Consider the following 56,539-nt stretch of genomic DNA (forward strand, 5'->3'; position numbering starts at 1 on the left):
GCGGCGCGGATGACTTCCTCGGTGGCGACGCTGGGGCGTCCGCCGACCCGGCCGCGCTCGCGGGCGGCGGCCAGGCCCTCGTTGGTGCCGATGACAATGAGTTCGCGGATGAACTCGGCCAGGGCGGCGAAGACGTGGAAGACGAGCCGGCCGCCGGGGGTGGTGGTGTCCAGGTTCTCGTGCAGCGAGGTGAAGCCGATGCCACGGGTGCGGAGCTCGGCAACCATGTTGATGAGGTCCTGGAGGCTGCGGCCGTAGCGGTCGAGCGAGGGGACCACGAGGGTGTCGCCGGGGTCGAGGAAGGCGTGGCACGCCTTCAGCTCGGGGCGGAGCGCGTTCTTGCCGGACTTCTTGTCCGCGAAGATCTTCCGGCATCCGGCGGCCGTGAGTGCGTCGAGCTGCCGTTCGAGCTTCTGCCCGCTGGTCGAGACCCGGGCGTATCCGATCTTGATCTCGGTGCGGACGAGCGGTTCGGCGACGAGGAGACCCGGCTCGGCCGGTTCGGGGGCGGTCATGGCTCCGGATCACGTCAGAAAACGATGGTCGCGGGTTGTTGAATGTCCTCGGTTTTTGAAGGGGTTTTTGAAGGTCGTGAGGGGTCCAGGCGGTCATGCCGGGCGATCTTCAGAAAACGAAGGTTTTTTGAAGATCGGATACCGCGAGCACCCCTCGGCAGACGGCAGCGGGACGGCCTCGCTCGGCGGCTGTCAAAACTTCTGACAGCAACACCGGTTCTCTGGGCCGTTCCTACTCGGACCCCAGCCTCTCCCGGGCGTGCCCCTGGGCGAACCGCTCCACCCCCGTCCCCGACCGGACCGGGGGCGTCACTCCAACGGCCCACCCCCGGGTGCCGCCCCCCTCCCGGCGGGATCGAATCGGAGGATCTGCTGAGTCGGCCCCGGAGGCACCATGGCATCGAAGGTGACAGCGGTGCGCGGGCCGATGGTGTGGTTCCGCGGCGACCCGTTCCTGGACGGCCGCGAGGAGGCCTTCGTCCATGCCGCCGACGGCCTGCTGATCTGCGCCGACGGGATCATCACCGCCGCCGGGGACTACACGGAGCTGCGCCACCGGCTGCCGGAGGGGGTCCGCCCGGCGCACTACCCGGACCATGTCATCACCGCCGGGTTCGTCGACACCCACACCCACTATGTGCAGACCGGCATCATCGCCGCGTTCGGCTCCCAGCTGATCGACTGGCTCAACCACTACACCTTCGTCGAGGAGCAGCGCTTCTCCGACGCCGGGTACGCGCGCCGGGTGGCCTCGGCGTACTGCGACGAACTGCTGCGCAACGGGACGACGACGGCGCTCGCGTTCTGCGCGGTCTACCCGCAGTCGGTGGACGCGCTCTTCGAGGAGACGTCCCGGCGGAACATGCGGATCGCGGCGGGCAAGGTGCTGATGGACCGCAACGCTCCCGACGGTCTTCTGGACACCGCCGAGTCGGGCTACCGGGACTCGAAGACACTGCTGGAGCGGTGGCACGGCAAGGACCGGAACCTCTACGCCATCACCCCGAGGTTCGCCCCGACCAGCACCCCGGAGCAGCTGGAGGCGGCGGGCACCCTGTGGCGCGAGCACCCCGAGGCGCTGATGCACACCCATGTGTCGGAGAACACCGGGGAGATCTCCTGGGTGCGTTCGCTCTTCCCCGAACGGCGCGGCTATCTGGATGTCTACGACCACTACGGACTCCTGGGCCGCGGAGCCGTGCTGGCCCACGGGGTGCATCTGACCCGCCGGGAGCGCGACCGGTGCGCGGAGACGGGCACGGCGGTCTCGCACTGTCCGACGTCCAATCTGTTCCTGGGCAGCGGTCTGTTCCATGTCCACGACGCCAAGGACTCCCGGCACCCCATGGAGGTCGGTCTGGGCACCGACATCGGCGCGGGCACCAGCTTCTCGCTGCTCTCCACCATGAACGAGGCGTACAAGGTCGCCGAGCTGTCCAACTACCCGCTCGACTCGGTGAAGGCGTTCTATCTCGCCACCCTCGGCGGGGCGCGGGCGATGGGCATCGACGACCGGGTCGGCTCCCTCGACCCCGGGCACGAGGCCGACTTCGTCGTCCTGGACCCCCGGGCCACGCCCCTGCTCGCCCAGCGGACCTCCCGGGTGGAGGCCATCGAGGAGCTGCTCTTCGTCCTGGCCGTGATGGGCGACGACCGGGCGGTACGGGCCACCTATGTGGCCGGTGCCCTGGCCCACGACCGTGACACCCCGCCCGTCTGAGCCGACAGGAGAGACCACCATGGCGACCACCACGCCTTCCCCGGCCGGCGACGGCCGGGCGTACAAGAAGCATCCGGGTGCCCGGTGGCTGCACGGCCCGCACCGGACGATCGGCGGCGTGGAGGCCTGGATCGTCTGGGGCCTGTGCACGATCTTCGTGGTCTGGCTGTTCGCCATCCAGACCGGTTACGCGGTCGTCTCGCCCGAGATCCAGAACACGGCCTCTCTCTCGGTGGCCCAGATCGGGCTGGCCGGGTCCATCTACACCTGGGCGTTCGCGCTCTGCCAGTTCTTCTCGGGCGCCCTGCTGGACCGGTTCGGCTCGCGTCCGCTGCTGACGGTCGCCGTCGCCTTCGTCACCGCCGGGGCGTTCCTGTACGCGCAGACCACCAGCATGGCGACGCTGATCGCCGCCCAGATCGTGCTGGCGATCGGTTCCTCGTTCGGTTTCGTGGGCGCCGGGTACATCGGTGGCCAGTGGTTCCCCGCCGCCCGCTACGGTCTGATGTTCGGACTGGTCCAGTCGCTGGCGTCGCTGGGCTCCGCCTTCGGGCAGCCCGCCATCTCCTGGCAGCTCGGCCTGGTGAGCTGGCAGCAGCTGCTGAACGGTTTCGGCGCGGCGGGGGTGGTGCTGATCGTGCTGTTCGCGCTGCTGGTGCGCAATCCCTCACCGGGTCCCGAGCAGTTGGCCCGGGCGGCGGCGGCGCCGAGACCACCACTGGTCTCCAGCATCCTCAAGGATCTCGGCACCTGTTTCCGCAACCGGAACGTCGTCCTCTCGGCGGCACTGGCCGGGGTGTCCTTCGGGTCCATGCTCGCGATGGGTGTGCTGTGGGGGCCCCGGGTGATGGAGGCCCGCGGCGCCGAGAACGACCTCGCCGCCGTGCTGACCGCCGTGTCCTGGCTGGGTCTCGCGATCGGCGCGCCGCTGTTCAACCTGCTCTCCGACCACTGGAACAACCGCCGGGTGCCGGCGGTCACCGGCGTACTCCTCCAGGCGGCGGCCATCAGCCTGCTGATCTATCTGCCGACGGAGACCAACAGCGTCTCGGTCGTCACGATGTTCGCCGTCGGGCTCTTCGCCGGCGCGCACATGCTCGGCTTCACCGTCGCCGGGGAGTCCGTGCCCGGTGCGCTGGTCGGCAGCTCCGCCGCCATCGTGAACGGCGTCTGCTTCATCATCGGGGGCATCCTCCAGGCGGTGCCCGGAAAGATCCTGCCGGACGTGCCCGACCTCGGGGACTACGGCCGGGCCCTGCTGATGATGCCCGTCCTGCTCGTCCTCGGCGCCGTCGCCGGCCTGTTCATCAAGGAGACGGCGACCGCGCCCCGCGCCTGACGCGGGCGCCCGCCGGGCGCGGACCGGTGAGGCGCCGGTGGTGGGCGGTGCGGCGTGCCGCGGACCCCGGTTGAGCCGGCCCGTCTCGCGGCGGGCTCCCCGTCACCGGGCCGCCGGCCGCTGCGGCGCGGTCACCGGGGCGGGGGGTGAGCCGGGTACGCGGGCGGTGTCCCGTACCAACTGGTCGACGACGTCGTGGAGTCTGCTCCGGCGGGCGTAGACGGCCCGCTGGCGCTCGGCGCCGCCGCCGTGGGCGGAGAGCCGGTGCAGTACGGAAGTGACCTGGGGCAGGTCGCCGAAGTCCGCCAGCACCGGCCGGACGTGTTCCAGGAGCTGTTCCACCAGACGGGTGGCGGGGACGAGCCGACGGCTGAGGGGGTCGAACCCCTGGCCGGTGAGTCCGTCGCGGGCGGAGCGCCAGTACGCGGCGCGCAGCAGCGCCTCGCCCAGCGGCGGCCCCGGGTCGCCGCCGCGCACCCGGGGGAGGGCCACGACGACCAGCGCGCGCACCAGCGCGGCGAGGGTGACCACCTCATCGATGCTCGCGCTGACGTCCATCGCGCGGATCTCCAGGGTGGGCAGATGCGTGGAGGGCCGCATGGCCCAGTACAGCCGGTGCTCGCTGTCGGCGGCTCCGGTCTCGCACAGCTCGGCGGTGAGGGTGCGGTAGTGGTCGCCCGAGGTGAAGTACGGGGGTGGGCCGGAGACGGGCCAGGTGCCGGCGCTGATCGTGCGCCAGCTCGCGTATCCGCTGTCGCGTTCGCACCAGAACGGGGAGTTCGCGGCGAGCGCCACCAGGGTCGGCAGCCAGGGCCGCAGATGGTTGCCGACCAGCACGGCGTCGTCGCGCGTGGGTACGTCCACATGGATGTGGAGCGCGCAGAGCGCGTAGGTGTCGTTGAGCCCCCGGTAGGTCTCCGCCCCGCGCTGGTTGTAGGCGCCGCCGCAGAGGGGCACGGGGTCCTGCGCGCCGAGGACGGGAGTGCCGGTGGCGACGGCCCGCAGCCCCTCGGCGGCCGCCGCCGCGGCCACGGCGGCCCGCATCCGGGCGAGGTGGCGGGTGAGGGCGGGGAGGCTGGTGCAGGGCGGGGTCTTGGCCTCGATCTGGTACTCGGTCAGCTCGCCGGAGACCAGATCGCCGAGGACGGGGGCGGCCCGGCGCAGCACGCTGGTGCCGCCGGGCATCACGGCGCCGGTGTCCTGGGCGACGAGGAGGTACTCCTCCTCCACTCCCAGCGCGGGGATCTGCGCGCCTGTCGCTGTCATAAGCGTCTCGTCTCCCCGGTGCCGGGCCGGCGGCGGCGACTGCCCCGGTCCAGTGTCGGCGGCCGGGGTGGGCACCGCAACACCTGCTCCCCCATGACCGGGGCGGGGCCGGCGGGCCGGACGGGCCCGGAAGGCAGGCCCCGGGAGTTTCCTGCGGGTCGGGTCGGGCCGGGCCGGATCGGTGAGCGGGGTCCGGTGCCGTGGATCGCGAGGCGGGGGAGGGAGCCCACGCGGAGCGCCGGCGACGGACGACAGCGCGGCGAGGCGCGGTGCCAAAACACGGTGCCGGGGCGCGCGAGCCCGGCACGATCCGAAAGAGACGACCTAGGGTGGGGGCATGCCGTTCTCCCGCCCCCAGGACGCACCCTGCCCGGCCGCCGCCCCGGCTCCCGGGCCCCTCACGAGCGCCGCGCCGCGCGGCGCGCCGGGAACCCCGCGGGCTCCCCGGGAGACGCGTTCGCTGCCGGTGGTCGCCGCGGGCGCGGTGGTGATGCCGTTCGCCATCCAGGCGTACGACGAGGTCGTGGCGCAGGACACCACGTGGGGTGAGCACTCGCACCCCTTCCACGAGCTGCTCTGGAACGAGCGGGGCGCGTCCACCGCCGTGGTCGGGGCACGGGTGTGGACGATCACTCCGGCGCTCGGCCTGTGGATGCCCGCCGGCACACTGCACTCGGGGTCGGCGGTCGCCGGGACCTGGTTCCGGGCGAGCTTCTTCGGCTTCCACACCACACCGTCCATCTCCGAGACCCCGGTGGCCGTGGAGATCACCCCGCTGCTGCGGCTGCTGCTGGAACGGCTCGGCGAGGCCAGGCTCTCCCCCGCCTCGCGCTCGACCACCGAGGCGATGGTGCTCGATGTCCTCGAACCCTCGCCGCGCGAACTCCTGGTGCAGGCGCCCGCGTCGGCCCTGCTGCGCCCGATCGCCGACGCGCTCCGGGAGAACCCGGGCGATCAGCGCACCCTCGCCGACTGGGCGGCGGAGCTGTGTGTGAGCGCCCGGACGGTCAGCCGGGCGTTCAACGCGGAGACCGGCACCAGCTTCGCCCGCTGGATCGCCTCGGTCCGGGCCCAGCACGCGGTGGCCCTGCTGACCCGGGGGTGGGAGGTGGAGGCCGTGGCCGAGGAGGTGGGCTACCGCTCGGCGAGCGCGTTCGGGGCGGCCTTCCGGCGGACGACGGGGCTCACCCCGGGCACCTTCCGCGCCCCCTGATCCCGGGGCCGCCGCTCCCTGACTCCGGAGACCCGGCGGTCCGCCCGGTCTCCCGGCCCGTGTCCTGGGTCACCTTTCCCGGCCGTGTCCCGCGCTCTCGCCCGCGCCCGCACCGACGGCTGTCCCGATCGCTACATCAGATGTCCCAAAAGATCGGTTGCGACACGGATCGGCGTTCTCCTACAGTGCGAAGGCAAGCCTTACCTAAGCGCTTGCGTTCAGCGCGGTGCACACACTCCACGACGGCATCCCGGGACCCGGGCGTGCGAGGACCGGCACCTGGCATCCGGACCAGTGAGGTTGGAAATCATGCGTTCACATCGTCTGCGGCTGCTCACCTCGGCGGCCACGGCCACCGCCCTCCTCACCCTCTCCGCCTGTGGCGGCTCCTCCTCCGACGGGGGCGACGGGAAGGACGGCAAGGACGCGAAGGACGGCGGCGGCAAGAGCTCCGCCGCGTCGTCCGACGCGTTCCCGATCACGGTGAAGCACGCCCTGGGCACCTCGACCATCGAGTCGAGGCCGAAGCGCGTCGCCACGGTGAACTGGGCCAACCACGAGGTGCCGCTGGCGCTCGGGGTCGTCCCCGTCGGCATGGCCTCCGCCAACTTCGGCGACGACGACGGCGACGGGGTGCTGCCCTGGGTGGAGGAGAAGCTCAAGGAGCTGGGGGCGAAGACCCCGGTCCTCTTCGACGAGAACGACGGCATCGACTTCGAGGCCGTCGCCGACACCGACCCGGATGTCATCCTCGCCTCCTACTCCGGCCTGACCAAGCAGGACTACGAGACCCTCAGCGAGATCGCCCCCGTGGTGGCGTACCCCGACGCCCCGTGGGCGACGCCGTGGCGGGAGATCATCCGCACGAACAGCAAGGCCATCGGGCTCGCCACCGAGGGCGAGAAGATGATCAAGGATCTGGAGGGGGAGATCGGCCGCACCGTCGCCAAGTACCCCCAGATCAAGGGCAAGTCGGCGATGTTCATGACCCATGTCGACGCCGGTGATGTCAGCAAGGTCGGCTTCTACACCGCCCACGACACCCGGACCATGTTCTTCGAGGACCTCGGGATGAAGATCCCGGACAGCATCGCCAAGGCGTCCAAGGGCACGGACAAGTTCGCGCTCACCCGCAGCGCCGAGCAGGTCGACGAGTTCAACGACGTGGACATCATCACCGGCTACGGCGACGAGAAGGGCGACCTGACCAGGACGCTCCGCAAGGACCCGCTGCTGTCCAAGGTCCCCGCCGTCGACCGCGACTCCCTCTATCTGCTGCCCGGCAGCTCACCCCTGGGCACCGCGGCCAACCCGACGCCGCTGTCGATCTCCTGGGTGCTGGAGGACTACGTCGCCGCGCTCGCCAAGGCCGCGGACAAGGTCAAGTGAGAACGGTCCCCACCCGAACCGCGCCGGACGCCGCCGCACCGAGGCGGCGTCCGGCGCACGTCCGGCCGCTGTGGCTCCTCGCGGCGCTCCTCGTGCTGGCCGCGCTCATGGTGGCCTCCGTCGCCTTCGGCTCCCGGGCCATCGGCTGGACCGACGTCTGGGCCGCGCTCGGGGGCGCCGACACGACCCTGGAACAGGCGGCGGCGGGCAAACGGATTCCCCGCACCTTCCTCGCGGTGCTGATCGGCGCCGCGCTGGGCCTCGCCGGTGCCGTCATGCAGGGAGTGACCCGCAACCCGCTGGCCGACCCCGGCATCCTGGGCGTCAACATGGGCGCCTCGCTCGCCGTGGTCACGGCGGTCGCGTTCTTCGGGCTCTCCTCGCCGACCGGGTACATCTGGGTCGCGATGGCGGGCGCGGCGGTCTCGGCGCTCTTCGTGTACGGAGTGGGCTCGCTCGGCCGGGGCGGCGCCACGCCCCTGAAGCTGGCGCTCTCCGGGGCCGTGACCTCGGCCGCGTTCGCCTCGCTCGTCACCGCCGTGGTGCTGCCCCGCAACGACATCGCCGGCAGCTTCCGGCTCTGGCAGATCGGCGGCGTCGGCGGCGCCTCCTACGAGCGGATCGGTCAGGTCCTGCCCTTCCTCGCGGCGGGTCTGGTGATCTGTCTGCTCTCCGCCAAGGCCCTGAACTCGCTGGCGCTGGGGGAGGAACTGGCGGCCGGACTGGGCGAGCGGGTCGCCGTGGCCCGGGGTGTGGCGGCGCTCGGCGCCGTCGTCCTGTGCGGCGCGGCGACCGCGGTCGCCGGGCCGATCGCCTTCGTCGGACTCGTCGTCCCGCACGCCTGCCGGCTGCTCATCGGCGTGGACCACCGCTGGCTCCTCCCCTTCTCCGCGCTCCTCGGCGCGGCACTGCTCACCGCCGCCGATGTGGCCGGCCGGGTCGTGGCCCGCCCCGCGGAGATCGAGGTGGGCATCGTGACGGCGCTGATCGGCGCCCCGTTCTTCATCTGGATCGTCCGCCGGCAGAAGGTGCGTGCCCTGTGAGCGCCGTCGTTCTCCCCTCCCGCCCGCCCTCCACCGACGACGTGGCCCGCGGCCGGGTGCACCGGGCGCTGCGCCGCCGGGCGGTCTGCACGCTGCTGGCCGTGCTGGTGGTGGCCGCCTTCGCCGTGACCCTGATGGCCGGGAAGACGTACTACCCGCTGGACGAGGTGATCCGGGTGGTCCTCGGTGAGCGGGTGCCGGGGGCGTCGTTCACCGTCGGACGGCTGCGGCTGCCGCGCGCCGTGCTCGCCGTGGTGGCGGGCTTCAGCTTCGGTCTGGCCGGTGTCACCTTCCAGACCATGCTGCGCAACCCGCTCGCCAGCCCCGATGTCATCGGCATCAGCTCGGGCGCGAGCGCGGCGGCGGCCGTCGCGATCGTCACGCTCTCCCTCGGCGAGACCCAGGTGTCGGCCCTCGCGATCGCCGCCGCCCTCGCCGTCGCGCTGCTCGTCTACACCCTCGCCTTCAAGGACGGGGTGGTCGGCACCCGGCTCATCCTCATCGGCATCGGCATCGCCGCGATGCTCGACAGCGTCGTCGCCTATGTGCTGTCCCAGGCCGCCCAGTGGGATCTCCAGGAGGCGATGCGCTGGCTGACCGGCAGCCTCAACGGCGCCGGCTGGGAGCAGACCGTACCCGCCGCGGTGGCGCTGGCGGTGCTCTGCCCCGTCCTGCTGGGGCAGGCGCGGAACCTCTCCGCGATGCAGCTCGGGGACGACACGGCCGCCGCCCTCGGGGTCCGGGTCGAACGCACCCGGGTCACGGTGATCGTCGCCGCGGTGGCTCTGATCGCGTTCGCCACGGCGGCGGCCGGGCCGATCGCCTTCGTCGCCTTCCTCTCCGGGCCCATCGCGGCACGGATCACCGGGCCGGGCGGTTCGCTGCTGGTGCCCGCCGGGCTGGTCGGCGCCCTGCTGGTGCTGGTCGCCGACTTCGCGGGGCAGTTCGCCTTCGGCGCCCGCTTCCCGGTCGGCGTCGTCACCGGTGTGCTCGGCGCGCCCTACCTCATCCATCTGATCATCCGCACCAACCGGGCAGGAGGTTCCCTGTGACCACGGCACACACCCTGGCGGCCGAACAGCTCACGCTCGGCTACGGCGACCGCACCGTCGTCTCGTCCCTCGATCTCGCCGTGGAGCCGGGCCGCATCACGGCGATCGTCGGCGCGAACGCCTGCGGCAAGTCGACCCTGCTGCGCTCCATGTCCCGGCTGCTCACCCCGCGCGAGGGCCGTGTCGTGCTGGACGGCAAGGAGGTGCACCGCCTGCCCGCCAAGCAGCTCGCCCGCACCCTCGGGCTGCTGCCCCAGTCGCCCGTCGCCCCCGAGGGGATCACCGTCGCCGATCTCGTCGGCCGGGGACGCCATCCGCACCAGCGGGTGTTCTCCCGGTGGAGCGCCGAGGACGACGCGGCCGTGGCGGCGGCCCTGGAGGCCACCGACACCACCGCGCTGGCCGACCGCGCCGTGGACGAGCTGTCCGGCGGGCAGCGCCAGCGGGTGTGGATCGCGATGGCGCTCGCCCAGCGGACCGACATCCTGATGCTGGACGAGCCCACGACCTTCCTCGACGCGAGCCACCAGGTGGAGGTCCTCGATCTGCTGACGGACCTCAACCACGCGCGGGGCACCACCGTCGTCATGGTGCTGCACGACCTCAATCTGGCCGCCCGGTACGCCGACCGCGTCGTCGCCCTCGCGTCGGGCCGGCTGCACGCGGCCGGGACACCGCACGAGGTGCTGACCGAGGAGACCGTGCGCGCGGTGTTCGGCCTCAACAGCCGGATCATCGAGGACCCCGTCTCCGGCCGGCCGCTGATGCTCCCCATCGGGCGGCACGGCGTCCGGCGGGCGGAGGACGGACCGGCAGAGGACGAGCCGGTGAAAGACAGGCCGGCGGAGGACGAGCCGGTGAAGGACGGACCGACGGAAGACGAGCCGGTGAAAGACAGGCCGACGGAAGACGAGCCGGTGAAAGACAGGCCGGTGAAGGACGGACCCGCGGAGCCCGTCCCCGCGTCCCGGACCGGCTGACGCGCCGGGCCCGTCCCGCCGGGCGGGGGCGCCGGTCCCGCAGCCCGCAGCCCGGGTCCGGGTCCCGCCCGCACACCCCCGCACCCCCGCACCCCCGCACCCGACCACCGGGAGTCGCCTTGCCCCACAGGACCGCCGCCAGGGCCGCGGAGCACCCCGCTCCCCCGCCCGCCGAAACGCCCGCCGAACCGGCAGGCTGCCCCCCGCACCCGGCCACCCGGCCCGGTTTCACCGAGCTGCGCTCATCCGCGGAGCTGCGGGAGCTGCTGGGCGAGCCGCACCCGGTCGTCATCGACAAGGTGCACGCCCGGCTCACCGACCACGACCGGGCCCTGCTGGCCCGCTCCCCGTTCTGTCTGCTCTCCACAGCGGACGCGCTCGGCGCCTGCGATGTCTCCCCGCGCGGCGGGGACCCCGGCTTCATCCATGTCGTGGACGAGACCACCCTGGCGCTGCCGGAACGCCCCGGCAACCGCCGGGGGGACAGCCTCCACAACATCCTCGGCAACCCGCACGCCGGACTGCTCCACCTCGTCCCCGGCAGCGGGGACATCCTGCGGGTCAACGGCAGGGCCCGGATTCTCACCGACGCGCCTTTCTTCGACGCCATGGCGTCGAAGGGCCGCCGTCCCGCCCTCGCCGTTCTGCTGGAGATCGACGAGATCTATCTGCACTGCTCCCAGTCCCTGCTCCGCTCGGGTCTGTGGAGGACCGGGGCCCGGGAGAAGAGCGCCTGACCGCGCGCGGTCGCCGGGGACGGGAGAGATGAAACGATTCCCCGCCCTCGGCGACCGCGCGCGGCCGGATCAGACCACCGGCACCGGATCAGACCACCGGCGCCGGGAAGGTCGGGTACTCCACCCCCGAGACATGCTGGACGACCCGGATGACCTGGCAGGAGTAGCCGAACTCGTTGTCGTACCAGAGGTAGAGGATCGCGTTGTCGCCGTCGACCTTGGTGGCGCCGGCGTCGACGATCGAGGCGTGGCGCGAGCCGATGAAGTCGCTGGAGACCGCGTCGGGGGCGCTGGTGAAGTCGATCTGGCGCTTGAGCGGCGAGGTCAGCGAGACCTGGCGGAGGTGGTCGAGGACCTCGTCCCGCGTGGTCTCCCGGCCGAGCCGGAGACTGAGGATCGCGATCGAGACATCCGGCACCGGGACCCGGATCGAGCTGCCAGTGATCTTCGCGTCGAGGTCGGGCAGCGCCTTGGCGACGGCGGAGGCGGCACCCGTCTCGGTGATCACCATATTGAGCGGCGCCGACCGGCCGCGCCGGTCCGAGCTGTGGTAATTGTCCAGCAGATTCTGGTCGTTGGTGAAGGAGTGGACGGTCTCCACATGGCCGCGCAGCACACCGTACTCGTCCGCCATCGCCTTCAGCGGCGGGACGATCGCGTTGGTGGTGCAGGAGGCGCAGGAGATGATCTGCTCGTCCGGCTTGATCATGTCGTGGTTGACGCCGTGCACGACATTGGGGACATCGCCCTTGCCCGGGGCGGTCAGCACGACCTTGGCGATGCCGGGGCGCAGATGCCTGGAGAGCCCCTCGCGGTCCCGCCACTTGCCGGTGTTGTCGATGAGGATGGCGTCCTTGATGCCGTACTCCGTGTAGTCCACGGCCGTCGGGTCGTCGGAGTAGATCATCTGGATCTCGTTGCCGTTGGCGATGATCCTGCCGTTGGCCTCGTCGACGGTGATCGTGCCCTGGAACTGGCCGTGGATGGAGTCCCGGCGCAGCAGGGAGGCGCGCTTGACGAGGTCCTGCCCCGCCCCCTTGCGGACGACGATGGCCCGCAGCCGCAGGCCGTTGCCGGAGCCGGCCTTCTCGATGAGCAGACGGGCGATGAGGCGGCCGATGCGGCCGAAGCCGTAGAGGACGACATCGCGGGCCTCGCGGCGCTCGATCCTGTTGGCGCCGGTGGCGCCGGCGACGGCCTCGGCGGTGAACTCGGCCACCGAGAGGCCGCGGTCGTCGGCCTTGTAGGTCGCGGCGAGCATGCCGATGTCGATCTGGGAGGGACCGAGGTCGAGCGCGGTGAGCGCCTGCAGGAACGGCAGCGTCTCGACGACCGAGAGCTCCTCACCGGCTATCTGCCGGGCGAATCGGTGGGTTTTGAGGATGCTGACCACGGACTTGTTCACCATGGAGCGGCTGTGGATCAGGACGGTGACATCCCGCTCCCGGTGCAGCTTCCCGATGATCGGGATCATCGACTCCGCGATCTCCTCGCGGTTCTTCCAGTTGGTGAACGAGTCGTCGTTGAGAGTCACAGTCTTCTCTTTCGAGCTAGGCGGCGCTCATATGCTAACCCGGGGCCGTTTTGATCTTCCCCCACGGTCCCGGAAACCGGCGCGGGCCGGGGCCCGCGGGGCCGGGCGGGGCCCGCGGGGGCCGTACAGGGGGGTGACAGCGGCGCGGGACCGGGCCAGGATGCACGGATGATCTCCACGCCACCCGTCGCCGTCCGCCTCCCCCACTACACCGAGACCGAACTCGCCGAGATCACCGGCGGGGCCGGCGATCCCTTCGGGACCAACGGACTCGGGCTGACCTGGCGCGCCAAGGACGTCCACTTCGGCGTCCGGCAGGGCGGCCGGCTGGTGGCGCACGCCGGCTGGGCGGAGGTGACGATGCGGGTGGGTGACGCCCGCCTCCGGCTGGGCGGTCTCGGCGGGGTGATCGTGGCCCCCGCGTTCCGTGGCCGGGGGCTGGCCCGGCTGGTGGTGGCCGCCGCCGTGGAGCACACCCGCGACACCGGCGCGGATTTCGGACTGCTCTTCTGTCTGCCGGAGCGGGTCCCGGTGTACGAGCGGCTGGGGTGGCGGCTCCTGGACGACGAGGTCCGGGTGGAGCAGCCCGGCGGACCGGTCCGTATGCCGATCCCGGCGATGTGGATTCCGCCGCGCGACACGGACGCGTGGCCGCCCGGACCCGCGCGTCTGCTCACGCTCCCGGTGTGAGAACTCCCCGAGGCGCGCGGGTGCGCCGTCCGCCGCCGGGGCCCGGGACTGTGGGAGGGTGCCCCGGTACGCATCGGAGTGCGCCCCGCGAGCCGGAATACGCGGCGCCCGGCCACCGGTTGGGATCACCATGACAGACACTCATCTGGACACCCACGCACTGCTGGAGCGGAGCCGGCTCGGGGTGCTCGCCACCATCAAGTCCGACGGCCGCCCCCAGCTCTCCCCCATCATGCCCGTGTACGACCGGGCCGCCGCCGTCATCCGCGTGTCGACCACGGAGGGCACCGCGAAGATCGCCAACCTGCGCCGGGACCCGCGCGCCACCCTGGAGGTCACCAGCGAGGACGGCCGCTCCTGGGCGACCGCCGAGGGCACCGCCACCCTCGTCGGCCCGGGCACCGACCCGCACGGCCCCGAGGTCGAGGCGCTGGTGGAGTACTACCGCGCCGCCGCCGGTGAGCACCCCGACTGGGACGAGTACCGGTCGGTCATGGTCTCCGAGCGCAGGGTGCTGATGACGATGACGGTGGACAAGGTGTATGGCACCAGCATCGGTTGAGGGACCGCTGCCGGGCCCGTGACGGAGCGCTGACGGCCACACGGGCAGCGCGGGGCACACGGGCACGGAGGGTCGCGGGCGCGGGGAGCGCGGGGCGTCTCAGCCGGTGAGCGGACGGGCGGGGGTGACCTCCCGGACATGGACGACGATGTCGAACCAGTCGGCGAGCGCCCCGCCGGACATGTGGTGGGCGGCGTCCTCCCCGGGGTCGTACCAGGGGCCGACCAGCCGTGTCCTGGCGGGGGCGGCCAGCCACTCCCGTACCGGCGCGGGGGCGGGCGCGCGCAGATCCAGCAGATACGCGTCCAGCCCGGCGCCGCCCAGCACGGACTCGGCGAACTCCTCCGGCGGGTCCGGGACGGGCTGGGACGTCCGTCCGTGGTGGAACGTCAGGCCGAGGGAGACGTACTCCGGCCCCCAGAGCCGCCGCAGCCGGCCGCCCGCGTTCCGGTGGGCCGTCGGCGACGGCGCGGGGGAGACCGTGCGCGCGTCCCCGTTGGCGGTGTGCGCGAGACCACCCCAGTGGACGATCCTGTCGCCGGTGCGCTCGTGCCACCGGCGGGTGTTCTCGGCCAGGCTCCACTCGACACCGGCCGGACCGCTGTACGGAGGGCGTGCCCCGCCGCCGTCCGAGGGGACCCCCGCGAACCGGACCGGGTCGTCGGGGTTGCGCTCGTTGTGGGAGCGCATCCAGCGGACGACGGCGAGGAGTTCCCCGGTCCGCCAGAACGACCGCGCCCCCGCCAGCAGCGCGCGCGGGTCGCCCGCTCCCGTACGGATGTACGCGTCGAGGCCGACCCTCGCCGCGTCGTCCCCCTCCAGGGCGAGAGCCCGGAACCCCTCCTGCTCGACCAGCAGGCGGAGGATGCGGTGCGCGGTCGACGACAGCTCGTGGGAGTCGCGGACGGAGGCGCCGAGGGCGACGGTCCTCGCGTTTCCCACCATCGCCGCCAGCGGCTGGAGATCGGCCGCCGGAGCCCCGGGGTCCATCGTGGTGAGCGGGTGGGCATGCCGCCGAATCCACCGGGCCACCGCCTCCGTCCCGCCCGCCCCGGTATCCGCCGGGGTCTCCGTCCCGGTCTCCGCCCCGGTATCCGCCGGGGTCTCCGGCCCGGTCCTCCCTCCGGCCCCGGCCCCGCTCCCGGTCGCCGCCGTGTTCCCGGCCATGCCGAACCTCCTCGATCGTGGGGTGCGGCGCCTTGCCCCTCCGCCGCCCGCGCCCCCATCGTCGAAGCTCGATCGCGGTTGAGGTCAAGCCCGGGCCCGCACCTCCGCCGGAGCGCCGCGGTCCGGGGTGTCAGGCGCGCCGACCGCCCGGGGGGCCGCGGTTCCGCCACGATGGGCCCGTCACGAGGTGGTCGCGGCCGTACGCGTGGGAGAGGACGGGGAGAGGACGGTGACGGGTGTGGGCGGTCCAGGGGTGCTCGGACGGGCGCGGATGTGGGCGCGGGCCTCGCTGGTCTGCGTGGTGGGCGCGGTACTGGCGCTGGTGTCCGCGGTGCGCGGGGGCGGGCTGCTGATCGTGGTGGGCGGTCTCGCGGGGCTGGCCGTCGCGGGCGTCGGCGTCTGGTGGGCCCTCGCGTACCGGGGCCCGGTCCGGGCGCTCGGCGCACTCCTGGTGCTCGCGGCCCCCGTGGCCGTGATCGTGCTCTACACCGGCCACGGCCTGTGGGGTCCGGCGCTGCTGGCGATGGCCCTGTGGTGGGCGGCGCTGGGGTGCGCCCGGTCGGCGCTGCGCCGGACGCGCCCGCCGCGCGGTGTGCGCGCCGAGCGCCGGCGGCCCCCGCGCCGACCGTTCCTGATCATGAACCCGGCGTCGGGCGGCGGGAAGGTCGCCCGCTTCCATCTGGTGGAGCGGGCCGAGCGGCTGGGCGCGCGGGTGATCCTCCTGCCCTCCGGCGCCGGTGCGGATGTCACCGCGCTCGCCCGGCGGGCCGTGGCCGACGGCGCGGATCTGCTCGGTGTGGCGGGCGGCGACGGCACCCAGGCGCTGGTGGCGGCCGTCGCCGCCGAGCACGGACTGCCGTTCCTGGTGATCTCCGCGGGCACCCGCAACCACTTCGCCATGGATCTGGGCCTGGACCGCAAGGACCCCTCCCGCTGTCTGGACGCCCTCACCGACGGCGAGGAGATCCGGGTGGACCTGGGGTTCGTGGCGGACCGTCCCTTCGTCAACACCGCCTCCTTCGGGGTGTACGCGGAGATCGTCCGGAGTCCCCGGTACCGGGGCGACCAGGCGGGCACCGCCCTGGACGCCCTGCCCGATCTGTTGCTGAGGGGGCCCGCGCACCGGCTCGACGCCACCGCGGACGACACCCCGCTCCCCTCCCAGCAGGCGCTGCTGGTCAGCAACAACCCCTACGCGGACACCGATCTGTCGGCCACGGGCCGGCGGCTGCGGCTGGACCGGGGCGCGCTGGGGGTCATCGGCATCCGGGTGGACAGCGCGGCCCAGGCCGCGCGGCTCGCGGTGCTCGGCGCCCAGGCGCCCGGGCTGACCCTGCTGACGGCCCGCCGGGTGCGGGTCGGCTCCACCGCCCCCACCCTGGCCGTCGCGGTGGACGGCGAGGCCCTGACCCTGCCCGCCCCGGTGGTCTGCACGATCCGCCCGCGCGCCCTGCGGGTGCTGCTCCCCCGCCACCGGCCCGGCGCGCCGCCGAGCCGCCCGCGGCTGAACTGGCGGCAGATCGCGCTGCTCGCGCTCGGCAGGCCCGTCCCCTCGGAGTGAGATCCGGTCAGCCCACGGGCTCCGGGGCGGTGGTCCGGGCGTAGTGCTCGGCGATCTCGTCGCTGGTCGTCAGCCATACGCCGGGGTGGCGGGCGATGTGCTCCAGGGCCCGGTCCAGATATTTGTGCCGGAAGGGCTGGTTGATGACGAACGGGTGCAGAACCAGCGACATGACCCGGCCGCTGTGGGCGGAGTCGGCCCAGAGCTGCTCCAGCTGGTCCTCGACGACCCGGACGAAGTCGGGTCCGCTGAGGCTCTTGCCGACGAACAGGCTGATGTCATTGACCTCGATGGAGTACGGAACGCTCAGCATCCCCGGCACGTTCAGCCGATAGGGCTGGTCGTCGTTGGCCCAGTCGAGGACATAGCCGAGGCCCAGTTCGGCGAGGAGCGCGGGGGTGTGGAAGGTCTCGGTGAGGGCGGGCCCCAGCCAGCCCCGGGGTCTGCCGCCGGTGGCCCGCTCGATGGTGGCGACCACCTCGGTGAGGGCGGCGCGCTCCTCCTCGCGGGTCATGTCCGTCTGGAGCGTGGAGTTGTTCCTGCCGTGGGCCGCCCACACCCAGTCCCGTTCCAGTCCGGCCCGGATGATCTGGGGATAGCGTTCGGTGACATCGGAGTTGAGCATCACACTCGCCCGGATGCGGTGCCGGTCGAGGCTCTCGATCAGCCGCCAGATGCCCACCCGGGGGCCGTAGTCGCGCCAGCCGTGGTTCAGCGGGTCGGGCACCAGGTCCCTGGTGCCCGGGAAGATGCTGGTCGACGGGCGGTCGATCCGGTAGTGCTCGACATTCAGCGCCAGATAGAAGGCGACCCGGGCGCCGTTCGGCCAGTGGATCGGCCTCCGCTCGGGGATGGGGCTGTAGTCGAAGAGCTGGTTGTCCATCAGCGCTCACCTCGTTCGCCGTCGGGGGCGGCGGTCCCGCCCGGGGGCTATCCTCGAACGCTCACATCGATGTGATGGTCAAGCCACGAGGTGGAGCGGATGCGCATCGGAGAACTCTCACACCGCACGGGCGCCTCCCGGCGGCTGCTGCGCTACTACGAGGAGCAGGGGCTGATCGCCGCCGACCGCTGCGCGAACGGCTACCGCAGATACGACGAGCGGTTCGTCGACCGGGTGCTCCAGATCAGAGGGCTTCTCGACGCGGGGCTCCCGACCCGGATCATCAAGCAGATCCTGCCCTGCCTGGACCGTCCCCGGACGATCTACTTCCCGGACGCGACACCGGAGATGATCGCCGCCCTGGAGCACGAACGGGACCGGATGACCGAGCGCATCCGGTGTCTGACCCGCAACCGTGACGCGATCAGTTCCTATCTGACCGCGGTACTCGACTACGACCCCGGCGGCAGCGGCGAAACCATCCCTTCATCTGAAGGGATGGAACGCCAACAAACATAGGAACAAGGGTGGTTGAGGCCGGACGGGGTGCCTGTCCTGAGCGCGTCCCGCCCCCGGGGCAGAGCCGCTCCCGAGGCCGCGGCGCGCCCCTGGCCCACGTCGCTCGGCGTCCGGCCCCGGCCCCGGCCCCGGGCGGAACGCGTCGCGCAAGCACACCCCGGCCCGTGACCCGCTCGGTCTCGCGGGCCGCCCGGGGACGCCTTGGCCGGGATTTGTCCGTGGGCTTGCCGTGCTCTGTACGGGTGTTAACGCGCCGCCCACGAAGGTGGGGCAACCGGATTCACTCCACCCCCACCGAGCAGGAGTTCCCATGAAGCGCACCTTCCGTGCCCGCGCGGTGATCGCCACAACGGCCGCCGCGGTCGCTGTCACCACCGCCGTGGCGGTCGGCGTCGCCCAGGCCGGGGACCGGGACGGCAACGCCGGGACCAAGGCCGACAAGCGGGAGATAGCGGCGCTCTTCGGGCAGTGGAACGCGGCCCTGGGGACCGGGAACCCGCAGACGGTCGCCGACCGTTACGCCTCCGACGCGGTGCTGCTCCCCACGGTGTCCCCGGACATCCGCACCAGCCGCACGCAGATCGTCGACTACTTCGAGCACTTCCTCCAGAAGCAGCCCCGGGGCGAGAAGATCCGCTCGGTCATCCACGTCCTGGACGGCGACTCGGCGATCGACACCGGGCTGTACCGCTTCCACCTCACCGACCCCGCCACCCGGAAGGTCTCCCCCGTCGTGGCCCGCTACACGTACCAGTACGAGAAGCGCGGCGGGAAGTGGCTGATCGTCAACCACCACTCCTCGGTGCTCCCGGCCGCGGGCTGAGCCGCAGGCCGATCCGCACACAGAGTCCGCCCCCGGGCGAGTCCCGCAGGGTCACCGTCCCGCCGTCGTCCGTCACCAGCTGCCGGACGACGGCGAGGCCCAGCCCCGTCCCCGAACGGCCGGTCAGCCCCTGGCCGCGCCAGAACCGGTCGAACGCGCGGGACTGCTCGGCCGCGGACATCCCCGGCCCCTGGTCCAGGACTTCCAGCACCGTCGTCTCCGCGCCCGGCGCCGCCAGCCGCACGGTGATGGTGCCGCCGTCGGGAGAGACCTCCAGCGCGTTGGAGAGCACATTGTCCAGCACCTGGTCGAGGTTGCCGGGCCCGGCCAGCACATGCGGGCGCTCGTCGGCGCTGCCGACGAGCACGATCCGCACCCCTCGCTCGTCGGCGGCCGGACGCCAGACACTCAGCCGCTCGGCGACCAGTTCGCGCAGGGCCAGCGGCTCCGGCGCGGACACCTTCGCCTCCGCCCGGGCGAGCACCAGCAGCCCGCTGACCAGCCGGCTCATCCGGACCACCTCGGCGGTGGCCTGCTCCACGTCCTCCCGCACGAACTCGTCGTCCACACCGTCGGCGATGTTGTCCAGCGAGAGCCGCAGCGCGGTCAGCGGGGTGCGGAGCTGGTGCGAGGCGTCGGCGACGAAGATCCGCTGGGCGGCGACCAGGGTGTCGAGACGCTCGGCGCCCTGGTTGAGCGTGCGGGCCAGGGTCTGGGTCTCCCGGGGGCCGGTGATCGGTGAACGGGCGGTCAGATCACCGTCGCTGAAGCGGCTCGCCATGTCGTTGAGCTGCCGGAGCGGCTTGGTGAGCAGCCGGGCCACGATCGTGCCGAGGCCGGCGGCGACCGCCAGCACCCCCACCGCGAGAAAGGCCCGGAAGCCCCAGATCCGCCAGAGCCGGTCGGTGAGGTCCTCCGTCGCGTAACGGATGCGCACGGCGCCGACGATCCGGTCGTCGGACTGGGCGCGCGCCGGCACGGTGACCACCAGCTCCGGGCCCCAGACCAGCCGGCCTCCCCAGTCGGCCGTGGTCCCGCCCTCGCGCAGCGCCCGGGTGAACGCGGGATCGGCCGGCCGGGCGGGCATCCGCAGCGGCGGTACGGCCACGCCGTCGGCGGAGACCACCTCGACCCGGCCGGGCGTCTCGTCCGCGTACGCCTCCGCGACCCTGGCGAGCGCCTGCCGGGCGGGCGCGTCGCCGCCGCCGAGGAGCAGCGCCATGGTGGTGGCCTCGCGCCGCACCGACTCCTCGGTGTCGCCGCGCAGCTGCGCGGTGAGGGTGTAGGCGACGGGGACGGTGAAGGCGGCCAGGGCCACGCCGACCAGGAGGACGTAACTGACGATCAGCCGCCGGATCACGGCGCGCCTCCCTCGTCCGCGCCGGGAGCCGCCCGGGCAGGGCGCTCCCCGGTGGTCACTCGGTCCCCGCGCTCTCGGTGAGCACCAGCCGGAACCCGACGCCGCGCACCGTCTCGATCACCACCGCTCCGGCGAGCTTGCGGCGCAGGGCGGCCACATGCACGTCGAGGGTCTTGGTCGGGCCGAACCAGTTGGCGTCCCAGACCGCCTCCATGATCTGCTCCCGCGACATCAGGGCGCCGGGCTCCTCGGTGAGAAAGGCCAGCAGGTCGTACTCCTTCGGGGTGAGCGCGACCTCCGCCCCGTCCAGCCGGACCCGGGCGGCCTTGCGGTCCAGCAGAAGCCGGGAGCCGTACCGGTCCGGGCCGCCGGCCGCGGCACTCTGCGCGGGCTGGACCCGGCGCATCACCGCGCGAATCCGGGCGATCACCTCACGGACGCCGAAGGGCTTGGAGACATAGTCGTCCGCCCCGATCTCCAGGCCCACCACCCGGTCGGTCTCGTCGCTGCGGGCGCTGATGACGATGATCGGCACATTGCCGCGCCGGCGCAGCTCCCGGCAGACGTCGAGGCCGTCGGTGTCCGGCAGCCCCAGATCCAGCAGCACCAGGTCGTAGGGCTCGGTGACGGCCAGCGCGGCCGTCCCGGTGGAGGCCCATTCCACGGCGAAGCCGTAGCGCAGCAGCCCGCGCCGCAGCGACTCGGCGACGGGCTCGTCGTCCTCCACCAGCAGTACCCGCAATGCATGCACGGATGCACCCTAGTGTGCGGAGGCCGCACCCATGTACGACAAGCCCGTACCCCCGGGGTTCGGGGGTCAGTTCCGGCGGCCGTGCACGAACAGCTGGGGCTCGGCCGCCGCCTCCGGATGGTCCGGGGTGAAGAGGGTGCTCCGCTCCGCGAGGACCTCGAAGCCGGACGCGGCGACCAGGGCGGTGAACTCCCCGGGGCCGAAGCTGGTCAGCCGCACCGGCCGTCCCATGAACACCCCTTCGACGCCCTCCACGTCCAGCGGGACGGTCGCCGCGGCGAGCAGGCCCCCGGGGACCAGCGCCCGGCCGAGCCGCCCCAGGAGCCGGGACTGCTCGTCGCGGTCCATCTGGAGCAGCGAGAAGTAGACACAGACCGCGTCGAAACTCCCCTCTTCCAGGGGAAGTTCACGGATGTCGGCGTGGCGGAAGACGGCGGACGGCACCTGCCGGGTCGCCAGCTCCACCATCACCGGCGACACATCGACACCCAGCACCTCGTGTCCCGCGTCCGCCAGCCGCCGCGCGGTCGGCCGGCCCGTGCCGCTGCCCACGTCCAGGACCCGGCTGTGCGGTGCGAGCCGCTCCAGCAGCCACTCCAGTGAGGCGTGGTGAGCCGGGGAGTCGGCGAAGGCCTGCTCGTACGCGGCGCCCAGGGCGTCGAAGACCTCTGCGGCGGGGGGACGTCGGTCCTCGGCCATCGGCGTGCTTCCTTCCGTTGCCCTGCGAGGGTGGGCATCGTCTCATGATCCGCTCACCGGCGGCCGGGTCCCGGGGGCCCCGGGACCCGCCCGCCGGTGGACCGCGTACCGCCGGGCCGGTGGTGGACCCACCGGGTGCCGGCGGTGCTCCGGGGCGTTCGAATCAGTCGTCGTAGGACAGTCCGTGCCCGATGGGGTAGAGCACTCGGCCGGGATCGTCGGCGCACTGCACGGGTACGGGCAGCTCACCGCGGGGTTCGGCGCGGCCCGCGATCACCCGGGCGGCGGCCCGCAGCTCCACGCTGGTCCAGCAGTAGGTGGCGAGGGACGCTCCCACTCCGTCGAGGTGGGCGATGTCGTAGGGGTTGCGGACGGCGACATGGACGACCGGCACCCCGGTCGCGACCAGCCGCCGGACCAGGGACCGCTGGCCGTCGGCGGCGGCGATGTCGTGGGTCAGGACGACGATCGCGTCCTTGCCCCGGGCGGCGGCGACCGCCGCGTCGGCCCCCCGCTCGTCGGGAGTGATCCCGGTGGGCAGTGCCGTGACGGAGAAGCGCAGCTCGGTGAGGGCATCGGCCAGCGCCGGCAGGGCGCTGAGGCTCTCGTCGTGGGGGAATTTCTCATCGGCGCCGACGACCAGCAGATTCTTCCGGCGCCGCCTGTTCAGAGGCAGCAGTCCCGCCTTGTTGACCAGCAGGGTCGTGGTGTTCTCGGCGATGCGGTCGGCGGTGGCGAGGTGCCCGCGCGTGCCGACCCCGCGGTCCACCGCCGCCTCGGGGACATACGGGTCCCGGAGGAGTCCGAGCTTCTCCTTGAGGCGCAGGATGCGCAGGATCGCCTCGTCCAGGCGGGCCTCGGCGAGTTCGCCGTCCTGTACCGCCCTGAGGACCGCGTTCCACGCGAGCGGCAGGTTGTTCGGGTAGAGGAGCTGGTCCACACCCGCCTTCAGGGCGAGCACGGGCACCCGCTCCTCGCCGTACTTCTGCAGGACGCCCCGCATGTTGAGGGCGTCGCTCACGATGACGCCGTCGTAGCCGAGCTCCTCGCGCAGCACCCCGGTGATGATGGGACGGGAGAGCGTCGCCGGATCGTCGCTCGGGTCGAGCGCGGGCATCTGGAGATGCGCGGTCATGATCGAGTCGACGCCCGCCGCGATGGCCGCGCGGAAGGGCGGGGCGTCGATCCGCTGCCACTCCTCGCGGGTGTGGGTGATCACCGGGAGGCCGAAGTGACTGTCCACCGCCGTGTCGCCATGGCCGGGGAAGTGCTTGGCGACGGCGGAGACACCCACCCGCTGGTACCCCTCGACCTGGGCGGCGACCATCCGCGTCACGGCGCCGGGATCGGCGCCGAAGGAGCGGACGTTGATGACCGGGTTGGCCGGGTTGACATTGACGTCGGCGACCGGGGCGAAGTTCTGCCGGATGCCCATCGCGGCCAGTTCGGTCCCGGCGATCCGGGCGGCGGTGCGGGCGTCGCGCGCCGAGCCGCCCGCGCCCAGGGCCATGGCGGCGGGCAGCTGGGTCGCCGGAGCGCCGATCCGGACGTTCGCGCCGTACTCCTGGTCGATGGAGATCAGCAGCGGCACCCCGGCGGAGGAGTCGAGAGCGGCCCGCTGGAGGCCGTTGGAGAGGCCGGCGATCTGGCGCGGGTTCCAGATGTTCCCCGACCAGACGAAGTAGATGACCCCGCCGAGGTGGAATCTGGCGACCGCCTCGGCGCCGGTGCTGACACCCATCAGCGCCCGGTTGGCCTCGGCGGCCTCGGGTACGGGGTCGGTGGCCGACGCGCCGCAGACGAAGGTGGCGAAGACCTGGCCGACCTTCTCCTCCGCGCTCATCCCCGCGATGAGCCGGCGGAGCCGCGCGTCCCGGGCCCCCGGGCTCTCGGCGGCGGCGGACGGGGTGCTGCCGTGGGCGACGACGGCCGTGGCGGCGGTCGCGGTGGAAGCGGCTATGAGGGTGCGTCTGGAGACACTCCGATGGTGCATGTTCTGCCCTTCCGGCCATGCCTGATATCGAGACAGAGAAGTGTCCGAAACCATTCGGACAGCCGGAAAGGTACTGATGGATCAATGGCCGGGCAAGGGAGTTTTCACCAGGAGGGGAAATAGGGCGGAATGGCCGGAGCTATTTTTAACTGATTCATATATTCCACTTACACTTTCCGGCTTCACCTGAACACCCACGGTGTCGGAGAGCCCCTCCACTCCCCTGGTCCGCGCCCCGAACAAGGGTGCGCCGAGCGGGCATTGGGCGAGTGGGAGAGGCGCCCGCTCGCCCGGCGCGGCCGGCTGTGAAAAGCCCCACGACGCTCCTGCCGGGAGAACCACCGTGCCGGGCGGGAACATGTCGGCGGCGGGATATTCGACAATCGGCGCACTACGGGATTCGGGGCTTGGCGGGCGGGGCCGGGAACGCCCGCCGCGCCCGGGAGAACGGGCGCGGCGGCCGGCCCGGTCCGGTGGGGCCCGGGGGCTGCTCAGCTTCGGGCGGTGGCCCAGGCACGGGCCCTCTCCACCGGGGACACCCCGTACTCCGCCTCGACGGCGCCGGCGATCAGATGGCAGAACAGATAGCGCTGGAGGGGGACGAGACCGAGCCGGGAGAGATGGGCGTAGAGCATGTTGATGGCCAGCCGGTGGGTGAGGAACCACTCGGAGCCGAGGACCTCGGTCGTGTAGCGCCCGGTGCCCAGGAGGACCTCGTGGAAGTCGACGGTGTGGCGCTGGACCATCCCCGGCTCCGGCGCCGCGCCGTCCAGATCGATCTCCCCGCCGGCGATCAGCGGCGCGGCGATCTCCTTCTGCCGCGCGACGAGCCGGAGCCACTCCCGGACGTGCCTCGGCGAACGGTCCTCGTCGACCCGGGCCACCCGGTCGCGGACGAGCGCGCGCAGGGGCGCGGCCTGCCGCTGGTACGCGGCCTCGAACCCCGCCCGGACGCCGTCGCGGTCCTCGCAGTAGGAGCAGAACGCCTCGGCGTGCGAACGGAAGGACATATAGCCGCGGGCGATCGGGGGGACGCTGGTGTGCGCGAAGGCGATCATCAGATCGAGCGCCACCCGGAACAGGCTCAGCTCCCCCCGGCGGATGGCCTCCAGCGTCGGGAACGCCAGCGCCGTGCTCTCGGCGTGGAAGGTGTCGAGGAGATCGATGAGCCGGTCGTCGCGGAGAATGTGACGGCGGTCCTCGTACGGCTCGGTCTGGAGCGTGTTGTCGGGGTACCAGGGACCCAGCGGGCCGTGGTCGCTCTCCCGGACGGCGAGCAGCCGCTGCCGCTCGGTCACGGCGGCCTCGTCGAGGACGGTGGTCGAGGGGTGGTCCCGCAGATGGCGGCCGAGCCTCGCGGTGGCCTCGGGCAGCACCTCCCGCTCCCAGACGTCCGCGTCCGCGCGGAGGTTGAGCCGCAGATGCGGGCCGCGCCGCCAGTGCCGGACGATGTACGGCTGCCGTACCCGGTCGCCCAGATCGGCCAGCAGGGGGCGGACGGCGTCCAGGATGAGGTCGTCCTTGGCCTCGCTGTAGTAGCGGATCTGGATGCTGCGCCAGTCGGTCACGGGCTCTCCCTGAGGTCGAGGAAGGTCATGGCGGTCAGATAGCGCAGATGGGCTTCCTGGGGGCCGGACAGGCCGAGCCGGTTGCAGAGCAGGTGGACACAGCGCAGCAGCAGGATCGTCCTGTCGCCGTGCGGGCCGGCGCCCGGGTGGAAGGACGAGCCGGCGGGCGCTGGACGGAAGCGGCCGGCCGCCTGGAGGGTGCGGATCTCGTGGTGCAGGGTGCGGATCGAGCGCGCCCACGCGCCGGTGAGCCCGTCCGGGGCGGGGTCGGCGGCGATCCGGCGGCAGCGGATGGCCTGGGCGGTCAGCGCGGCGCGCTGGCGGGCGAAGGCCGCCGCCCGCCCGGCCCCGGCCGTGGCGGGGTCGTCCCAGCGGTCGCGGGTGCGCTCCAGCGCCGAGGTGACGCGGTCGTGGTCCGGTTCCCCGGCCGTCAGCGCGAGCATCAGGGAGGCCAGGGCGAAGCCCAGCCGGCGTTCGGGTGCCGCGGTGCGTTCCAGGACCGCCAGGGCGATACGGCTGGAGTCGGTGAAGTGGCGCTCGACGGCGTCGATCGCCTCGGGCCCGCCGAACACCGCGTACTCCGGCCGGTAGGGGATGTCCTCCACACCGTCGGCGAGCCGCAGCCGCCGGTCGTAGTACGGCAGTTCCTCGGCGCGCGCCAGGCTCTCGGCGGTGAGCGCGTAGCGGTCCGGGTCCCAGCGCTCGGTGGTGGGGTGCTCCTCCAGGTGCTTCTCCAGCGCGGCCCTGGCCCGGTCCCGTACGTCGGCGCCGTCGGCGGGGCGCAGCCGCAGCCGCAGATGCGGGCCGCCCTCCCAGTAGCGGAGGAAGAAGAACCGGTCGAGCAGCCGGTCGGCGTCCAGGGAGCGGACCAGGTCGCCGACCGCGCCGACGATCAGCCGGTCGGTGCCGCCCCGGTGGAAGACGTGCAGCGAGGTCCACGCCTCCGCCATCTCAGACCTCCCGCGGGCCGGTCAGCTCGACCACGAACTCGGTGACATGGCGTCCGTGCCCGCCCAGGTCGGTGGCCATGGTGAAATCCGGGAGCTGCTCGTGGAAGACGACGCAGGGGCCGCTGTCGCGGAGCCGGCGGTCGAGCAGCGCGACCAGCGCGGGATTCGCGAGATCCAGATAGGTCGGCTTGGCGAGCCGGGACGTCCGCCAGGGGTCCTCGCACCAGGAGCCGGGGTCCAGGGACGACACGAAGCAGCGGGCCGGGATGGCGTGCTCGGCGAACCACTGGGCGAGGAGCAGCAGATGGGACGCCTCGGACTGGCCCCTGCCGCGACGGGGAACCGCCTCCAGCGGCGCGTACCAGGCGGCGCGGGACACGACCACCCGCCCGACCTCGACCCGGGCGGCGCGGATCACGCCGTCGGGTGTGCGCTCCGGCGGCGGGGAGAAGACGGCCCACGTCGGGACGGTGGTGCTCGGCAGATCGCCGAAGAGCTGGAGCAGCAGCCGGGCGGTGCGGGGCAGGAACAGCGCCGCCATCATCCCGGTGTGCAGGGGGAGCACGCGCCGGTCCGCCGCGTCGAGCAGCAGGAGACGGCCGGTGCCGGGGTCGTGGCGGACGGCCAGGTCCCCCAGCGCCATCCGCTCGGCGGGCGGGCGGCCGGGGACGACCCCGGGGTAGTCGATCTCGTACGCGGCGGCGGGCGAGCGCAGATTGACGTTGGTGCCGAAACTCCCCGAGAACTCGGCGGACACCTCCTCGTCGCCGCCGGCCGTCCGGTTGCCGGGACCGCTCCCCAGCAGGCGGTGCACTCGGCTGCGCATGGCGCCGTGCCCGACGGCCACACCGTTCAGCACCAGCCGTGCCGGATGCGCGGAGACCTGCTGGACGAAGCAGGCCAGGGAGCGCGCCGGCCGTCCCGACCGCCATCGGTCCAGCAGGGCGGGATCGATCCGCACCGTTCCGTCGGGATCGGGCCGCCGCTCGCGCAGGGCGGCCGAGGCCCGGTCCCGGGCCTCCTGGAGCGCGCGCAGCTCCGGGACCGCGCTCGTCTCCTCCGTCGCCCGGTACAGCAGGGCGTGCAGCTCGGCCGCGGGCGTGCCGGGCGGCGCGCCGGCCGTCCACGCGGCGAGCGAGCGGTGGAAGCGCCCGAGGGGGACGACGGCGCCGGGGCCGAACCGCTCGGCGAACAGCTTCCCGGCGAGCAGCCCGGTGGCCGCGCTCCGCTGGAACCCGCCGAGGAACCTCCGGACCGTGTGCAGATCCTCGATCGCCGGGCGCCATGTCTCCTCGCCCAGCAGCGGAACGGGCGAGTCGAAGACGGCGTTCTCGTGGAAGAGGTTCTTGTCCGGCAGCCGGTTCTCCCCGGCCAGCTCCGTCAGGGCCGCCCGGACCCGCTCCTGGACCGCTACCCGGTCGGCGGCGCCGGGGTAGTCGTCCAGGGCCCGGCCGAGGTCCGCCAGCGAGCGGGCGACGGGGTGCGGCGCGAGGGCGGCGGCCAGGTCGGCGGAGGGGCGGAGGGACTGGTCGGCGACGGGTGGATGGATCTCCAGCAGGCCCGGAACGGCCAGCCGTTCCAGCTCCCGGGGCGCGATCCCCAGCCGGTCGCGGATGTCGGCGACCCGGTGCCGGGAGCCGTCGCCCAGGACCTCCAGCAGTCTCCGCAGGCCCTCGGTGGGGACGACGCTGTGGTAGCGGTCCTCGGTCCGGCTGAGGAACCACAGCCGGTGTCCGTCCCCGGCCAGGCTCGGATTGATCCTGACCTCGAAGAGCCCGGCGAGGTCATCGTCGCTCCCGGCGAGGTCGGTGAGGAGCAGCCGCAGGAGCCGGACGTCCGGCTCGACGGCGCCGCGCCACTCCCACGGTCCCGTCCAGCGCGCCGCCTCCGCCTCCGCCCGAGCGTCCCACCGGCCGAGGCCCGTCATCGTGAAGGTGGCGTGCGGGCTGGTCTTGGCGACGACCCGCGCGAGGTACTTGGTGAGGCGCAGCGCGACCTTGGGCGGCGGCGCGGTCCCGGGCGGGGACGCCAGCCAGCGGCGGAGCGCCGCCGACAGCGCGGGACTGGCCTGGAGCAGACCGTGGACGAAGGCGTCGGCGGCGACCCAGCGGCGCAGCGCCTCGTGCGCGGCCCGCCGTTCCCGCTCCAGGACGCCGGGCAGGTCAGCGGTCAGCCGGCCGAGCCGGTCGTGGTCGGCCAGCCACTCCTTCAGCCGGATCGCGAGCGCGGGCTCCAGGGGGAGGGCGAGCAGGGCGGGCGGCGGGCGGCGTGTTCCGTACAGGGCTCTGCGCAGACCCACCAGCCGTGGTCGCAGCGGGCCGGAGGAGAGACCGATCGGGCCTTCGAGGGCCACGGCGAGATCGCGGCCCGCTCGGACGAGCCGGCCGCGATCCGCGATGATCTCCTGGACGGTGTGCCAGGTGGCGGTGCACCTCAGCTCGTCCAGGGCGGAGACGGGCAGGGCGGCGATCCTGGCCACCACGGTCTCATCCGCTCCGGGCCCCCGTGTCACTTCGGTCACCGGCACCCGGCTTCCCCGACTCTCGGGTTCTCAGATCTCAGGCTCAGGTCTCAGGCTCGGGTCTCAGACGAGCCAGCTCTTGCCGGAAGGAGTCCCGGAGGCGCCGATCTCGGTGTTGCCGAGGCCCATCGCCGCGGCCTCCACCAGTCCTTCACCGCCCGGCAGCTCGACCGACACCACATCCAGCTCCCCGAGGTCGAGGTCCCACTGCGTTTCCCTCTCGGCCATCTTGTCCTCCAGACAGGTCGGGCGCGAAACATTCCTATGAGCACAACTAACACGGAGGACGAACCGAGTCCATGGAAGGATTCCCCTTGCCCACAATTGATCGCCACAACAAAGGAATGAATCAGAAAAGCAAATTCTCGGAACGGATTTCTTGCGAACTTCAGTTCTTCTGACGCACATCCGATCGGATATCCGGATGGCGGCGACGGTCCCGCCCCCCGGCCGGGTGCCGGGGGCGGGACCGCCCCCGGCCCCTCCGCTACGTCCGCCGCGCCCGGCGCCGGGTGGTCAGTCCGTAGCAGACGAACAGGACGGCCGTGAAGGCGAGGCCGATCCCCGCCGCCTGGCGCATGTCGGGAACCTCCACCGCGGTGGCGGCGACGGCGAGCACCCCGAGGACGGCCACGATCGCCAGCTTCCCGCCCGCCGGGACGCTGAAGCCGGTGAACTCCTCCGGGTGCGCCGTCCGGTGGCGCCGGAAGGCGATGTACGACGCGAGGATCAGCAGCCACACCAGCAGCACCGCGAAGAGGGCGATCGACATCAGGATGCCGAAGAGACCGCTGACGTCGTAGAAGGCCAGCAGCGCGGCGGCGGCGATGCCCAGCGTCGAGGCGGCCAGGGCGACCGCCGGGACTCCGCGCCGGCTGAGCCTGGCCATCGGCGCCGGGGCCAGACCGTCGCCGCCCAAGGAGTGCAGCAGCCGGGAGGCGCCGTACAGATGGGCGTTGGCGGCGGACATGGCGGCGATGAGGACGACCGCGTTGGTGAGGGTCGCCGCCGCGGGCACACCGACCTCCGAGAAGACCCGCACGAAGGGGCTCGTCTCGACGCTCCCGTCACCGCCCGCCAACGTGCGCCACGGGATCAGCGCGAGCACCAGGGTGATGGAGAGGAGGTAGAAGAAGCTCAGCCGCCAGGCCAGCTGGCGCATCGCGGTACGGATGGTGCGCTGCGGGTCGATCGCCTCGGCGGACGCGATGGCGACGACCTCGAAACCGGCGTACGCGAACATCACCACCGACATGGCCAGCCAGATCGAACTCGCCCCGTGCGGGAGGAAGCCGTCGTCGCCGAGGTTCGCGAAGCCGGTGGCCTCGCTGTCGGGCAGTCCGAAGAAGACCAGCAGGGCGGCGCAGAGGATGAACGCGCAGAGCGCGACCACCTTGATGGTGGAGAGCCAGAACTCGGTGGTGCCGAAGGACTTCACGCTGATGATGTTGACCGCGAGGACCACCGCCGCGATCGCCAGGATCGCCAGCGACATCGGGACCTCGGGCCACCACCACCGGATGTAGAGCGCGGAGGCGACGACCTCCGTCCCGATGACGACCACCGCGCTGAACCAGTACAGATACCGGCTGAGGAACCCGGCCCACGGGCCGAGATAGCGGTGCGCGATGGTGCCGAACGAGCCCTGGACCGGGTGGGCGGCGGACATCTCGCCGAGCAGGACGGCGATGATGGCGACCAGCACCGCGCCGATCGCGTACGAGACGATCACGGCGGGACCGGCGACGGATATCGCGGAGCCGGAGCCGAGGAAGAGCCCGGTGCCGAGCGCGGAGCCCAGTCCGATCATGGTGGTCTGCCGGTGGGTGAGGGAACGGACCAGACCCTCACCGCCGGGCGCCGGTCTGACGCCTCCGGCATCGGAGGAGGTCGGGGAGGACGGGGAGGTCGGGGAGGACGGGGAAGGCGGGGCGGGCGGGGCGGAGTCGCTGGGAGCGGCCATGGCGGTGGTGCCCTTCTGGAGGATGGCGGGGAGCGGGCGAAGGAGGGTCGGGGCTCAGAACTCGCTGGTGCGGAACGGCCGGTCCGGCGCGTCCAGGTCCGGGGTGCCCAGGACCTTGCGCGAGGACAGCGCGTAGATGCCGTGGTTGGTCAGCGTCCAGGCGATGTTGCGGTCCCACTCCACGTAGACGCCGTGGGTCTGGTTGCCGTACGCGTACTCGGGGGTCCCCTGGCCGTGCGCCTTCGGGACGAAGTAGGCGGAGATCTCCGGCGACGCGGGGTCGGAGACATCGAAGAACTGCACGCCCGCGTTGTAGAAGCCGTAGCTCAGCACCCCGGGGGTGTGCCGGCCGGGGTTGGTGTAGTAGCCGGTGCGCTTGGGGCCGAAGCTGCCGCGGCGCTGGCAGTAGTCGGTGATGCCGGCGGCCTTCGGCGGGGTCGGGCGGGGCAGGACGCCGACGACGCGGGGGCGCTTCGGGTCCCGGGCGTCGATCTGGTAGACGTCCTTGTACGGCTCGTAGCAGTCCTCGGTGAGCGGGTAGCCGGAGTAGTAGATCATTCCGGTCCTCTCGTACTGGGAGACGTCGATGTTGTCGCCCTCGGTGCCCGCGACCGAGGCCGGCAGGTCCAGATGGCTGACCGTTCTCATGTCCGAGGGGTTGGAGACGTCCAGCACGGTCAGGCCGTAGCCGCCCATGGCGGCGAAGGCGTAGCGCCCGCCCTTCTCCACGGGCCTGGGGAGGAAGAGCGGCATCCGGGCGCCCATCCAGCTGGTCCGGTTCCCGCAGCGCGGGTTGTCGCGGTACGCGGCGTCCTCGCCGGTCCGCTGGCCCGGCAGGTGCCAGGTGTCGAGGAGCTTCGGGCGGGCCGGGTCGGACATGTCCCAGGACTGGTAGCCGGCCGAGTGCAGATTGGTCGGGTACTCGGTCCCCGACCAGCTGTCGTCCGGCGCCGTGGCGATGAACATGTACTTCTCGCCGGTCCAGTACGGCACGTCGATCGAGCCGGAGCCCTGCTGCGCCCTGGCCGGGTCGCTCCTGAGGGGGTCGGCCTGGGTGGAGTCGGTGGAGACCGTCGACAGCAGCCGCCAGTCCTTCTTGCGCGGCCCGTCCAGCCGGTACACCTTGAACCCCTTGAGACCCGGCTTGGCGCGCACCTTCCGCACGCCCTCGGGGTTGTTGAACTTGTCGCCGGGCGGCTGGTCGGAGAGTTCCGAGATCTGGCGCTTGCTCTCGAAGCTCTGGACCATCACATACGCGTTCAGCTTCCTGTTCCACTGGATGGTGGAGGCGCCCCAGTAGTCGTGCGCGGCCCAGTCGGCGTTCGCCCGGGTCTCGTCGCCGCCCACGTCCCCGCGGCTCAGCCGCTCGACCACCCTGACCTTTCTGACATCGGTGATGTCGTAGACACGGCCCTCGGAGCGGCCGTACTGGAAGAGGTAGCGGCGGCCGTCGAAGTCGACGATGTTCTGCCAGCTGTGGAAGTAGTCGGGGGTGAAGCCCGCTCCCTCGTAGGCGCCTTCGACCTTCATGTTCCTGATGTACGAGCGGGTGTCGTACTCCGCGTTGAGGCCGGGGAAGGGGTGGTTGGACCCCTCGTCGACCGGGGTGAGGGCGGGGTGCCGGAAGCCGCCGTCCAACTGCATGCCGTACGCGCCGGGATCGGCCGGCCCGGGCCGGCGGCCGGCGCACACGTCCACGATGTCCGGGTCGGCGGCCGGGGTGGTGGCGGCGGTGTCCGCGCCGGACACCCCGGGGCTGAGGAGGGTGGCCGTGGTGGCGGCGGCGACCACCGCGGCCAGGGCGGCGTTTCTGCGGAGGGAACGCATCTGACGGTCCTTTCGGAGGAGGAAGGGAGCGGGATGTGCGCGCGGAGCGCCCCTGGGGCGGGCGGGGGTGGGACCGGTCAGGTGACGGTGGGACGCGTCCGGAAGGCGGGGGCCAGGTGCTCGCCGCCGGTCACCACGGCGCGCAGCTCCCGTACGGCGCGCAGCACGTCGCCGTGGGTGACGTACAGGGCGTTGAACCCGAAGCGGAGCAGGTCGGGGGCGCGCATGTCGCCGATGACGCCGCGGGCGGTGAGGGCGGCCACCAGCGGGTACGCCTCCGGGTGGCGCAGGGCGACCTGGCTGCCGCGGCGCGCCGGGTCGCGCGGGGTGGCCAGGGTGAAGCCGAGGCCGTCGAGGAGTGTGCCGGCGCACTCCTGGAAGAAGCCGGTCAGGGAGAGGCTCTTCTCCCGCACGGCCGTCATCTCGACCCCGTCGAAGGCCGTCAGCGCGGCCTCCAGGGCGAGCAGCGACAGCAGCGGCGGGGTGCTGACGCGGGCCCTGGCGATGTCCGCGGCGGGGGTGTACGTGCCGGACATGGCGAACGGCTCGGCGTGCCCGTGCCAGCCGGTGAGGGGGTGGTCGAAGTCGGCCTGGTGCCGGCGGGCGACATAGGCGAACGCGGGTGCCCCGGGGCCGCCGGAGAGGTACTTGTAGCCGCAGCCGACCGCGAAGTCCGCCTCCATGGAGTCGAGTTCGACGGGCATGGCGCCCGCCGCGTGGCACAGGTCCCAGTGCGTCAGGGCCCCGGCGGTGTGCGCGGCGGCGGTGAGCGCGGCCATGTCGTGCAGCTCCCCGGTGCGGTAGTCCACCGGGGCGTAGGCGGCGACGGCGACCTGACCGGCCTCGGCGGCCAGCACCGACGCGGCCTCGCGCGCCGGCACCCGGCGGACCTCCAGACCGAGGAGCCGGCCCACCGAGTCGGCGATGTACTGGTCGGTGGGGAAGTGATCGGGGTCGGTCAGCAGCAGCCGGCGGCCGGGGCGCATCCGGGCGGCGGCGAGCAGGGTGTTGAAGAGCTGGACACTGGTGGAGTCACCGGCGACCACCTGCCCGGGGGCCGCGCCGATCAGCCGGCCGACGGCGTCGCCCGTCCGGGCCGGCGCCTCCCACCAGCCGTTGCCGTTCCAGGAGCGGATGAGGTCGGTGCCCCACTGGCGGTGCACGGCGTCCTCGACGGCCGCCGGGACGGCGGAGGGCAGGGCGCCCAGGGAGTTGCCGTCGAGGTACACCACCCCTTCGGGGAGGAGGAAGCGGGCGCGGACATGGGCCAGGGGGTCTGCGGCGTCCAGCGCGGCGGCGCGTTCGGTCAGCACGGGGTGTCTCCGTCGGGGTGGGAGGGGGCGGTGGCGGTGGCGGCGGGGTGGGCGCCGGGGCGGGGACCGGTGTCGCGGTCCCGGGCGAGATCGAGCGCGATGTCCGTGAGCAGGTCCTCCTGCCCGCCGACCAGCCGCCGCCGTCCCGCCTCGACCAGCAGGTCGCGGGTGTCGAGACGGTGGCGCAGGGCCGTGGTCTCCGCGTGCCGCAGGAAGCTGGAGTAGACCCCGGCGTATCCGAGGGTCAGCGTCTCCCGGTCGACCCGCACGGGCCGGTCCTGGGTCGGCCGCACCAGCTCCTCGGCGGCGTCCATCAGCGGGAACAGCGCGCAGCCGTGTTCCCAGCCCATGAGGTCGAGGACCGCGACCACCGGCTCCAGCGGCGCGTTCCCGGCGCCCGCGCCCTGTCCTGCGAGGGAGGCGTCGACCCGGTGCGCCCCGGCCTCCACCGCCACGATGCTGTTGGCCACGCCGAGACCGAGGTTGTGGTGGGCGTGGATGCCGATCTCGGTGGCCGGATCGAGGACGTCGCGGTAGGCGCGCACCCGGTCCCGTACCCCGTCCATGGTCAGCCGGCCGCCGGAGTCGGTGACATAGACGCAGTGCGCGCCGTACGACTCCATGAGACGGGCCCGCGCGGCCAGTTCGGCGGGTGGGGCCAGATGGGACATCATCAGGAAGCCCGACACGTCCATGCCCAGTTCGCGGGCGAGGCCGATGTGCTGGGCGGAGATGTCGGCCTCGGTGCAGTGGGTGGCGACACGGACGGATGTGACGCCGAGGGAGTGGGCGCGGCGCAGATCGTCGGCGGTGCCGATGCCGGGCAGCAGCAGGGTGGTGAGCCTGGCCCGGTCGAGCACTCCGGCCGCCGCCTCCAGCCACTCCCAGTCGGTGTGCGCGCCGGGGCCGTAGGTGACGGAGGAGCCGGAGAGGCCGTCGCCGTGGGCGACCTCGACGGCGTCGACGCCCGCCGCCTCCAGGGCGGCGGCGATCGCCCGGACCTGATCGAGGGTGTAGCGGTGCGACACGGCGTGCATGCCGTCCCGCAGGGTGACGTCCTGGACGTAGACCTTGGTCATCGGACCCGGCTCCGTTCGGCCAGGCGCTCGGCGGTGCGCAGCGCGGCGGAGGTCATGATGTCGAGGTTTCCGGCGTAGGCCGGGAGGTGGTGGGCGGCGCCCTCGACCTCCAGATAGACGGAGACGAGGAGCCGTCCGCCGCCCGCGAGACCGGTCAGCGGGTCACCCGACGGCAGGGCGCGGAACTGCGGTTCCTGCTTGAGCCGGTAGCCGGGCACATAGGCGGCGACGGAGGCGGCCATCGCGTGCACGGACGCGGTGATCCGCTCCGTGTCGCAGTCGTCGACGACGCAGTGCACGGTGTCGCGCATCAGCAGCGGCGGCTCCGCCGGGTTGAGGACGATGATCGCCTTGCCGCGGGCGGCGCCGCCCACCCGTTCCAGGGCGCGGGAGGTGGTCTCGGTGAACTCGTCGATGTTGGCCCGGGTGCCGGGTCCCGCCGACCGCGAGGCGATCGAGGCGACGATCTCCGCGTAGTGGACCGGTGTCACGGCCGAGACGGCGGCGACGACCGGGATGGTGGCCTGGCCGCCGCAGGTGACCATGTTGACGTTCCGGGCGCCGAGGTGCTCGTCGAGGTTGACGGACGGGACGACATACGGGCCGATGGCCGCCGGGGTCAGGTCGACGAGGGTCTTGCCGTACGGTGCGAGCGCCGCGGCGTTGCGGTGGTGCGCGGCGGCGGAGGTGGCGTCGAAGACCACGCCGATCTCGTCGAAGCCGTCGAGCGCCAGCAGTCCGGCCACTCCGTCCGCGCGGGTGGGCACCCCGAGCCGGCGGGCCCGCGCGAGCCCCTCCGACTCCGGGTCGATGCCGATCATCGCGGCGGCGGTGACGCTCCCCCGCCCTCTGATGATCTTGATGAGGAGATCGGTGCCGATGTTGCCCGATCCGATCACTGCCGCTCTCATCGGACGGCCTCCTTCGCCCGGGGGGCCAGACCGAAGAAGCGGACGGCGTTGCCGCCGAGGACGGCCGCGCGTTCCGCCGGGGCGAGCGCGCTCTCCCGTACCAGCCGGCCGATCTCCTCCTCGCCGAGCGGGAAGGGGTGGTCCGAGCCGAGCAGCACCCGTTCCGGGCCCATCACGTCCACGAGGAGCCGCAGCGCTCCGGGGTCGAAGACGGCCGAGTCGACGGAGAAGCGGTCGGTGTAGTGCGAGGGCGGGTGCGGGGTGTCGGCGCGTACGAGGTCGCGGCGGTGCCAGGCGTTGTCGGCGCGGCCCAGGAGGTACGGGAAGCTGCCGCCGCCGTGGGCGAACATCAGCCGCAGCGACGCGGGGAGGCGTTCGAAGGCGCCGGAGAGGATCAGCGACAGGATCGTCAGATGGGTCTCGCCGGCCATGCCCGCCAGCCAGGCGAGCATGTACCGGGAGAACCTCGGCCCGGAGGGCAGGTCCCAGGGGTGGACCAGGACCGCCGCGTCCTGCTCGGCGCAGTGCGCGAGGAATTCGAGCAGCGCCCCGTGGTCGAGGTCGCGGTCGCCGAGGTGGTTGCCGATGTGGACGCCGTGGAAGCCCTGGCGCATCGCCTCGCTGAGCGTCTCGCAGGCGGCCTCGGTGTTCTGGAGCGGGACCTGGCACAGCGGGGCCAGCCGGTCCGGGGCGTGGGCGGCGTACCGCAGCAGATGGGAGTTGACGGTGCGGCACCAGTCGATGGCGCGTTCGGGTGCGAGACCGTAGCCGAAGAGCATCGGGGTGCTGGACAGCACCTGCGTGCCGACACCGAGCCGGTCCAGGTCGGCGACGCGGGCCGCCGGGTCCCACAGTGTGCGGCCCACCGGGCGGTACTCGGCGGAGCCGGCCATCATCATCCCGGCGTCCGGTCCGTCCGTGGTGCGCAGCCAGGGGCCGTCGTCGGAGCCGGTGAGCAGCCGGGACTCGGCGCGGCCGATCTCCGGGAAGACATGGGCGTGCACATCGACGACGGTCATGCGCCGGCCTCCTCGTCGCGGCGGGTGCGGGGCCGCAGCTCCTCGGGCCAGTCCCGGCCCGGGTGGACCGCGCCGCACCGCGGGCAGGTGCGGGCGTCGGCGTCGGCGTAGAAGGCGCCGAACACCGGCGGCAGGTCGTCGACGATCGAGGTGAGCTGGACCTCGCTGCGGTGCACCAGGTGGTGGCACTCGACGCAGTACCACTCGAAGGCGTCGCGGTGTCCCGGCGGCCGGGCGAACTCGACGACGAGGCCCACGCTGTCCTCCTCCGGCCGCTGCGGGGAGTGCCGCAGACGCGCCGGGGCGAGGAACACATCGCCCTCCCGGATGTGGATGTCGCGCGGCGGCCGGCCCGGCTCCTCCATGACGCGGAGCACCATGTCGCCCTTGAGCTGGTAGAAGAACTCCTCGATGGGGTCGTCGTGGAAGTCGGTGCGCCGGTTGGGGCCGCCCACGACGGTGACCATCAGATCGGCGTCCCGCCAGATCTGGACATTGCCGACCGGTGGCCTGAGCAGATGGCGGTGTTCCTCGATCCAGGACTGGAGGTTGAACGGTGTCATGGTCATCGGCGCTGTTCCTCGGTCTGGGGAAGGTGGGCCACGGCGCTGATCTCGATCAGCAGATGGGGGTGGGGGAGCTGGTGCACGGCGACGGTGGTGCGGGCCGGCCCGTCCTCGTCGAAGTACTCGGCGTAGACCTCGTTGTAGCCGCCGAAGTCGTTCATGCCGACGAGGTACGCGGTGACCGACACCAGGTCGTCCAGGCGCCCGCCGACCGCCGCCAGCAGGCTCGCGATGGTGTCGAGCACGGCCCGGGTCTGGACGCGGATGTCCAGGTCGGTCACGCCCATCGGGTCGGCGCTCGCGCCGGCGAAGGTGCCATCGGGGCGGCGGGAGCTGGTGCCGGAGACGAAGACGAGGTCACCCGCGCGCCTCAGGTGCGGGAAGCGGCCGCGGGGCGGGGCGGCGCCGGGGACGATCACGCGCCCTCCCCGGTGGTGGTCCGGGCGGCCCCGGTGGTGAACTGGACGGTGCCGAGGCCCGCGACGGTGGCCCGGACGCAGGTGCCGGGCGGCAGGGGGACGGCGGCGGTCGCCGCGCCGGCGAGGATCACGGTGCCGGGCTCCAGCGGACCGGCGAGCCGGGCCGCGGCGGCGAGCGCCCGCAGCGGGTGCCCGAGGATCGCGGCGGTGGAACCCGCCTCGGCGGGGCGTCCGCCGAGTTCGAGCAGGACGCCGAGGTTGCCCAGGTCGCCAAGGGCCCGCCAGGGCCCCACGGCGTAGGCCGCCGCGGAGGTGTTGTCGGCGATCACCTCGGGGAGGGAGAACCGGAAGCCGTCGTAGCGGGAGTCGATGACCTCCAGCGCGGGCGCCACGGCCGCGACCGCCGCCGCCGGGTCGGCGTCGCCGGGGCGCAGGGTCGCGCCCAGGAGGAAGGCCACCTCCGGCTCGACCCGGGGATGGATCAGCCCCGAGAGGTCGTACCGTCCCCCGTCGGGGATCTCCATCCGGTCGGTGAGCCGTCCGTGGATCAGATCGGCCACGCCCATCTGGCGCATCTTGGCGGCGCTGGTGAATCCCAGCTTGACGCCGGTGATCCGCTCCCCCCGGGCCAGCCGCCGCAGGACCAGGGCCTCCTGGACGGCGTACGCCTCGGCGGTGACGGTCAGCCCGCTGCCGCCGCCCGGCAGCGGGCGCGCCTCCAGCGCGGCGGTGTCGAGGGACTCGGCCAGCGCGTCGGCGCTCATCGGAGTGCCCCTTCCCGGCCGGCGGGCCCGAAGGCCGCGCGCACGGAGCCCAGGCCGTCGATCCGGGCCTCGAACACATCACCGGGCCCGACGGCCGCCATGGGCCCGAGCGCGCCGGTGAGGACGGTGTCCCCCGCCCGCAGCGGACGGCCGAGCCGTACGAGCGTGTCGGCCAGCCAGACGGCGGCGTGCAGCGGGTTCCCGAGGCAGGCGACGCCCGCACCGGTGGAGACGGGCTCGCCCCCGCGCTCCAGCACCATGCCGGCGGTCCGCAGATCGAGGTCCCGCAGCGGCACGGGCCGGGTGCCGAGGACGTACGCGCCGCTGGAGGCGTTGTCGGCGATGGTGTCCACGGCCGAGATGTCCCAGTCGCGGATGCGGCTGCCGACCACCTCGATGGCGGGCAGCGCGAAGTCGGTCGCCCGGATCACCTCGGCCACCGTGTGCCGCTCGTGGAGGAGGTCGTGTCCGAGGACCAGGGCGACCTCGGCCTCGGCCCTCGGCTGGAGCACCGAGCCCCAGGGGATCTCGGCGCCGTCGGGCACGGCGGTGTCGTCGAGCAGCGCCCCGAAGTCCGGTGTGCCGACGCCGAGCTGACGCCGTACGGCGGCCGAGGTCAGGCCGATCTTCCAGCCGGTGAGGCGGCGGCCCCCGGCGCGGCGGCGGTCGGTGAGGACGGACTGGACGGCGTAGGCGGCGTCCAGGTCCCCGGGCGGGAGGAGGTCGCGGACCGGGGCGCAGGGGACGCCGGCGCGGTGCGCGTCGGCGAGGCGCTCGGCGGCCCTGGTCACCCGTTCGTCCGGCTGGTTGATGATCTCGTCCGTCGTGCTCACAGCTTCACGCACACATTCATCGGTTCGGAGAAGAAGTCGAGGGAGTGGTCGCCGCCCTCACGGCCGATCCCGGAGGCCTTCACCCCGCCGAAGGGGGTACGGAGGTCGCGCAGATTCCAGGTGTTGACCCAGGCGGTGCCGACGTCGAGGGCGGCGGCGACCCGGTGCGCGCGGCTCACGTCGCCGGTCCACACCGTGGCGGCCAGCCCGTACGGGCCCGCGTTGGCGAGGGCCAGCGCCTCCTCCTCGGTGTCGAACGGCGCCAGGTGCACGACCGGTCCGAAGATCTCGTCCCGTACCGCCGGGTGGTCCTCCGGCAGTCCGGCCAGCACGGTGGGCTCCACCCAGAACCCGCCGTCCCGCTCGTCCCCGAAGCGCGGCACCCCGCCGCCCGCCAGGACCTCGCCGTCGGCGGCGGCCCGCTCCAGATGGCCCAGCACCTTGTCCCGGTGGGCGGCGGAGACCATCGGGCCGTAGCCGGACAGCTCCCTCGCCCCGGAGGCCAGCGCCGCCGCGAAGGCGTCGAGAACGGGCCGCTCCACGTACACCCGCTCGGTGCAGAGGCAGACCTGCCCGCTGTGGGTGAAGGCCGAGCGGAGGGTGCCCTCGACGGCCCGCTCCAGATCCGCGTTGGCGAAGACGAGCCCGGCGTTCTTGCCGCCCAGTTCGAAGGAGACCGGCGCCAGCCGGGCCGCCGCCGCCCGCATGATCGTCGACCCGGTGCGCGACTCGCCCGTGAAGGCCACGGCGTCCACCCCGGGGTGCTCGGTGAGCCACTGGCCGGCCCCGTCCGCGCCCGGTCCGTGCACCAGGTTGAAGACGCCCGCCGGGACCCGCGCGTCGGCCATCACCTCGGCCAGCAGACAGGCCGTGCCGGGGGTGAGTTCCGACGGCTTGGCGACCACCGTGTTGCCCGTCGCCAGGGCGGGAGCGACCTTCCAGGTGAGGAGGAGCAGCGGCAGGTTCCACGGCGAGATCACCGCGACCACGCCGAGCGGCTTGTGGACGGTGTAGTTCAGCGCGCCGCGCCCGTCGGGGGTGATGGTGTGCCAGGACCGCTCGCTCCGCCCGGCCAGAAGGTCCGCGTACGAGCGGAAATTGGCCACCGCCCGCGGGATGTCGACCGCCGAGGCCAGCTCGCGGGGCTTGCCGGTGTCGGCGCACTCGGCGGCGACGAACTCCTCGAAGCGCCGCTCGATCCCGTCGGCGATCCGGTGCAGCAGCCGTGACCGCTCCGCCGGGCTCCATCCGGCCCACGGCCCGCGCAGCGCCTCCCGGGCCGCGCGCACCGCCCGGTCGACCACCTCCCGGGGCGCCGCCGGCACCTCGCCGACGGCGCGTCCGGTGACCGGGTCGACGAGCGGGAACGGCACGCCGGACGCGTCGAACGCGCCTCCTACGTGATGCCGCACGGGTGAAGCCACCTTGCAGACCTCCATTGCCGAGCCAGGGGATGTCCGAAAATCGCCCCCGGGGTGTGCCGGTATAGTGCACCCACCCAGCTATGCCGATCCAATGCCGATCGGCGCGTGAGATATAGCGATCCTGGTATGTCGCGGGACCGGCCTCCTCCGGCCGCCCCGCCTCACCGGAAGGAGCCCGCGGGGATGGACCTCCTGGACGGCCGGCTGAAGTTCCGGCATCTGTCCCTGCTCATCGCGGTGCACGAGCACGGGAGCGTCGTACGGGCGGCCGAATCGCTGCACCTCACCCAGCCCGCCGCCACCCGGACCCTCCAGGAGCTGGAGGCCATCGCCGATCTGCCGCTCTTCGTCCGCGTACCGCGCGGGATGCGGCCCACCGTCTACGGCGAGGCGCTGGCGGAGCACGCCCGCGCGGTGGTCGCCGAGGTCCGGCGGGCCGGGGAGCACCTCACCGGGCTGCGGCAGGGACGGGAGGGCACGGTGACCGTGGGCACCCTGCTGGCCGGCGCGAACGTGCTCCTGCCCCGGGCGGTCGCCGGGCTCAAACGGGAACGGCCCCGGCTCACCGTGGTCGTACGGGAGGGCACCCCGGACGTCCTGCACCCGGCGCTGCTGGCGGGTGAGTTGGACGTCATCGTCGGCCGGGTGGGATCGGCCCCGGCGGAAGGGGACGGGCTGCGCCAGCGGATGCTCTACCGGGAGCCCATCCGGCTCGCCGTCCGCTCCGGCCATCCGCTCCTCGGTGCCGCGGACGTCACGCTCCCGGACACCCTCGGGTTCCCCTGGATTCTGCCGGTCGAACAGACCGCTCTGCGCCAGGAGCTGGGCGCCCTCTTCGTGGACCGGGGCCTCGCCCTGCCCGCCGACCGGGTCGAGTGCACCTCCATCCTCACCATGCGGGCGCTGCTCCTCCAGACGGACATGGTGGCGCTCCTGCCCGAACTGGTCCTGCGCGACGACGAGCACCTCGCCGCGCTGCCGGTCGGGCTCCCCTCGGTGGGCCGCACGGTGGGCACCACCGAGGCGGCCCACCGCACCCGCACCCCCGCCCTGCGGTCACTGCTCCACCATCTCGACCGGGAGGCGGTCCTGCTGCGCGAGACACTCGGCGGCCCCCCGGCGGCCCCTTAGACCGTCTCTCTCGGCTCTCGCCGGGCTCGCGAGCCCCGGCACCGGACCCCGCTCACCGGCCCGGCCCGAACCGAGAGAGACTCCCCGGTTCGGCCCGGCTCCCGCCGCGCCGAGGGTCCCCGCGCGGCGCGGGCACCGGCCCGGCGAACCGGGAGTTCACCCGTCCGCGCGCGGCGGGAGCGCCCCCGCGTCGGCCTTGCGGGCGAGCAGGTGCACCTCCTGGAACTGCCGCCGGTCGGTGGGCTGCGGCTCCCGGATCATCCGGGCCACCTCGGCCAGCCCGGCCTCGCGCAGCGTCGCGGCGAGATGACCGGGCGACCAGCGATGGGCCGGGGCGACCGCGTGGTCGAAGGACTGCGTCAGGAGCGACGGGCCGTCGGTCGCCGAGAAGCCGATCAGCAGATGGCCGCCGGGCGCCAGCACGCGATGGAACTCCGCGAGGACGGCGGGGACTTCCGGGGGCGGGGTGTGGATGATGGACCACCGGGCGAGCACACCGCCCAGCGCGCCGTCGGCGATGTCCAGCGCGGCCATCGAGCCGACGTCGAACCGCAGCTCCGGATGGGCCCGCCGGGCCAGCGCGATCATCGCGGGCGAGGCGTCGACACCGGAGGCCGCGAGGCCCAGCCCGGCCAGATGAGCGGTGACATGGCCGGGCCCGCACCCCAGGTCCGCGACCCGCGCGTGCCCGCTCCCGGCGACGGCCTCGGCGAAGGCGCCCAGGATCGCGCGGTCCAGGGGGCTGTCGCGCAGCGAGTCGCGGAACAGTTCCGCGTAGGCGGTGGCGGCGGCGTCGTAGGCCTCGCGGGTGGCGGTGAGGGCATCGTGTTCGACCATGCACGCGACAGTAGTTGCCGGGACGGGGCGGGATGGGACCGGGACGGGGCGGGGAGGCCCCGAGCCGCCGGCACCGGCCGTCCGGCCCCGCGCGCCCGCGTGCCCGCGTGCCCGCGCCGAGGCCTCAACTCACCTGCGTGGAGGCGCCATTGACAGTCCCCGGGATCGGCGCCACGGTGAGGGTCCTTCTGTGACCCGAGACCGGAGGTCGCCCCTTGGCCGGTTCGTCAGTACCCCGTTCGGACACCGACCTCGTCGCACGCCTGCGCGAGCTCCGGCCGCTCATCCGCTCGCACGCGGCGCGCGCCGAGCAGCGGCGGCGGGTGACGGACGAGGTGACCGAGGCTCTCGCGGGCGCCGGAATCCACCGCATGAACGCGCCCCGCCACTACGGGGGCTACCAGTCCTCGCTGCGGACCCAGGTCGACGCGCTGAGCGAGATCTCCACCGCCTGCGGGTCGGCCGGGTATCTGGCGCTCATCCAGGCCGGGACCTCGTTCATCGCGGCCCTGTTCCCCGACGAGGCCCAGGACGAGATCTTCACCAGCCCCGACGCGCGGGTCGGCGGCACGCTCATCCCGAGCTCGAAGGCCGTTCCGGTGGACGGCGGTTACACGGTGAACGGAAGGTCCCCCTTCGCGACCGGCTGCCGGACCGCCGACTGGCACCTGCTGACCGCGCTGGACGACACCGGCGAGGGCCCGGCGCGGATGCTGTGGCTGGCGATCCCCCTGGCCGATCTCACGGTGCTGGACGACTGGGACGTCACCGGTCTGGCCGGGAGCGGCAGCGACACCGTCGTCGCCGAGAACGTCCATGTGCCCGCCCACCGCGTCCTGCCGGTGGGGCCCCTGCTGGAGGGAACGTTTCCGTCCCGGCGCAACAGCGCCGACCCCTTCTACGGGATGCCGGTGATGCTGCTGTTCTGCGCCTGGACGGCCGCGAGCGCCCTCGGCCTGGGCCGGGCGGCGCTGGCGGAGTTCGCGGAGCGCATACCGCGGCGCGGCATCACCTACACCTTCTACGAGCGCCAGCACGAGGCACCGGTGACCCATCTCCAGTTCGCCGAGGCCGCGATGAAGGTCTCCGCCGCGGAACTGCTCGCCGCCGACTTCGTGGGGCTGATCGAGTCCAAGGCGGCCGGCGGGGAGCCGTACACCACCGAGGAGCGGGCCAGGATCAGGGCGCAGTGCGGCTATCTGGCACGGCTGAGCAAGGAGGCCGTCGACCTGATCGGGTCCGCCTCGGGCGCCTCGTCCCTGCACCGGGAGGTGCCGATCCAGCGGATCGTACGGGATGTGAACGCCCTGAACCTGCACTCGTTCGTCAACCCCTCCGCCAATCTGGAGCTGTACGGAAGGGTGCTGTCGGGGCTCGACGCCGGGACGCCCTTCCTCTAGGTCGTCTCTTTCGGATCGTGCCGGGGCTCGCGAGCCCTGACCCCGCTCACCGATCCGGCACGATCCGAAAGAAACTCCCCAGGGCGTTTCGCCGGGGCCTCACCCTCCCCGCCCCGGGTCACCCGGTCCCGCGAGGGCGCCCCGGGGTCGCCGCGGGACCGGGTGACCGTCGCTCCGGTGGCGCGGACACCGGCCCGCCGCGCGCGCGGGGAGTGCGACGACCCCTTCCACCCGGGGGAAACAACGGGACACATACCCACTAGGGGTATGCTGTGCGCCATGGGATCGGATCGGGGAGCACAGGCGGCGCGCGTGCTGCTCCTCGTCGCCCTGCTGCTCTTCGGGATCGCCGCCATGCACACCCTCGGCCATCCTTCCGGGCCCCGCGCCGCCATCCCGGCCGGGCCGGCCTCCGAACCCGCCGCCGTCCTCGCGCCCCCGGGCCACGGCACACCCGCCCGGGCCACGGCTCCGCTCTTCGCCGCCGGCACGGTCACCATCACCGGCCACGAGCCGGATTCCGGTGCCGTCGTCACGCTCGGACCGCACCACGGACCCGCACCCGCCGCCGGTCACGGCACCCCCGAACCCGCCCCCGCACCAGGGGAGCACGGCATGGATTCGGCGATGGTCTGCCTCGCGGTCCTCGGGGCCTGCGCTGCCGTCCTGCTCGTCGCCGCCGGCCGCCGGCTCCCGCGCGGCGCCCGGCGGCGCGAACGGGCGGGCCCGGCGATGCCGCGCGCCCCGGCGCCGGCCCCCGCCCCTCCCTCGCCCCGGACGCTCCTCGCCCAGCTGTCGGTCCTGCGGACCTAGACCGCCGTCCCGCCGCCCCCCGCCTCCCCCGGCGGCGGCCGGCACGGCCCGTCCGTATGCCCTGTTCCGACACCACCACGAGGTGCACCCACTCATGCGTACGCACATCACACGCCGCTCCATGACCACGGCATCACTCGCCGTCGCCGGGTCGGGCCTGCTGGCCGCCTGCTCCGGCGCGGGCTCCGGCTCCGGCTCCGGCGGGAGCCACACCGGGCACGGGGGCGGCGGGCCCGCCGGGAGGCCCACGAGCCCGGGGAGCGCCACCGGGTCCGGGGAGTTCGTCGCGCCCGACGGCGCGGAGGTCGCCGCCGCCGAGGCGGAGCGCGGCGGCGGCCCCGAGCGGAAGGTGCGGCTCACCGCGACCCCCGCGCGGCTCGACATCGGCGGGCGGACCGTCCGCAGCTGGGCCTACGGCGACCGGCTGCCGGGCCGGGAGATCCGGGCCACCGCCGGGGAGACCCTCGCCCTGACCCTCGCCAACAACCTCCCCGAGACCACTTCCCTCCACTGGCACGGGCTCGCCCTCCGCAACGACATGGACGGTGTCCCCGGGCTCACCCAGCGGCCCGTCCGGGCGGGCGGGGAGTTCCTCCACCGCTTCGCCCTGGCCCACCCGGGGACGTACTGGTTCCACCCCCACTCCGGGGTCCAGCAGGACCGGGGCCTGTACGCGCCGCTGATCGTGGAGGACCCCAAGGAGCCCCTCGCGTACGACAGGGAGTGGGTCGTCGTCCTCGACGACTGGGTCGACGGTGTGGACGGCTCCACACCGGACGCCGTCCTGGCCGAACTCCGCGAGGGCATGGGCGGCGGCGGCCACGAGGGACACGGCATGACCGGTGTGTCGCTCACCCGGGGCACGAGCGCTCCGGACCCCGGGGGCCCGTCGCGGATGATGATGGGCGCGAACAGCGATCTCCTCGGCGGGGACGCCGGGGACGTGGCGTACCCGCACTATCTGGTCAACGGCCGCACCCCCGGCGCCCCCACCTCCTTCGCCGCGAAGCCCGGCGACCGCATCCGGCTGCGGATCATCAACGCGGGCGGCGATACGGCCTTCCGCGTCGCCCTCGGCGGCCACGAGATGACCGTCACCCACACCGACGGCTTCCCGGTCCGCCACGCGAGGACCGACGCCCTGCTGCTGGGCATGGGCGAGCGCTACGACGTCCTGGTGACCGCCGGCGACGGCGTCTTCCCCCTCACCGCCGTCGCCGAGGGCAAGAAGGCCGCCGCCCTCGCCCTGCTGCGCACCGGCGGCGGTTCCGCGCCGACCGCGTCCGTACGCCCGAAGGAGCTGGACGGGCGGCTGCTGACCGCCGGGAAGCTGCGGGCGCACGCCTCGGTCGCACTCCCCCGGCGGGCGCCGGACCGCACCGCCGAGATCGTACTGACGGGCGGGATGGCGAGGTACGACTGGGCCTTCGACGGTGAGCCGTACGCCCCCGGACCGCCGCGCCACGCCGTCCGTGCCGGTGAGCGGGTACGGCTGGTCTTCCGCAACAGGACCTCCATGTGGCACCCGGTCCATCTGCACGGCCACACCTTCGCCCTGGCGGACGTCCCCGGCGGACCGCGCAAGGACACCGCGATCGTGCTCCCCGGCAGCACCCTGACCGTCGACTTCGACGCCGACAACCCGGGGCTGTGGATGATCCACTGCCACAACGTCTACCACGCGGAGGCGGGGATGATGACCACCCTCGGCTACCGGAAGTAGCCCCCGCCGCGCGGGCCCCGCGCCAACGGCGCCACGGGCCCGGGCTCCTCGGAGAGCCCGGGCCCGCGTCGCGGCGTCCGGGAGGCGGGGGATCTGCGAACCCGGAGCCGGCCTGGGGAGTTTCTCTCGGATCGGGCCGGATCGGTGAGCGGGGTCCGGTGCCGTGGATCGCGAGGCGGAGGAGGGAGCCCACGCGGAGCGCCGGCGACCGACGACAACGCGGCGAGGCGCGGTGCCAGGGCTCGCGAGCCCCGGCACGATCCGAAAGAGACGACCCAGGTTCTGCGACGGCCCGTCGATCCCCGGCCGGGGGCGCCCGGGGTCAGGGGCGCGGACCCATCGCCTCCGGACACGGCCTTCCCTCGCGGGAACCGGCCGCGCGCCCCGCGCCCGGCCGGCCGTCGCCTTCCCGGCCCTGGGAGAGGCCCGGCATGGGGGCCAACCCTGGCCTGGCGCGGGTCAGCGGTGTCCGGTGCTCGTGAGTTCGCACCGCCCGTCCGCGCAGGACCGCTTCCACCGTCCCATCGACACTGTCCGCACCAGCCCGATCGTCCAGCAGAGCGGACAGCCGCGCAGCGCGAGGAGTCCGAGCGGAGCCAGCAGCAGGCTCCACGGGCCGATGGCCGGAAGGAGGAGCACCGAACCGGCCAGTGCGCCGAAGCCCGCCGCGCCGCGCGCCAGGTGCCGGGGCACCGACGTGCTCGCGAAGGCGGGGCCGGTGGTCATCGGCGCTCCCCCGGAGCCGGACCGGAACCGTCGCGCAGGGTTTCGCGCAGCGTCGCACGGGCGCGGTGGAGGCGGGACTTCATCGCGGCGGTGGTGAGGCCGAGCGCGTCGGCGGTCCGCCGGCCGCTCTCTCCCTGGACATCACGCATGATCAGCACCCTGCGCTGGTCGGCGGGGAGCGCGAGAATCGCGTTCACCACCCAGTCCGCCTCCAGCCGCTCCAGCACCTCGTCCTCGGCGGATCGCCGTGCGGAAGCGGCGGAGTGACCGGCGGTGCTTGTGGCGCCGGCGCCCATCGGGTCCTCCGGGCGGCGCAGCCGCCGTACGCGGCGCAGACACTCGTTGCGGACGATGCGGAACATCCACGACGCCAGCGCCCCGGAGGCACGGAGCATCCCGATCCTCCGGTAGAGGATGATCAGCGCCTCCTGCGCCGCGTCCTCGGCGTCCTCCGGTGAGGCGCAGAGCGAGTGGGCGAAGCGCCGCACGTGCGGGTGGGAGCCGGAGAGCAGCGCGGCGGTCGCCTCGGAGTCGCCCCGCTGCGCGGCCAGGACCAGCCGCTCGCCGGGCCAGGTCGGGTCAGCCACGGGAACGCCCCCGCCCGCGGAGTACGAGAACGGCGCAGAGGCAGATGAGGACAGCCGCTGTGATGACGGCACCGACGAGCATGGATTACCTCCGTGTTCCGTGCCCACCATGGTGTGGGCACATGAAGAAGAGGCGCGGCGGGTCCGAAAGGATTCACGGACCGCGCGACGGCGGCCGGGGCACGGCTCCCACCGGCTCGGGCGACGGAGCCGGCTCCGGCTCCGGCTCCGGCGGCGCGGGCCGCGGGCCGGTGGCTGCCCGTCCGGACGCCCTCCGCGCCTCCGGCGCAGACCCGCCGGAACGCCTCGCGGAACGGTGCCGCGCGGTCGCGCGGAACGACGGCGGCGCGGACACCCGTCCCGTGTCGCGGTGTTCCCGAGGTCCCCGGTGGAGGGATGGCCGGAAACGAGTGGTGGTACGGGACGCCTCAAACCGCGCCGGGCCGCGGTCCGTGGTCACCAGGAGGACCCCGAGACAGGAGGCCACCCGTGCCGCTGCCCAGCTATCCCTTCATCGACTCCGTCAGTTCCGACCACTGCCCCCGGGGAATGAGGCTGCTGGAGGACGGGCCGGTGGTGCGCGCGCGGACCGGTACGGGCGCGGAGGAGATCGAGATCTGGCTCGCCCTCAGCCACCGGGCGGTCCGCCAGGTCCTCGGGGACGCGCGCTTCAGCCGGGCCGCGGCCCTGGAGGCGGAGCTGCCGGCCCTCCTGCGCGTCAACAACCTTCCCGGGGTCCTGACGAGCCTGGACCCGCCCGTGCACACCGCTTTCCGGCGCCTGATGGCAGGGGCGTTCAGCCCACGGATGGTCCGCGGTCTGGAGCCCGCGATCCAGCGGACCACCGATGGACTCCTCGACGCGCTGGAGCTGCCCGGCGATCTGATCCGGCCCTTCACCGCGGCACTCCCGATCATGGTGATCTGCGAGCTGCTCGGGGTACCGCACCGGGACCGGGAGCAGATCCGGGCGTGGACCTTCCCGCTGCTCTCGGTCCATGCCCACGCCCAGGAGGAGCTGGCGGCTGCCCTGGCGGCGATCGCTTCCTACGTCGGGGAGCTGATCGAGGAACGCCGCCGCCACCCCGACTCCAGACTCATCTCGGCCTTTGTCGCCACGAACGACCGGGAGCGGGTGATGTCCGACGCCGAGTTGGTCACCAATGTGCAGGGGCTGCTGCTCGCCGGGCACGAGGCGACCGTCAACCAGATCAGCAACTCCCTCATCACCCTCTTCGCCCATCCCGATCAGCTGGCGCTGGTCAAGGAGCGGCCCGAGCTCTGGCCCGCCGCCATCGAGGAGTTGATGCGGCACTCGAAGATGACCGATGGAATCCTGCCGCGGATCGCCCTGGAGGACATCGAGCTGGAGGGGACCCGGGTGCGCGCGGGTGAGGTGGTCATTCCCATGGTCGCGGTGGCCAACCGCGACGCGGCGGCCTTCCCCGACCCCTACCGGCTCGATCTGGCGCGCCCCGGGTCGGCCGCGCACCTGGCGCTGGGCCACGGCCCGCACTTCTGCCTGGGGGCCCAGCTCGCCCGGATGGAACTCAAGGTCGCCCTGCGTTCGCTGTTCACCCGCTTCCCCGCCCTCGCTCCCTCCGGGCCACTGGACGAGCTGCGCTGGAAGGACGGTCTGATCGTGCGGGCCGCCGTCGAGCTGCCCGTGGAACTCGTCGCGGGCTGACGGCCGCCGCGCCGCGGGTGATCCGGGAGCCGGGCAGGGTCCCGCCGGCCTCCCGGTTCAGCCGTTCCAGCGCTTGCGGGCGCACGATGGTGTCCCTCGGCCGGCGCGGACAACGGCGCGGTACGGACATGGACTTCGCCCGGGGCCCGGGGCCCGGGGCTCAGGGCTCAGGGCTCAGGGCTCAGGGCTCAGGGCTCAGGGCCCGGGGCCCTCTACGCCGCCTTTCGGAGCGCGGTGAGATGGGCGAAGACCACGACGTTGGCCGAGTAGCCGGACTTCTTGTCGAAGCGTCCGCCGCAGGTCAGAAGCCGGAGTTCCGGGCGGGCGGCAGGTCCGTACACCGTGTCGTCCGGGAACTCGCTCTTCTTGTAGGTCTTGACGGCGTCGACGGTGAACACCGCCGTACGCCGGTCCGCGCGGACGACCTCGACCTTCTGGCCCCGCTTCAGCGCGTTGAGGTTGAGGAAGATGGCGGCTCCTGTCCGGGTGTCCCGGTGGCCGACGATCAGAGCCGTACCCGTTTCTCCCGGGGAGGGGCCGCCCCGGTACCAGCCGGCGGCCCTGGGCTTGCTCAGCGGGGGCGCGCCGAGGCGGCCCTCGGTGTCGAGGCCGACACCGAGGAGCGGGGCCTCGATCACGATGGCGGGGATGGACAGTTTCACGGGGCGGGAGGGCGACAGCGGCGCGTGGGACGCCGCCGCCTTCTCCGGCGGCCGGTGCGGGTCCTCTGGGGACGGCGGCGGCGCGCCGCCCGCGGCGTCGGAGCCGCGGGCGGCGGACATCGTCCCGGGCGATTCCCCGCTCACCCAGACGATGCCGGTCACCAGGGAGGAGACCGCGCACAGCGTCATGGTGAGACGGCATGCGCGGCTCGGTCCCCGTCGTCGCCGGCAGGGCCGGCTAGGCCTCGCCACGGGAGCGGCGTCGCGCTGCCCTGCGGGCCAGCACCAGCCCGGCGGCACCCGCCGCGCCGGCGACCAGCGCGGTGGCCGTCCCGATCTCCGCCGGGGACGCGGCGCTCTCCACGGTGGGCACGCCGCCGCCGCCCGCCGGCACGGGGCCGGACGGCTTCTCATAGGTCCGGCCGGGGTTCTTGCCCTCGTCGCAGTGGACCACGAAGGTCTTCTGCTTGGTCACACCGCCGGGGACCGTCCACTGGAGCTGGTACGTACCGTCGGCCAGCCGGTACTCGTTGCTGCGGGCCCTGCCCTGGTCGAGGGGCAGATTCCCGGTCAGGGTGTCACCGGGTGGGACGGTGGGCGGGCGGACGGTGATCGTCCAGGCGATGGCCGGGAGGGTTTCGAAGTTGTCCGCGACGAGCTTGAACTTGCAGACCGCGCCGTCGCGTTGGGCGCCCCAGCCCGCGCCGGAGGCCAGAATGGTGAGGTCGCCGCTGTCTCCCGGTGCCGCGTACGCGGCGGGCGCGGCGGCCAGAGCGAGCCCCGCGGCGAGTACGACCGCCGCCGCCGCGGAGGTGCGGGTGCCGCGGGGGTGGACAGAATGGGGGATGTGCATGGTGGGCTCCTTCAAGCCGGAATGATTGTCGTACTAATCGCGTGACGGTCCAAGGGAGGCACGGGCGGCCGGGGAGCGGGGCGGGAAACGCCGGTGAAGCGGGAGAAATCGCCCGACTGGCGGACATCCGCGACGCCGCCCGGAGCCGGGCCGCCGGGCCGCCGGTCGCCCGGCATCGGACCACCGGGCATCGGGCCGCCGGGGCGCGCGCACCGGCCGCGCGCACCAGGACGGCCGTGTCAGAGGCGGTGGACACCCTCCCGGAAGTACGGCGCCGAGCGGCCGTCACGGACGGCATCGCCGGGGTCGACCCGGTGACGGTGACCGGCGCGCGCCGTCCGGCCTGGGACGACGGCGGCGGCCAGTCCGCGGTCTGGTACTTCGCGGAGGACGGTCGCGTGCTGCTGCTGACGTTCGACCACGAGTCGGCGCTGAATCCGTACGCCGAGGAGGACTTCGCCCTCCAGGATTCCTTCTGCGGGGGCGTCCCCGACGCCCTCGTCGCCCTGGTCCGCGACCGTCCCGAGAACGACGAGTCGCTGAACCTCACGGACTCCGCCACGGGCCGGACGATTCACCGCGCGGGCGGTGTTGTCCGGTACGACGGTACGCGCCGGCACGTGTCCGACGGTCTGGCGGAGCACTGCCGCCGCGAGGGCTGCGGCCTCTTCGGCGAGTCCGGCTTCGCCTACTGCCTGAGCGTCCGGCGCTTCGGCCGGGGCTTCACCCCGGAGACCGTGGTGCCGATCCTGGACGGGGACGGCCGGCACGAGGACGAGAAGGAGAGGGAAGCGGACCTGTCCGGCGTCCGCGAGATCGTCGCCCGGCACGGCCGGGGAGTCTCTTCCGGATCGGCCGGATCAGGCACCAGGGCTCGCGGGCCCGGCCCGAGGGCTCGCGGGCCCGGCCCGATCCGCACGGGACGACCCGGGTCCTCCGGCTGCCGTCCCCGTCGCGGCGGCCGGGGGATCTCGGTGGTCAGGCCGCCGCGGGGAGGGCCCGAGGGCGTGATGGCCGGGCTCGCCGCCCGGAGCCGCTTCGCGCGGGCCCCGGGAGGCGGGCCGGGCCATCACGGAGCCGGGTCAGAAGGAGCGGGGCAGTTTGACGACGGTGACGAAGAAGTCGTCGATCTGCCGGATCGCCTTCATGAACTGGTCGAGGTCGACGGGCTTGGTCACATAGGCGTTGGCATGGAGCCGGTAGCTGCGGAGGATGTCCTCCTCGGCGGCCGATGTGGTGAGGACCACCACGGGGATGTGACTCAGCTCCGCGTCGGATTTGATCTTTTCCAGTACCTGGCGCCCGTCGTACTTGGGCAGGTTGAGATCCAGCAGGATCAGATCCGGGCGCGGAGCGTTCGCGTGCTCCTTGCGGCGATAGAGGAAATCGAGGGCCTCCAGCCCGTCCCGTACGACATGGAGGGTGTTCCCGATCTTGTTGTCCTCGAAGGCCTCCCGGGTCATCAGCTCGTCGCCCGCGTCGTCCTCCACGAGGAGGACTTCGACGGGGCGGTGCGGGAGCGTGCTCATGGGGTGATTCCTCCGTGGGATTCGGTCGGGCGGGTTGACGGAGGCGCCGGAACCGCCGAGGCGGCCGGGCTGCCGTCATCGGATTCCGCGCCGGGGGCGGGGGGCGCTGCGGGCAGGGTGAAGACGATCCGGGTGCCGTCCCCGTACTCCTGGTCCACCCATATGCGGCCGCCGCTGTGCTCCACGATCTTCTTGCAGAGCGACAGTCCGATGCCGGTGCCGCTGTAGACAGCCCGGCTGTGGAGCCGCTGGAAGATCACGAAGACCTTGTCCGCGAACTCGCCCGGAATCCCGATGCCGTTGTCGGTCACCGCGAAGGTCCACACTCCGGTGGCCCCCTCCTCCGCGCTGTGGCCGGCGGTGATCTCGATCCGGGGAACGCGGTCGGGGCTGCGGAACTTGACGGCGTTCCCGACGAGGTTCTGCCAGAGCATCGTGAACAGGGTGGGGTCGCCCTGGACGGCGGGCAGGGGGTCCGGGACGACGATCTCGGCGCCGGAGTCGGCGATGGCGACCGAGAGATCCCGGACCGCCCGGTCCAGCGACTCGTCCAGGGCGACGGTCCGGACGCTGTCGTGGAGCCTGCCGACCCGGGAGAAGGTCAGCAGATCGTTGATGAGGACCTGCATGCGCTTGGCCCCGTCCACGGCGAAGGAGATGTACTGCGTGCCGCGTTCGTCCAGCCGGTCGCCGTAGCGCCGCTCCAGGAGCTGGCAGAAGGAGGCCACCTTGCGCAGCGGCTCCTGGAGGTCGTGCGAGGCGACATAGGCGAACTGCTCCAGTTCGGAGTTCGAGCGCTCCAGTTCGATGCGCTGCTCCTCCAGATCGGCGGCCTGCCGGGCGAGCGTCTCCTCGTTGTGGCGGGAGGTGTCCAGCTCGGTGACGATCCGTTCCCGCATCGCCTCGACCGAGCGGGTGAGTGCCTGGAGGTCGGCCGGGCCGCGTTCCGGGATGTGATGGGTGAACGCGCCATCGGCGACACGCTGCGTGGCGAGCCGTGTCGCGGTGAGGGGGCGGCCGACGGCGTAGTGGATCAGGGCGGCCAGACCTCCGGCGGTGACCACGAAGGCGCCGAGAATGACGGCGAGGGCCAGGTCCTGCCGGTCGCCGGCCCGGGTGAGTTCGGCGCGGGCCCGCTCCCGTTCGGCCTGGAGCCGCCGCTGCTGGGCGTCGAGGGCCGCGCGGACCTCGTCGAAGCCGGCCTTCCCCGCGTTGTGCGCGAAGGGCGCGCGGGTCTTCTCCGCCCGGATGGCGGGCTCGGCGAACCGGGTGCGCCAGGTGTGCGCGGTCCGCTCGACCTGTTCCAGGTCGGCGGCGGGCCCGGGATCGGCCCGGAAGAGATCGGTGAGGCGGTCGCGGATGCCCCCCTCGGCGGCCAGACCCCGGTGGTAGGGCTCCAGAAGGGCCGGGTCACCGGTGAGCAGATAGCCGCGCACGCCGGTCTCCTGGTCCAGGAGGGCCGCCTTGAGCTGGAACGCCTCGGCCCGCGCGGGGGCGATGTCGTCCACGAGATGCGCGTTGGCCCGTTCCGTCTCGTTGAGGGCCACGGCGCCGACCGTACCGGCCACCGCGGTGACCGTGCCCATCACCAGCAGAGCGAGCAGGAACCACGCCTGGACGGTGAGTCCCCGGAACGCGCGCCGGGGACCGGTGGCGGAGGTCCCGGCGCGCGCGGCCGTCGCCCCGGGCGCCGGGGTGGCGGGGGTGGTGGGGTCATGGGGTGTGGTGCGGGTGGTCACGTCGGCTCGTTCCAGTCCAGGTGCAGGAGGGCGGTGTCGTCCGTGTGCCCGCCGGATTCCGCGGAGAGCGCCCGGACCTCGTCGATCAGCCCGTCGACGAACGCCTCGGAGGGGAGTGCGTCGAGGCGCCGCGCGAGAGCGAGCAGGCCTTCCTCGCCCAGCCGGTCGGGGCCGTTTCCGGTGCGGCCCTCGATCAGGCCGTCGGTGTAGAGGGTGATCGCCCCGTCGAGCGGCAGCTCCAGCCGGGTCGCGGGCCACTCGGCGGCTTCGGGCAGCAGTCCGAGCACCGGGCCGGGGGGAGCGTCCTGGTGCCGGACGCCGGCGGCGGAGCGGATCAGGAAGCCGGGGTGGCCGGCGCGCAGCACCTCCGCCCGGCGTTCCCCGAGGTGCAGGGTGAGGCTGGTGAGGGAGGCGAAGATCTCGGGGCCCGAGCGTTCGGCGACCAGGACCTCCTCCAGCAGCTCCAGGAGCCGCTGGCCGCGGACCCCGGCCAGGACGAACGAGCGCCAGGCCACCCGCAGACAGACGCCGAGGGCGGCCTCGTACGGGCCGTGCCCGGAGACGTCCCCGATGACCGCGTGCGTCACCCCGTCCCTGGTCTGCACCACATCGTAGAAGTCACCGCCGAGGAGGGCGTGGGCACGGCCGGGACGGTAGCGGGCGCAGACCCTGATCCGGTCGTCGCGGAGCAGGGGTGTGGGCAGCAGGCCGCGCTCCAGACGGCTGTTCTCCTCCGCGCGGAGACGTTCGGCCTGGAGCGCCGCCGAGGCCAGCTCGGCATGCTTGCGCTGGATGGAGTAGCGGACGGCGCGGGCGAACAGGTCCGGCTCCAGCCGCCCCTTGACCAGGTAGTCCTGTGCGCCGGCCGTGACGGCGGCCAGTCCGGCCTGCTCCTCGGCCAGTCCGGTGAGCACCAGGACGGCGGAGGTGCCGGCGACCTCGATGACGCGTTCCAGGGCCTGGAGACCCTGGGCGTCGGGGAGGTGCAGGTCCAGCAGGACACAGTGCGGGCGTTCCTCCCGGATGCGGGGCAGCGCTTCGCCGAGGCTGCGGGCCCACCCCAGGTCGAGGGCCATGTCGCTGTCGGTGACCAGCTCCTCGACCAGCAGGGCGTCGCCGGGGTCGTCCTCGATCAGCAGCACCGTCGGACGCGCCTCCGGCCAGGCGGGGGCGTGGGGCACGGCCGTGGCGGAGCGGCGCGGGGCCGTCCCGGCGGGGCCGGGCTGCGGCGGGACCGGTCTGCCCGCACCGCCCGTGATCGCCGCCCCCACGGGTTCGAACCCCATCTCGGCACGCTCCTTCTGCTGGCGGGTACTCCAGCTCATGGGGCGCGCGGCCGCCACGGTGAAGATTCGGACAAACACCGAGCAGCCTAATTGAGAACCGGAGGGTTCCGTGCGGGAGCACGGGACATCGCGCGGGGGCCCGGACGGCGGGGACGGCCCGCACGGCGTACGCGCCCGCGTGGCCCGGTCGGGCGCGGGCGGTCGGGGCGGCCGGTGGCGGGGGGGCAGGGGGGAACCGCCCGGCTCCACCCTGCCGGGAGATGGGCGGCGCCGCGCCGGAGCCGGGCGAAGCGGATACGGCCCGCGCGGGGGGGACGGGCACGGAGGCGGGGACGGGCACGGGCACGGAGACGGGCACGGGCACGGAGACGGACACGGAGACGGGCACGGGGGCGGGGACGGGCACGGGGGCGCCGGGCCGACCGCCGGGCACCGTCACCGAAGTCCGTACAGACCCCGGACCCGCCGGGCCCGCGCCCACTCCTGGTCGGCCTCCTCGGTACGGCCCAGTGCGTGGAGGGCGTCCCCCAGACCCTGGTGCGCCCTGAGTTCCTCCTCCCGGTGGCTGCCCGCGATGCCCAGGGCACAGCGGTGGTGCAGCTCCGCGGTCCGCG

At 73.3% G+C, this 56,539-nt stretch carries 52 protein-coding genes (1 of these 52 cut by a window edge); 18 read left to right on the top strand and 34 right to left on the bottom strand.

What is annotated here, in order from left to right; genetic code table 11:
• Positions 1-515, bottom strand: a 515-nt coding sequence (locus ABT122_RS18240; RefSeq protein ID WP_351552647.1) for a recombinase family protein, incomplete at its 3' end; no start/stop codon positions are given.
• A gap of 394 nt (positions 516-909) precedes the next feature.
• Between ABT122_RS18240 and guaD the strand changes: the two genes are divergently transcribed.
• Both guaD and ABT122_RS18250 read left to right on the top strand, forming a co-directional pair.
• A complete protein-coding gene (gene guaD / locus ABT122_RS18245; protein ID WP_351552648.1) occupies positions 910-2,235 on the top strand; it encodes a guanine deaminase in 1,326 nt (441 codons plus the stop codon).
• 19 nt (positions 2,236-2,254) lie between these two features.
• A complete protein-coding gene (locus tag ABT122_RS18250) occupies positions 2,255-3,574 on the top strand; it encodes an MFS transporter (protein WP_351552651.1) in 1,320 nt (439 codons plus the stop codon).
• Positions 3,575-3,676: 102 nt separating this feature from the next.
• On the opposite strand, the gene ABT122_RS18255 is transcribed toward ABT122_RS18250, so the two are convergent.
• Positions 3,677-4,840 (bottom strand): carboxylate-amine ligase, encoded by a 1,164-nt coding sequence (locus ABT122_RS18255; protein ID WP_351552654.1) that lies wholly within the window; start codon positions 4,838-4,840, stop codon positions 3,677-3,679.
• A gap of 490 nt (positions 4,841-5,330) precedes the next feature.
• Here ABT122_RS18255 and ABT122_RS18260 point away from each other — a divergent pair, with 490 nt between their 5' ends.
• The 6 genes from ABT122_RS18260 to ABT122_RS18285 all read left to right on the top strand — a co-directional run bounded on the left by ABT122_RS18260 (position 5,331) and on the right by ABT122_RS18285 (position 11,254).
• Positions 5,331-6,053: a helix-turn-helix domain-containing protein gene (locus ABT122_RS18260; protein ID WP_351552824.1), complete on the top strand. Its 723-nt coding sequence runs from the start codon at positions 5,331-5,333 to the stop codon at positions 6,051-6,053.
• 309 nt (positions 6,054-6,362) lie between these two features.
• Positions 6,363-7,442 (top strand): iron-siderophore ABC transporter substrate-binding protein, encoded by a 1,080-nt coding sequence (locus ABT122_RS18265; RefSeq protein WP_351552657.1) that lies wholly within the window; start codon positions 6,363-6,365, stop codon positions 7,440-7,442.
• Positions 7,439-8,485, top strand: a complete 1,047-nt coding sequence (locus ABT122_RS18270; protein WP_351552660.1) for a FecCD family ABC transporter permease — start codon at positions 7,439-7,441, stop codon at positions 8,483-8,485. The genes ABT122_RS18265 and ABT122_RS18270 overlap by 4 nt, the downstream gene beginning before the upstream one ends.
• Positions 8,482-9,537: a FecCD family ABC transporter permease gene (locus tag ABT122_RS18275; RefSeq protein ID WP_502976159.1), complete on the top strand. Its 1,056-nt coding sequence runs from the start codon at positions 8,482-8,484 to the stop codon at positions 9,535-9,537. The genes ABT122_RS18270 and ABT122_RS18275 overlap by 4 nt, the downstream gene beginning before the upstream one ends.
• A complete protein-coding gene (locus tag ABT122_RS18280; RefSeq protein ID WP_351552663.1) occupies positions 9,534-10,517 on the top strand; it encodes an ABC transporter ATP-binding protein in 984 nt (327 codons plus the stop codon). Before ABT122_RS18275 ends, ABT122_RS18280 begins: the two co-directional genes overlap by 4 nt.
• Before the next feature lie 236 nt (positions 10,518-10,753).
• Positions 10,754-11,254, top strand: coding sequence for an MSMEG_1061 family FMN-dependent PPOX-type flavoprotein (locus tag ABT122_RS18285; protein WP_351552830.1), 501 nt, complete (start codon positions 10,754-10,756; stop codon positions 11,252-11,254).
• An 88-nt stretch (positions 11,255-11,342) separates the two neighbouring features.
• Here ABT122_RS18285 and ABT122_RS18290 read toward each other — a convergent pair whose 3' ends face one another.
• Positions 11,343-12,788, bottom strand: coding sequence for a glyceraldehyde-3-phosphate dehydrogenase (locus ABT122_RS18290; protein WP_351552666.1), 1,446 nt, complete (start codon positions 12,786-12,788; stop codon positions 11,343-11,345).
• A 168-nt stretch (positions 12,789-12,956) separates the two neighbouring features.
• On the opposite strand from ABT122_RS18290, the gene ABT122_RS18295 reads away from it, so the two are divergent.
• Both ABT122_RS18295 and ABT122_RS18300 read left to right on the top strand, forming a co-directional pair.
• The gene (locus ABT122_RS18295; protein ID WP_351552669.1) at positions 12,957-13,478 is read left to right on the top strand and encodes a GNAT family N-acetyltransferase; all 522 of its coding nucleotides are present in this window, start codon (positions 12,957-12,959) and stop codon (positions 13,476-13,478) included.
• A gap of 130 nt (positions 13,479-13,608) precedes the next feature.
• Positions 13,609-14,040: a PPOX class F420-dependent oxidoreductase gene (locus ABT122_RS18300; protein ID WP_351552672.1), complete on the top strand. Its 432-nt coding sequence runs from the start codon at positions 13,609-13,611 to the stop codon at positions 14,038-14,040.
• Between the two features lie 99 nt (positions 14,041-14,139).
• Here the strand turns inward: ABT122_RS18300 and ABT122_RS18305 are convergent, their stop codons facing one another.
• The gene (locus ABT122_RS18305; RefSeq protein WP_351552675.1) at positions 14,140-15,207 is read right to left on the bottom strand and encodes an erythromycin esterase family protein; all 1,068 of its coding nucleotides are present in this window, start codon (positions 15,205-15,207) and stop codon (positions 14,140-14,142) included.
• Between the two features lie 271 nt (positions 15,208-15,478).
• On the opposite strand from ABT122_RS18305, the gene ABT122_RS18310 reads away from it, so the two are divergent.
• A complete protein-coding gene (locus tag ABT122_RS18310; protein WP_351552833.1) occupies positions 15,479-16,768 on the top strand; it encodes a diacylglycerol/lipid kinase family protein in 1,290 nt (429 codons plus the stop codon).
• Between the two features lie 7 nt (positions 16,769-16,775).
• On the opposite strand, the gene ABT122_RS18315 is transcribed toward ABT122_RS18310, so the two are convergent.
• Entirely contained in the window at positions 16,776-17,651 is an 876-nt protein-coding gene (locus ABT122_RS18315) for a polysaccharide deacetylase family protein (RefSeq protein WP_351552678.1), read from the bottom strand.
• A gap of 99 nt (positions 17,652-17,750) precedes the next feature.
• Here ABT122_RS18315 and ABT122_RS18320 point away from each other — a divergent pair, with 99 nt between their 5' ends.
• Together ABT122_RS18320 and ABT122_RS18325 are read left to right on the top strand one after the other, a co-directional pair.
• Entirely contained in the window at positions 17,751-18,170 is a 420-nt protein-coding gene (locus ABT122_RS18320; protein WP_351552681.1) for a MerR family transcriptional regulator, read from the top strand.
• A 310-nt stretch (positions 18,171-18,480) separates the two neighbouring features.
• On the top strand, positions 18,481-18,993 hold the full coding sequence (locus ABT122_RS18325; protein WP_351552684.1) for an SgcJ/EcaC family oxidoreductase: 513 nt from the start codon (positions 18,481-18,483) through the stop codon (positions 18,991-18,993).
• Here the strand turns inward: ABT122_RS18325 and ABT122_RS18330 are convergent.
• From ABT122_RS18330 to ABT122_RS18420, 19 genes are all read right to left on the bottom strand, one after another.
• On the bottom strand, positions 18,956-20,353 hold the full coding sequence (locus ABT122_RS18330; protein WP_351552687.1) for a sensor histidine kinase: 1,398 nt from the start codon (positions 20,351-20,353) through the stop codon (positions 18,956-18,958). The genes ABT122_RS18325 and ABT122_RS18330 overlap by 38 nt on opposite strands.
• Before the next feature lie 55 nt (positions 20,354-20,408).
• A complete protein-coding gene (locus tag ABT122_RS18335; RefSeq protein ID WP_351552836.1) occupies positions 20,409-21,095 on the bottom strand; it encodes a response regulator transcription factor in 687 nt (228 codons plus the stop codon).
• A 75-nt stretch (positions 21,096-21,170) separates the two neighbouring features.
• Positions 21,171-21,803 carry a class I SAM-dependent methyltransferase gene (locus ABT122_RS18340; RefSeq protein WP_351552690.1) on the bottom strand — a complete coding sequence of 211 codons (633 nt, stop codon included), beginning with the start codon at positions 21,801-21,803 and terminating at the stop codon, positions 21,171-21,173.
• A 163-nt stretch (positions 21,804-21,966) separates the two neighbouring features.
• Positions 21,967-23,796, bottom strand: coding sequence for a glycoside hydrolase family 3 protein (locus ABT122_RS18345; protein WP_351552693.1), 1,830 nt, complete (start codon positions 23,794-23,796; stop codon positions 21,967-21,969).
• A 491-nt stretch (positions 23,797-24,287) separates the two neighbouring features.
• Entirely contained in the window at positions 24,288-25,364 is a 1,077-nt protein-coding gene (locus ABT122_RS18350) for a thiopeptide maturation pyridine synthase (RefSeq protein WP_351552696.1), read from the bottom strand.
• On the bottom strand, positions 25,361-26,314 hold the full coding sequence (locus ABT122_RS18355) for a thiopeptide-type bacteriocin biosynthesis protein (RefSeq protein WP_351552699.1): 954 nt from the start codon (positions 26,312-26,314) through the stop codon (positions 25,361-25,363). The genes ABT122_RS18350 and ABT122_RS18355 overlap by 4 nt, the downstream gene beginning before the upstream one ends.
• Position 26,315: 1 nt before the next feature.
• Positions 26,316-28,835, bottom strand: a complete 2,520-nt coding sequence (locus tag ABT122_RS18360; RefSeq protein ID WP_351552701.1) for a lantibiotic dehydratase family protein — start codon at positions 28,833-28,835, stop codon at positions 26,316-26,318.
• A gap of 63 nt (positions 28,836-28,898) precedes the next feature.
• Positions 28,899-29,063 (bottom strand): hypothetical protein, encoded by a 165-nt coding sequence (locus ABT122_RS18365; protein WP_351552703.1) that lies wholly within the window; start codon positions 29,061-29,063, stop codon positions 28,899-28,901.
• A gap of 259 nt (positions 29,064-29,322) precedes the next feature.
• Complete coding sequence (locus ABT122_RS18370) at positions 29,323-30,798, bottom strand: amino acid permease (protein WP_351552705.1); 1,476 nt, start codon at positions 30,796-30,798, stop codon at positions 29,323-29,325.
• Positions 30,799-30,852: 54 nt separating this feature from the next.
• Entirely contained in the window at positions 30,853-32,625 is a 1,773-nt protein-coding gene (locus ABT122_RS18375; protein WP_351552708.1) for an LVIVD repeat-containing protein, read from the bottom strand.
• A 77-nt stretch (positions 32,626-32,702) separates the two neighbouring features.
• The gene (gene kynU, locus ABT122_RS18380) at positions 32,703-33,938 is read right to left on the bottom strand and encodes a kynureninase (RefSeq protein ID WP_351552711.1); all 1,236 of its coding nucleotides are present in this window, start codon (positions 33,936-33,938) and stop codon (positions 32,703-32,705) included.
• Entirely contained in the window at positions 33,932-35,017 is a 1,086-nt protein-coding gene (gene dmpG, locus ABT122_RS18385; protein ID WP_351552714.1) for a 4-hydroxy-2-oxovalerate aldolase, read from the bottom strand. The genes kynU and dmpG overlap by 7 nt, the downstream gene beginning before the upstream one ends.
• Positions 35,014-35,928: an acetaldehyde dehydrogenase (acetylating) gene (locus ABT122_RS18390; protein WP_351552717.1), complete on the bottom strand. Its 915-nt coding sequence runs from the start codon at positions 35,926-35,928 to the stop codon at positions 35,014-35,016. The genes dmpG and ABT122_RS18390 overlap by 4 nt, the downstream gene beginning before the upstream one ends.
• Complete coding sequence (locus ABT122_RS18395) at positions 35,925-36,947, bottom strand: amidohydrolase family protein (protein ID WP_351552720.1); 1,023 nt, start codon at positions 36,945-36,947, stop codon at positions 35,925-35,927. Before ABT122_RS18395 ends, ABT122_RS18390 begins: the two co-directional genes overlap by 4 nt.
• Positions 36,944-37,516, bottom strand: coding sequence for a 3-hydroxyanthranilate 3,4-dioxygenase (locus tag ABT122_RS18400; protein WP_351552723.1), 573 nt, complete (start codon positions 37,514-37,516; stop codon positions 36,944-36,946). The genes ABT122_RS18395 and ABT122_RS18400 overlap by 4 nt, the downstream gene beginning before the upstream one ends.
• Positions 37,513-37,932: a RidA family protein gene (locus ABT122_RS18405; RefSeq protein WP_351552725.1), complete on the bottom strand. Its 420-nt coding sequence runs from the start codon at positions 37,930-37,932 to the stop codon at positions 37,513-37,515. Before ABT122_RS18405 ends, ABT122_RS18400 begins: the two co-directional genes overlap by 4 nt.
• On the bottom strand, positions 37,929-38,696 hold the full coding sequence (locus ABT122_RS18410) for a 2-keto-4-pentenoate hydratase (protein WP_351552727.1): 768 nt from the start codon (positions 38,694-38,696) through the stop codon (positions 37,929-37,931). The genes ABT122_RS18405 and ABT122_RS18410 overlap by 4 nt, the downstream gene beginning before the upstream one ends.
• Complete coding sequence (locus ABT122_RS18415; RefSeq protein WP_351552730.1) at positions 38,693-39,529, bottom strand: 2-keto-4-pentenoate hydratase; 837 nt, start codon at positions 39,527-39,529, stop codon at positions 38,693-38,695. Before ABT122_RS18415 ends, ABT122_RS18410 begins: the two co-directional genes overlap by 4 nt.
• Positions 39,526-40,941 (bottom strand): 2-hydroxymuconic semialdehyde dehydrogenase, encoded by a 1,416-nt coding sequence (locus ABT122_RS18420; protein ID WP_351552733.1) that lies wholly within the window; start codon positions 40,939-40,941, stop codon positions 39,526-39,528. The genes ABT122_RS18415 and ABT122_RS18420 overlap by 4 nt, the downstream gene beginning before the upstream one ends.
• Positions 40,942-41,136: 195 nt before the next feature.
• Between ABT122_RS18420 and ABT122_RS18425 the strand changes: the two genes are divergently transcribed.
• On the top strand, positions 41,137-42,084 hold the full coding sequence (locus tag ABT122_RS18425; protein ID WP_351552736.1) for a LysR substrate-binding domain-containing protein: 948 nt from the start codon (positions 41,137-41,139) through the stop codon (positions 42,082-42,084).
• Positions 42,085-42,240: 156 nt separating this feature from the next.
• On the opposite strand, the gene ABT122_RS18430 is transcribed toward ABT122_RS18425, so the two are convergent.
• Positions 42,241-42,921, bottom strand: coding sequence for a class I SAM-dependent methyltransferase (locus ABT122_RS18430; RefSeq protein WP_351552739.1), 681 nt, complete (start codon positions 42,919-42,921; stop codon positions 42,241-42,243).
• A gap of 215 nt (positions 42,922-43,136) precedes the next feature.
• On the opposite strand from ABT122_RS18430, the gene ABT122_RS18435 reads away from it, so the two are divergent.
• From ABT122_RS18435 to ABT122_RS18445, 3 genes are all read left to right on the top strand, one after another.
• On the top strand, positions 43,137-44,321 hold the full coding sequence (locus tag ABT122_RS18435; RefSeq protein ID WP_351552742.1) for an acyl-CoA dehydrogenase family protein: 1,185 nt from the start codon (positions 43,137-43,139) through the stop codon (positions 44,319-44,321).
• Between the two features lie 279 nt (positions 44,322-44,600).
• The gene (locus tag ABT122_RS18440) at positions 44,601-45,134 is read left to right on the top strand and encodes a hypothetical protein (protein WP_351552744.1); all 534 of its coding nucleotides are present in this window, start codon (positions 44,601-44,603) and stop codon (positions 45,132-45,134) included.
• A 94-nt stretch (positions 45,135-45,228) separates the two neighbouring features.
• Positions 45,229-46,857 carry a multicopper oxidase family protein gene (locus ABT122_RS18445; RefSeq protein WP_351552747.1) on the top strand — a complete coding sequence of 543 codons (1,629 nt, stop codon included), beginning with the start codon at positions 45,229-45,231 and terminating at the stop codon, positions 46,855-46,857.
• A 459-nt stretch (positions 46,858-47,316) separates the two neighbouring features.
• Here ABT122_RS18445 and ABT122_RS18450 read toward each other — a convergent pair whose 3' ends face one another.
• Positions 47,317-47,583, bottom strand: coding sequence for a hypothetical protein (locus tag ABT122_RS18450; RefSeq protein WP_351552750.1), 267 nt, complete (start codon positions 47,581-47,583; stop codon positions 47,317-47,319).
• A complete protein-coding gene (locus ABT122_RS18455; protein WP_351552753.1) occupies positions 47,580-48,170 on the bottom strand; it encodes an RNA polymerase sigma factor in 591 nt (196 codons plus the stop codon). The genes ABT122_RS18450 and ABT122_RS18455 overlap by 4 nt, the downstream gene beginning before the upstream one ends.
• 489 nt (positions 48,171-48,659) lie before the next feature.
• Here ABT122_RS18455 and ABT122_RS18460 point away from each other — a divergent pair, with 489 nt between their 5' ends.
• Entirely contained in the window at positions 48,660-49,856 is a 1,197-nt protein-coding gene (locus tag ABT122_RS18460) for a cytochrome P450 (protein ID WP_351552756.1), read from the top strand.
• Between the two features lie 212 nt (positions 49,857-50,068).
• Here the strand turns inward: ABT122_RS18460 and ABT122_RS18465 are convergent, their stop codons facing one another.
• From ABT122_RS18465 to ABT122_RS18495, 7 genes are all read right to left on the bottom strand, one after another.
• On the bottom strand, positions 50,069-50,707 hold the full coding sequence (locus ABT122_RS18465) for a class F sortase (protein WP_351552759.1): 639 nt from the start codon (positions 50,705-50,707) through the stop codon (positions 50,069-50,071).
• A gap of 49 nt (positions 50,708-50,756) precedes the next feature.
• On the bottom strand, positions 50,757-51,371 hold the full coding sequence (locus ABT122_RS18470) for a hypothetical protein (RefSeq protein WP_351552762.1): 615 nt from the start codon (positions 51,369-51,371) through the stop codon (positions 50,757-50,759).
• A 239-nt stretch (positions 51,372-51,610) separates the two neighbouring features.
• On the bottom strand, positions 51,611-51,991 hold the full coding sequence (locus ABT122_RS18475) for a hypothetical protein (RefSeq protein WP_351552765.1): 381 nt from the start codon (positions 51,989-51,991) through the stop codon (positions 51,611-51,613).
• Positions 51,992-52,453: 462 nt separating this feature from the next.
• Positions 52,454-52,900 carry a response regulator gene (locus ABT122_RS18480; protein WP_351552768.1) on the bottom strand — a complete coding sequence of 149 codons (447 nt, stop codon included), beginning with the start codon at positions 52,898-52,900 and terminating at the stop codon, positions 52,454-52,456.
• Positions 52,897-54,486 (bottom strand): sensor histidine kinase, encoded by a 1,590-nt coding sequence (locus tag ABT122_RS18485; protein ID WP_502976160.1) that lies wholly within the window; start codon positions 54,484-54,486, stop codon positions 52,897-52,899. The genes ABT122_RS18480 and ABT122_RS18485 overlap by 4 nt, the downstream gene beginning before the upstream one ends.
• 149 nt (positions 54,487-54,635) lie before the next feature.
• The gene (locus tag ABT122_RS18490) at positions 54,636-55,925 is read right to left on the bottom strand and encodes a PP2C family protein-serine/threonine phosphatase (RefSeq protein ID WP_351552774.1); all 1,290 of its coding nucleotides are present in this window, start codon (positions 55,923-55,925) and stop codon (positions 54,636-54,638) included.
• Between the two features lie 435 nt (positions 55,926-56,360).
• Positions 56,361-56,539, bottom strand: the 3' portion of a protein-coding gene (locus ABT122_RS18495; RefSeq protein ID WP_351552777.1) for an AfsR/SARP family transcriptional regulator. It continues 2,881 nt past the right edge of the window; only the last 179 of its 3,060 coding nucleotides appear in the window; its start codon lies off the right edge, out of view — the gene reads right to left on this strand; its stop codon occupies positions 56,361-56,363.

Origin of the sequence: Streptomyces sp. NPDC001985 (assembly GCF_040296845.1) — a bacterium.
Classification (GTDB): Bacteria; Actinomycetota; Actinomycetes; order Streptomycetales; family Streptomycetaceae; genus Streptomyces.

Bases quoted from the DNA above. Each gene is read 5' to 3' on its own strand.
- ABT122_RS18425 (WP_351552736.1), top strand. From the start codon at position 41,137: ATGGACCTCCTGGACGGCCGGCTGAAGTTCCGGCATCTGTCCCTGCTC.
- ABT122_RS18315 (WP_351552678.1), bottom strand. From the start codon at position 17,651: ATGGACAACCAGCTCTTCGACTACAGCCCCATCCCCGAGCGGAGGCCG.
- ABT122_RS18485 (WP_502976160.1), bottom strand. From the start codon at position 54,486: ATGGGCACGGTCACCGCGGTGGCCGGTACGGTCGGCGCCGTGGCCCTC.
- ABT122_RS18400 (WP_351552723.1), bottom strand. From the start codon at position 37,516: ATGACCATGACACCGTTCAACCTCCAGTCCTGGATCGAGGAACACCGC.
- ABT122_RS18490 (WP_351552774.1), bottom strand. From the start codon at position 55,925: ATGGGGTTCGAACCCGTGGGGGCGGCGATCACGGGCGGTGCGGGCAGA.
- ABT122_RS18465 (WP_351552759.1), bottom strand. From the start codon at position 50,707: ATGACGCTGTGCGCGGTCTCCTCCCTGGTGACCGGCATCGTCTGGGTG.
- ABT122_RS18470 (WP_351552762.1), bottom strand. From the start codon at position 51,371: ATGCACATCCCCCATTCTGTCCACCCCCGCGGCACCCGCACCTCCGCG.
- ABT122_RS18250 (WP_351552651.1), top strand. From the start codon at position 2,255: ATGGCGACCACCACGCCTTCCCCGGCCGGCGACGGCCGGGCGTACAAG.
- ABT122_RS18445 (WP_351552747.1), top strand. From the start codon at position 45,229: ATGCGTACGCACATCACACGCCGCTCCATGACCACGGCATCACTCGCC.
- ABT122_RS18390 (WP_351552717.1), bottom strand. From the start codon at position 35,928: ATGAGAGCGGCAGTGATCGGATCGGGCAACATCGGCACCGATCTCCTC.
- ABT122_RS18295 (WP_351552669.1), top strand. From the start codon at position 12,957: ATGATCTCCACGCCACCCGTCGCCGTCCGCCTCCCCCACTACACCGAG.
- ABT122_RS18320 (WP_351552681.1), top strand. From the start codon at position 17,751: ATGCGCATCGGAGAACTCTCACACCGCACGGGCGCCTCCCGGCGGCTG.
- ABT122_RS18480 (WP_351552768.1), bottom strand. From the start codon at position 52,900: ATGAGCACGCTCCCGCACCGCCCCGTCGAAGTCCTCCTCGTGGAGGAC.
- ABT122_RS18355 (WP_351552699.1), bottom strand. From the start codon at position 26,314: ATGGCGGAGGCGTGGACCTCGCTGCACGTCTTCCACCGGGGCGGCACC.
- guaD (WP_351552648.1), top strand. From the start codon at position 910: ATGGCATCGAAGGTGACAGCGGTGCGCGGGCCGATGGTGTGGTTCCGC.
- ABT122_RS18260 (WP_351552824.1), top strand. From the start codon at position 5,331: ATGCCGTTCGCCATCCAGGCGTACGACGAGGTCGTGGCGCAGGACACC.
- ABT122_RS18370 (WP_351552705.1), bottom strand. From the start codon at position 30,798: ATGGCCGCTCCCAGCGACTCCGCCCCGCCCGCCCCGCCTTCCCCGTCC.
- ABT122_RS18440 (WP_351552744.1), top strand. From the start codon at position 44,601: ATGGGATCGGATCGGGGAGCACAGGCGGCGCGCGTGCTGCTCCTCGTC.
- ABT122_RS18395 (WP_351552720.1), bottom strand. From the start codon at position 36,947: ATGACCGTCGTCGATGTGCACGCCCATGTCTTCCCGGAGATCGGCCGC.
- ABT122_RS18430 (WP_351552739.1), bottom strand. From the start codon at position 42,921: ATGGTCGAACACGATGCCCTCACCGCCACCCGCGAGGCCTACGACGCC.
- dmpG (WP_351552714.1), bottom strand. From the start codon at position 35,017: ATGACCAAGGTCTACGTCCAGGACGTCACCCTGCGGGACGGCATGCAC.
- ABT122_RS18255 (WP_351552654.1), bottom strand. From the start codon at position 4,840: ATGACAGCGACAGGCGCGCAGATCCCCGCGCTGGGAGTGGAGGAGGAG.
- ABT122_RS18365 (WP_351552703.1), bottom strand. From the start codon at position 29,063: ATGGCCGAGAGGGAAACGCAGTGGGACCTCGACCTCGGGGAGCTGGAT.
- ABT122_RS18340 (WP_351552690.1), bottom strand. From the start codon at position 21,803: ATGGCCGAGGACCGACGTCCCCCCGCCGCAGAGGTCTTCGACGCCCTG.
- ABT122_RS18325 (WP_351552684.1), top strand. From the start codon at position 18,481: ATGAAGCGCACCTTCCGTGCCCGCGCGGTGATCGCCACAACGGCCGCC.
- ABT122_RS18375 (WP_351552708.1), bottom strand. From the start codon at position 32,625: ATGCGTTCCCTCCGCAGAAACGCCGCCCTGGCCGCGGTGGTCGCCGCC.
- ABT122_RS18265 (WP_351552657.1), top strand. From the start codon at position 6,363: ATGCGTTCACATCGTCTGCGGCTGCTCACCTCGGCGGCCACGGCCACC.
- ABT122_RS18410 (WP_351552727.1), bottom strand. From the start codon at position 38,696: ATGAGCGCCGACGCGCTGGCCGAGTCCCTCGACACCGCCGCGCTGGAG.
- ABT122_RS18345 (WP_351552693.1), bottom strand. From the start codon at position 23,796: ATGCACCATCGGAGTGTCTCCAGACGCACCCTCATAGCCGCTTCCACC.
- ABT122_RS18450 (WP_351552750.1), bottom strand. From the start codon at position 47,583: ATGACCACCGGCCCCGCCTTCGCGAGCACGTCGGTGCCCCGGCACCTG.
- ABT122_RS18305 (WP_351552675.1), bottom strand. From the start codon at position 15,207: ATGGCCGGGAACACGGCGGCGACCGGGAGCGGGGCCGGGGCCGGAGGG.
- ABT122_RS18310 (WP_351552833.1), top strand. From the start codon at position 15,479: ATGTGGGCGCGGGCCTCGCTGGTCTGCGTGGTGGGCGCGGTACTGGCG.
- ABT122_RS18300 (WP_351552672.1), top strand. From the start codon at position 13,609: ATGACAGACACTCATCTGGACACCCACGCACTGCTGGAGCGGAGCCGG.